Annotated in this window: 34 protein-coding genes; 17 read left to right on the plus strand and 17 right to left on the minus strand. The window is 59.4% G+C overall.

Annotated features, from left to right (window positions below; genetic code table 11):
- From NZ960_08210 to NZ960_08220, 3 genes are all read right to left on the minus strand, one after another.
- Positions 1-1099: citrate synthase (locus tag NZ960_08210; GenBank protein MCS7177573.1), on the minus strand; the 1099-nt coding region annotated here is incomplete at its 3' end.
- Positions 1100-1194: 95 nt separating this feature from the next.
- Positions 1195-2478, minus strand: a complete 1284-nt coding sequence (locus tag NZ960_08215) for a thiamine pyrophosphate-dependent dehydrogenase E1 component subunit alpha (GenBank protein MCS7177574.1) — start codon at positions 2476-2478, stop codon at positions 1195-1197.
- Between the two features lie 23 nt (positions 2479-2501).
- The gene (locus NZ960_08220) at positions 2502-2909 is read right to left on the minus strand and encodes a hypothetical protein (protein MCS7177575.1); all 408 of its coding nucleotides are present in this window, start codon (positions 2907-2909) and stop codon (positions 2502-2504) included.
- A gap of 129 nt (positions 2910-3038) precedes the next feature.
- On the opposite strand from NZ960_08220, the gene NZ960_08225 reads away from it, so the two are divergent.
- From NZ960_08225 to NZ960_08240, 4 genes are all read left to right on the plus strand, one after another.
- Positions 3039-3437 carry a hypothetical protein gene (locus NZ960_08225; GenBank protein MCS7177576.1) on the plus strand — a complete coding sequence of 133 codons (399 nt, stop codon included), beginning with the start codon at positions 3039-3041 and terminating at the stop codon, positions 3435-3437.
- Positions 3438-3602: 165 nt separating this feature from the next.
- Entirely contained in the window at positions 3603-4235 is a 633-nt protein-coding gene (locus tag NZ960_08230; protein MCS7177577.1) for a hypothetical protein, read from the plus strand.
- Positions 4236-4692: 457 nt separating this feature from the next.
- The gene (gene hppD, locus NZ960_08235) at positions 4693-5802 is read left to right on the plus strand and encodes a 4-hydroxyphenylpyruvate dioxygenase (GenBank protein MCS7177578.1); all 1110 of its coding nucleotides are present in this window, start codon (positions 4693-4695) and stop codon (positions 5800-5802) included.
- A gap of 74 nt (positions 5803-5876) precedes the next feature.
- Positions 5877-7337, plus strand: a complete 1461-nt coding sequence (locus tag NZ960_08240; protein MCS7177579.1) for a Glu/Leu/Phe/Val dehydrogenase — start codon at positions 5877-5879, stop codon at positions 7335-7337.
- Here the strand turns inward: NZ960_08240 and NZ960_08245 are convergent.
- Positions 7310-9310, minus strand: coding sequence for a hypothetical protein (locus NZ960_08245; protein MCS7177580.1), 2001 nt, complete (start codon positions 9308-9310; stop codon positions 7310-7312). The genes NZ960_08240 and NZ960_08245 overlap by 28 nt on opposite strands.
- A gap of 100 nt (positions 9311-9410) precedes the next feature.
- Here NZ960_08245 and NZ960_08250 point away from each other — a divergent pair, with 100 nt between their 5' ends.
- From NZ960_08250 to NZ960_08280, 7 genes are all read left to right on the plus strand, one after another.
- On the plus strand, positions 9411-10571 hold the full coding sequence (locus NZ960_08250; protein MCS7177581.1) for a DUF1624 domain-containing protein: 1161 nt from the start codon (positions 9411-9413) through the stop codon (positions 10569-10571).
- 6 nt (positions 10572-10577) lie between these two features.
- A complete protein-coding gene (locus NZ960_08255; protein MCS7177582.1) occupies positions 10578-11006 on the plus strand; it encodes a DUF2231 domain-containing protein in 429 nt (142 codons plus the stop codon).
- 864 nt (positions 11007-11870) lie between these two features.
- Positions 11871-13448, plus strand: a complete 1578-nt coding sequence (hutH, locus tag NZ960_08260; protein MCS7177583.1) for a histidine ammonia-lyase — start codon at positions 11871-11873, stop codon at positions 13446-13448.
- Positions 13449-13509: 61 nt separating this feature from the next.
- A complete protein-coding gene (fsa, locus tag NZ960_08265; GenBank protein MCS7177584.1) occupies positions 13510-14202 on the plus strand; it encodes a fructose-6-phosphate aldolase in 693 nt (230 codons plus the stop codon).
- 24 nt (positions 14203-14226) lie between these two features.
- On the plus strand, positions 14227-16995 hold the full coding sequence (gene acnA, locus NZ960_08270; GenBank protein ID MCS7177585.1) for an aconitate hydratase AcnA: 2769 nt from the start codon (positions 14227-14229) through the stop codon (positions 16993-16995).
- A 205-nt stretch (positions 16996-17200) separates the two neighbouring features.
- On the plus strand, positions 17201-19051 hold the full coding sequence (locus NZ960_08275; protein ID MCS7177586.1) for a DUF2723 domain-containing protein: 1851 nt from the start codon (positions 17201-17203) through the stop codon (positions 19049-19051).
- Positions 19052-19107: 56 nt separating this feature from the next.
- On the plus strand, positions 19108-20190 hold the full coding sequence (locus NZ960_08280) for a sugar phosphate nucleotidyltransferase (GenBank protein MCS7177587.1): 1083 nt from the start codon (positions 19108-19110) through the stop codon (positions 20188-20190).
- Positions 20191-20239: 49 nt separating this feature from the next.
- Here NZ960_08280 and NZ960_08285 read toward each other — a convergent pair whose 3' ends face one another.
- The 8 genes from NZ960_08285 to NZ960_08320 all read right to left on the minus strand — a co-directional run bounded on the left by NZ960_08285 (position 20240) and on the right by NZ960_08320 (position 36351).
- A complete protein-coding gene (locus NZ960_08285) occupies positions 20240-21310 on the minus strand; it encodes a PorV/PorQ family protein (GenBank protein MCS7177588.1) in 1071 nt (356 codons plus the stop codon).
- A gap of 12 nt (positions 21311-21322) precedes the next feature.
- The gene (locus tag NZ960_08290) at positions 21323-25135 is read right to left on the minus strand and encodes a hypothetical protein (GenBank protein ID MCS7177589.1); all 3813 of its coding nucleotides are present in this window, start codon (positions 25133-25135) and stop codon (positions 21323-21325) included.
- A 72-nt stretch (positions 25136-25207) separates the two neighbouring features.
- A complete protein-coding gene (locus NZ960_08295) occupies positions 25208-28372 on the minus strand; it encodes a TonB-dependent receptor (GenBank protein MCS7177590.1) in 3165 nt (1054 codons plus the stop codon).
- A 57-nt stretch (positions 28373-28429) separates the two neighbouring features.
- A complete protein-coding gene (locus NZ960_08300) occupies positions 28430-30208 on the minus strand; it encodes a hypothetical protein (protein ID MCS7177591.1) in 1779 nt (592 codons plus the stop codon).
- A gap of 972 nt (positions 30209-31180) precedes the next feature.
- Positions 31181-32443, minus strand: a complete 1263-nt coding sequence (gene hutI / locus NZ960_08305) for an imidazolonepropionase (protein ID MCS7177592.1) — start codon at positions 32441-32443, stop codon at positions 31181-31183.
- Entirely contained in the window at positions 32443-33561 is a 1119-nt protein-coding gene (locus NZ960_08310) for a sugar phosphate nucleotidyltransferase (protein MCS7177593.1), read from the minus strand. Before NZ960_08310 ends, hutI begins: the two co-directional genes overlap by 1 nt.
- 8 nt (positions 33562-33569) lie before the next feature.
- Positions 33570-34268: an SDR family oxidoreductase gene (locus NZ960_08315; protein MCS7177594.1), complete on the minus strand. Its 699-nt coding sequence runs from the start codon at positions 34266-34268 to the stop codon at positions 33570-33572.
- A 34-nt stretch (positions 34269-34302) separates the two neighbouring features.
- A complete protein-coding gene (locus NZ960_08320; protein MCS7177595.1) occupies positions 34303-36351 on the minus strand; it encodes a S8 family serine peptidase in 2049 nt (682 codons plus the stop codon).
- A 104-nt stretch (positions 36352-36455) separates the two neighbouring features.
- Here NZ960_08320 and NZ960_08325 point away from each other — a divergent pair, with 104 nt between their 5' ends.
- The 5 genes from NZ960_08325 (at position 36456) to NZ960_08345 (ending at position 41267) form a co-directional block, all read left to right on the plus strand.
- Entirely contained in the window at positions 36456-37322 is an 867-nt protein-coding gene (locus NZ960_08325) for a hypothetical protein (protein MCS7177596.1), read from the plus strand.
- Between the two features lie 21 nt (positions 37323-37343).
- The gene (locus NZ960_08330) at positions 37344-38828 is read left to right on the plus strand and encodes an OmpA family protein (protein ID MCS7177597.1); all 1485 of its coding nucleotides are present in this window, start codon (positions 37344-37346) and stop codon (positions 38826-38828) included.
- A gap of 11 nt (positions 38829-38839) precedes the next feature.
- Positions 38840-39430, plus strand: coding sequence for a hypothetical protein (locus NZ960_08335; GenBank protein MCS7177598.1), 591 nt, complete (start codon positions 38840-38842; stop codon positions 39428-39430).
- A 149-nt stretch (positions 39431-39579) separates the two neighbouring features.
- Positions 39580-39930 carry a hypothetical protein gene (locus tag NZ960_08340; protein ID MCS7177599.1) on the plus strand — a complete coding sequence of 117 codons (351 nt, stop codon included), beginning with the start codon at positions 39580-39582 and terminating at the stop codon, positions 39928-39930.
- Between the two features lie 35 nt (positions 39931-39965).
- Positions 39966-41267, plus strand: a complete 1302-nt coding sequence (locus NZ960_08345) for a guanine deaminase (GenBank protein ID MCS7177600.1) — start codon at positions 39966-39968, stop codon at positions 41265-41267.
- Between the two features lie 14 nt (positions 41268-41281).
- On the opposite strand, the gene NZ960_08350 is transcribed toward NZ960_08345, so the two are convergent.
- Genes NZ960_08350 through ispF form a run of 5 tightly spaced genes read right to left on the minus strand, consistent with a single transcriptional unit; the run spans position 41282 to position 46727 of the window.
- On the minus strand, positions 41282-42412 hold the full coding sequence (locus tag NZ960_08350; GenBank protein MCS7177601.1) for a GNAT family N-acetyltransferase: 1131 nt from the start codon (positions 42410-42412) through the stop codon (positions 41282-41284).
- A 19-nt stretch (positions 42413-42431) separates the two neighbouring features.
- Positions 42432-43742, minus strand: a complete 1311-nt coding sequence (locus tag NZ960_08355; GenBank protein MCS7177602.1) for a GWxTD domain-containing protein — start codon at positions 43740-43742, stop codon at positions 42432-42434.
- Positions 43743-44228 (minus strand): Holliday junction resolvase RuvX, encoded by a 486-nt coding sequence (gene ruvX / locus NZ960_08360; protein ID MCS7177603.1) that lies wholly within the window; start codon positions 44226-44228, stop codon positions 43743-43745.
- Entirely contained in the window at positions 44221-46278 is a 2058-nt protein-coding gene (locus NZ960_08365; protein MCS7177604.1) for a HAMP domain-containing histidine kinase, read from the minus strand. The genes ruvX and NZ960_08365 overlap by 8 nt, the downstream gene beginning before the upstream one ends.
- Positions 46254-46727, minus strand: coding sequence for a 2-C-methyl-D-erythritol 2,4-cyclodiphosphate synthase (gene ispF, locus NZ960_08370; GenBank protein ID MCS7177605.1), 474 nt, complete (start codon positions 46725-46727; stop codon positions 46254-46256). The genes NZ960_08365 and ispF overlap by 25 nt, the downstream gene beginning before the upstream one ends.
- A 175-nt stretch (positions 46728-46902) precedes the next feature.
- Between ispF and NZ960_08375 the strand changes: the two genes are divergently transcribed.
- The coding region (locus tag NZ960_08375) for an SBBP repeat-containing protein (protein ID MCS7177606.1) at positions 46903-50714 on the plus strand (3812 nt) is incomplete at its 3' end.

Below are 50714 nucleotides of genomic sequence, written 5' to 3' on the forward strand. Positions count from 1 at the left end.
GGGGGCCGACGTAGAGGACCCGGGGACGGTAGAGCCGGTTGTCGCGGTGCTGCTCCACGATGTGCGCAAGCAGCCCGGCGCTACGGGCGGCGAAGAAGATCGGCGTGTAGAGCTCGATCGGAATGCCGAGCAGGTAGTAGACAGGTGCGGCGTAGTAGTCCAGGTTCGGGTACAGGCCTTTTTCGGCCAACATCACCTCCTCTCCGCGCTGGCACATCTCGACAAGCTCCCCTCCTTCGCCTTTGGCCACCACAAGCTCCCGGAGCGTCTCCTTGAGGATCACGGCGCGCGGATCGGGGCGGCGCATGTAGACGCGATGCCCAAAGCCCATGATGCGCTCCTTGCGGGCAAGTTTTTCGCGAATGAGCGACTCCAGCCGCTCGGCGCTTTGCGCCTCCAGGAGCATGTACATCACAGCCTCGTTTGCACCTCCGTGAAGCGGGCCTTTAAGGGAGGCCACAGCGGCCGTCAGGGCTCCGTAGACGTCGGCCAAGGTCGAGGCCACCACGCGCGCAGCAAAGGTGGAGTTGGGCAGCTCATGCTCGCTGTAGGCGATCAGGCTCTGCTCAAAGGCGCGCACTTCCTGGGGGCTTACGTCTCGGTCTACGATGGCGCGCAGGAAGTTCTCCACAAAGCCGCGTCCGGGATCGAAGCCCAGAGGTGCCTTACCCTCCGCCAGGCGCAGCAGATTGGCCGTGATCTGGGCGATCTGCCCAATGAGGCGCGGGGCTTTGGCGAGCTCCAACTCAGCATCGGCCTTATTAGCCTCGGGATCAAAGCCGCCAAGGGCAGAGACGGCCGTCCGCAGCCGATCCATGGCGTGCATCGCAGGCGGTAGCTTGGCCAGGAGCTCATAGAGAAGCTCCGGAACGGAGGCCTCGGTCATCTGCCGCTCGAGCTCAGCTCGACGCTCCGGACCAGGCAGCCGCTCATCCAAAAGCAGACCCACGACGTCCACGTAACCTGAGCGGCGGATGAGGTCCAAGAGGTTGTAGCCGCGCACAACGATCTCCTCGCGCTCCGTATCCAGCACCGAGATCCGCGTCTCGGCCGCAATCACCCCTTCCAAGCCGGGGCTGTACGGTTGCTGCTCAGGCATCGTACGGCTCCTCCTGCATGTCTACGACTGACCTTGCCTGTACCGTATCGGAGGCGCAAAGCTACGAACAAAGCCACCCTGGCGTGCGGGGACGGCTACAGGAATACGTTCCGAAAGGCCTCCTCCGGTGAGGGAAAAGGCCGCTGGAGAACCTCCTCTACTGCCCGGCTTAGGGTTTCCCGAATCCGCTCGCGAAGCGCAGCGACGTCCTCAGGACCTAGGACGCCACGCTCTTGGAGGAAGCTGATGTAGCGCTCAACGGGATCGCGTGCCTCCCAGTAGCGGCGGATAGGTTCGGGAACATAGGCTGCATCATCGTGCTCCGCATGCCCGCGCATGCGGAAAGTGATGGTCTCCAGCAGCGTTGGGCCCTCTCCCCTACGGGCACGCTCAACGGCACGGCAGCAGGCCTCGTAGACCAATTCCACGTCCGTACCATCGACGACTTCGCCGAAGCAGCCATATCCGAGGGCGCGATCTGCCTGGAAGGTACAGGCATACTCGAGCCGGTTTGGAGTGGAGTAGGCGTACTGGTTGTTCTCGATGACCACCACAACTGGCAGCCGCTGGACAGCAGCGAAGTTGATTGCCTCGTGGAACTCTCCGGTCTGCGCCCCCCCGTCTCCGATGAACGTCAGCACTACGGTGTCCTCTCCCTTGAAGCGGGCCGCCAGCGCATACCCCACGGCGACCGGCAGCATTGCGCCGAGGTGGGAGATGTTGCCGTAGATGCGCCGCTGAGGATCCGCATAGTGCACGGTGCCATCAGTCCCGCGGGTTAAGCTCCCCTCACGCCCGAGATGGGTTGCCAAGAGCGCTTTCAAATCCTGACCGCGAACGAAGTGGACCCCAAGGTCGCGGTGCATCGGGAAGATAGCGTCCGTAGGGCGTAGCGCAAACGCCGTACCGACGGCAACAGCTTCATTCCCGAGCTGAGCATACACCCCGCCAACGGCCCGCCCCTGCCGGTAGAGGCGAATCATCGCCAGATCGAACTCCCGCGCCCACAGCATCCACTCAAGAAGCCGGCACCGCTGATCGTCACTGAGCCGTGGAGAAGCTCGGAGAGGTGGGATCGGGGCATCAAGGTCCGGCAACTCTGGAGTTGGGCGCCAGCCTGGGAGGACTGTCCTCGGTACCAACAGGGCCACTAAATCCTCCTTCAGCATTTGCATCCACGGCACCTGAGGGCAGCGGGCGACCAAGTCCTGAAGGGGGAGAATCCCCGTCCGGCGCCATCGCTGCAGCTCCGCTGGACTCACCCCTAAGTGCGTCGCAAGGTCACCGTCAGCTGTAGCCCCGAAGAAATCCCGCAATGCCTGGAGTATCGCCGCCACTTGCGATTTCTCAAAACGGAGGTCCATCCGGCCCTTTCCCATAGCTTCCCCGAAGGCGAAGTGGACTACTGTTGTAGCACTGAACTGCTCCTCACCCCCTGACGATCCCTGTCAGCACCCGACATCGCTGCCAGCCGTCCCCATTCTCGCGCCGCGACAATTGTCACCCCCACGGTAGCCACGATAGAAGCCCCTACCGGCAGTGCGACAGGCGAATCAGCCGCCTGCAGCTCCACCACCCACCGTACCCAGTTCCAGCAGAGCAGCACAACGGTCACCAACCACATGCCCGCAGCAATTCTCCGGAAGCGCCACGATAGACGCCATATCGCCGCCGCATGGACAGCCACCACAACATTGCCCAAAGCTGCCCGGATTCGCTCGTGCCCTTCCCCAAGCACCCACGCCGATATGCCGAGTAGCAGTAGCGCCCCGATGTAGCCCACCACCCACCGAAACATGCCGTGCGACATGCTGCTGCAGCACTCCATCCAACCGCCAGCGGTAAGACGCAGAGCGCCATCTCCAGAGTATAGAGCCATGCTGCAGGCTGGCCGCCTACGGTATTTTTGCCGACAAGTTCCGCTCAGCAGCCTATTGAGATGCTCCAGCACTTGCTTCTGTCAAAGTCCGTCCTGGGCTTCATCTTCCCATTGTGGTGCTTTGCTAGTATAGCCAACTCTCTACGACAGCTCAATACGCGGGGCGATGATTACATCGTTGGACTCCTCGGACCCGCCCTCATCATCTCACGCGATGGTGCGTCTCGTTACAGAGCCATATGGCTCCGGGATGATGCCCGCTGGAATCTACCTCAGCTGAAAGCTCTCTTAGCCGACACCACGTTCCTCCCTCGCACCATCCTCAGCGATTCCCCCCAGCCCACAGTCCTTGGTACCGTCAACACTCCGCATCGCTCCGCTGAGCTTGCCGTGCGCCGATGGAACGGTACCGAATGGAGCCTACCTGAACCCTTGAAGGAGCTGAACTCTTCCGCGTAGGATGGGCATCCTGCCCTATCCCCTGACGGTCAATGGTTAGCGTTCGCCTCAGACCGCCCTGGCAGGGGAAGATTAGACCTCTACATCAGCCCCCGCCTCCCCGACGGTAGCTGGGGTACGCCGCAGAACTTGGGCGCTGCGGTGAATACCCCTGCTGACGAGGCCATGCCGTGGTTCCTCCCCGATGGCCGACTCATCTTCGCCACCCGGAGATATGACCACTTCCCTACGCGCTGGAAGCTGGCCGTCGCCCATCGCGACGCAGATGGCTCATGGGAGTGGAATGCCTTCATACCCCCACCCTTGACGTCAGAGGACGGTAACGCGATCTCTCCTGCAGTCTGGCACGACACTCTCTTCTTCGCTTCCGACCGCCGTGGTGGTCGCGGTGGGTATGACCTCTACGCCTTCCCACTCTGCGGCCCCGTCACGGTCGTCCTCCATTCCAACTCGCCTATCCTAGCCGCACGGACTACCGTGACTGTCAGCGGTAGTGATGGGCTTGAGCGACGATGGGAAGCTGCTCCGGCAGAGCTCCGCTTTGCCGCAAGAGCCTTTCAGCACTACACAGTGCAAGTCCACCAGCCCTGTCGTCCCCCGGTCGAGGTACGGTTCCAGCCTCCCTGCGACTTCAGCCATAGCGTCGTGTACCACCAGACGATCTCCCTGCCCAAGACTTTCGTCGTACAGACTGCTGTGCTACCGCTACCAGGCAACACTGCTTACAGACCTCTCACTACCGAACACGCCTGGGCCGGTGCCCTGCAGTGGAGCTTCCAGCTCCGGCCGACCCCCTGACTCCTGCACAGCTCCCCACCTGGAATATCGGAGCAGCTCAGGAGACTGAACTCTTACTGGATAGCCTCCCAACTCCTCTACCACCTCGCTGGGCGTCCAGAGTGCCTGTCCTCCGGTGGTCCCCTCGTTGAGATCACTGGAACGGCAGCACCGGAGGACACCCTCTTCTATGCCGGCCCCCCGCTCTCCTTTGGCTCTCTGGCTCTAGTTCCGGGCACAGTGCTGTCAGGCCATCAACTAGTGTTGGTACGTGCTCATGCCTTAGGGGTTGAGCTCCAGAGGCGATTACCATCCCCCCCTCCCCCCTCTCCGCTGGCGCTTTGAGGCTCAGCTCTCTCCTGGGAACCCGGTGGTGATTTGCCGAGTCCAGCTTGGTGCCGACTGAGCTTTTTACTAAGTTTGTGGCTGCGTTATGTCTAAGCCTACAAGAGGGAGTCCCATGCAGCCTTCCGCAGAAATGACTCAGCAAGAAGTTGGTGTTGAGCCTCTCCCTGTACGACAGATCCACCACGTAGAGCTCTACGTCGGCAATGCCAAGCAGGCGGCTTACTTCTACCGCCGGGCAATGGGGTTTGAACTGATTGGGTTTGCAGGACCTGAGACTGGTGTCCGCGAGACTGCCTCTTACGTCCTTCGGCAGAACAAGGTTACGCTCGTGGTAACAGCTCCTGTCCTCCCGAACCATCCCATTACGGAATGGTTGGCCCGCCACGGCGACGGGGTACGTGACGTTGCCTTTGAAACAGATGACGCTGAGTTCTGCTATCGGAAGGCCGTAGAACGAGGAGCACGAGGTATACAGGAGCCGACCGTGCTGGAGGATGAGTACGGCAAAGTGATCGTTGCCTCAATCGCTACGTACGGTGAGGTCATCCACACCTTCGTGCAGCGAGATTCCTACGCTGGCGTCTTCTTGCCACCGTACAAGCCGACGCCGAAGGATACACTGGCACAACCGGTTGGCTTCAAGCACATCGACCATGTCGTAGGGAACGTAGGCTGGAACCAGATGAACGAGTTCGTGGCCTTCTACAACCGGGTCTTCGGCTTCCAGCGCTTCGTCTCCTTTGACGACAAGGATATCTCCACCGAGTACTCGGCACTACGTTCCACAGTGGTGGCGAATGAGAACAAGTGGATCAAGTTTCCCATCAACGAGCCCGCTGAGGGCAAGCGCCGATCCCAGATTGAGGAGTTCATCATCTACAATGCGGGTCCTGGCGTCCAGCACATCGCACTGGAGTGTGAGGACATCATCCAGACGGTCCGTCAGCTGAAGGCCAACGGGGTGGAGTTCCTCTACACCCCTGTGACCTACTACGACGTGCTAGAGGAGCGCGTCGGCAAGATTGACGAGGACATTGCTGCCCTGCGAGAGCTGAACATCCTCGTGGACCGGGACGACAAGGGATACATGTTGCAGATCTTCACAAAGCCAGTCCAGGACCGACCCACGCTCTTCTATGAGCTCATCCAGCGGAAGGGCGCTGAGTCCTTCGGCAAAGGGAACTTCAAGGCGCTCTTTGAGGCCATAGAGCGGGAGCAAGCCCTCCGAGGCAATCTCTGACGCTAACGTGGGAACAAGGTACCCAACGGGGGGACTGACGCTGCCCCATATGTGCCATCAACTATGTCTGCATAATGGCATCTGATTCCAGTGTTGCAACTCCTCCGGTGCAAGAACGTGAAACAACACCGTTCTTCGAATCTGTCAATCGCAACTTCGCAAAAGCTGCAGCGCTACTAGACTACCCCCGCGGACTCTTAGAGCAGATCCGTGTCTGCAACAAGGTCTACTACGTCCAGTTCCCCGTGCGTATCCGCGGCGAGATCCAAGTCATTCAAGGCTGGCGCGCAGAGCATAGCCATCACCGCTTGCCTTGCAAGGGAGGCATCCGGTATGCAGAGACAGTGGACCAAGACGAGATCATGGCACTCGCAGCTCTGATGACCTACAAGTGCGCGATTGTCAACGTTCCATTCGGTGGCGCAAAGGGTGGCATTCGGATCAACCCCCGCAACTACACAGAGGAAGAGCTGGAGCGCATTACCCGCCGTTATACCGTTGAGCTCATCCAGAAGAACTTCATTGGCCCCTCGTTAGACGTCCCAGCCCCTGACTTCGGGACGGGACCACGGGAGATGGCCTGGATTGCCGACACCTACATGACCTTCCGCCCTGACGACATCAATGCGTTAGCATGTGTTACCGGCAAGCCCGTGGAACAGGGCGGTGTCCGCGGGCGTACTGAAGCCACTGGCCTAGGAGTATACTTCGGAATTCGAGAGGCCCTCTCCATACCAGAGCTAGTGCGCCCCCTGGGTTTGAGCCCCGGGATAGAGGGAAAACGCTTCATTGTCCAAGGCTTCGGGAACGTGGGATACCATGCAGCGAAATTCCTCCAGCAAGAAGGTGGAGCCATCATCATCGGTGTCATAGAGTGGGACGGTGCCGTCTACAATCCAGATGGCATCGATGTGGAAGAGCTGGCACAGCACCGCAAAGAGACGGGTTCCATCCTCTACTTCCCCCGCGCCAAGACTATCCCGCTAGAAGAGCGGGACTCTGTCCTGGAGTACGAGTGCGATGTTCTCTTACCAGCAGCGCTCGAGTCACAGATCCACCGCTACAATGCACCGCGTATCCGGGCCAAAATCATTGCAGAAGCTGCTAACGGCCCTACAACAGCAGCAGCAGAGGAAATCCTGCAGCAGCGCGGCATCCTCGTCATCCCTGACATCTTTCTCAACGCCGGTGGGGTCGTGGTGTCGTACTTCGAATGGCTCAAGAACATCGCCCACGTACGCCTTGGACGCTTGGAGAAGCGTTTTGAGGAGCGCTCCAACCAGCGCCTCGTCGAGATGGTAGAACGTCTGACAGCAAAGTCCCTCACCCCAACCGAACGGGAGCTGCTCCTACGTGGGCCGGACGAACTGGACTTGGTTCGCTCCGGTCTTGAGGATACTATGATTACCGCCTTCCACGAGCTGTGGCGAACCTACAAGGAACGAAAAGGAGTCCACGATCTGCGGACGGCTGCCTTCATTGTGGCGATTGACAAGATCGCCACAGCTTACTTCCAGCTAGGGATCTTCCCGTAGTGTGCCGGCAATAGTACTTCTACCTCAACTGCGGCCTCCGGCACGAGCACCCCATTCTCCTGCTGTAGCAAGGAGACACCGTCTACCTTCGCCTTTGGGGCTGGGACGTCACCCCGCTGAACCCGTATGCAGCGTCGCAGTCCACGCCAAGAGCACTCTAGCTCCACCCACTCGACGCCGTCAGGCAGCCATGGCCCGATGTGTAGTCCCTTATCTGTCACCCATACTCCGGCAATGTCACACACCAGCAACTGGAGGAGTTCTGACCAGTTCCAGAGCAGGATACCTACCTGGGGGCAGGGCGGCACTGGACGGGGGCCGTAGAATTCAAACCATGATCCCGAGCGAGCTTGCGGAAGGGAAGCCAGCCACTGCAGTACTCGCCATACCCGATTAGAGCGGCCTTGCGCTGCATATGCCCGGGCAACTAAAAGGGATGCCAAAGGCCATGGCCCAGGGGAATCGGGCTCCGAACTGATGTGATACCGTCCATACCCACCCCCTTCCCAACGCTGGTTCCAGAGCTGTTCTACGGCCTCCATCGTACGGTGTGCCAGCGCGGAATTCGGTGGGATAAGCCTATGGATGATCGGCAGGGTGACAGATACATCGGGATTGAGCCAGTGACGCTCCTCAGTACGTAGAGGTACCCCTTGGGGGATGGCAGGATGATCCTGAGGATGAAGTTCCCACTGGACCTCTCCAGTGATACGCCGGCGCTTGATGAGGCATCCATTCGCTACGAGCCGATATCGGGGATGGAACAGGAGAGCTCGCTGCATGCGGAGAGCGGCTGTCTCCCATCGGACAGCCCGCTGAGAATCGCCTACTCGCTCTGCTAACCGAGCAGCTGCCTTCCATCCCGTCACGAGCCAAACCTGGTAGGCGAGCTCAAAGCCGTCCTCTACGCCGTGCAACGGCATGCGTTCCCAGTACTCCCGCGCATTATGGACGAGGAATGCCCGCTCTGCTCGGAACCGGAATGGATACTCAGCAACTGCGGCCAGCTTCCGCCACCAACGACGCACGAACTCTACATCACCGGTCCAGCCGACGTATGCATCAACGGCCGCTAGCAACACCCCATTCTGATCCAGCTCGACCAACTCTGGCGGTCTTGGCCGACTAGAATCCCATGGGGCACCATCGCCCTGGACCAGCGCTGTGAGAACTCGCTCCAGCACTGCTTGCGCCTTTGCGTGATGTCCGGCATTGAGCAGCCCGAAGACGTTCATACAATGATCCCGCACCCACTCCAGGTTGTACTGCCAGATACTGGCGTCCATCCGCCCGGAGACGGAGATGGTAGCCGGAAGCTGCCAACAGGCGGTTCGGAAGAGGTGTTCGAGAAACGGCTCTGAGCACCTCAGCTGGTGAACCTGATTCCAGTACTCTACAGCTTCTGCTGCCGGCCCCTGAGGGATGGTCCATCGGCAGAGAGGTTTTCCATCCTGAATGACATACTCTAGTGCCAACCGACGCTCCTCACCGCTTCCGAGCTGAAACTCTGCTTGGCAGTGGCGATCCTTTACTCCCGTCCACACCCGCAGCAAGACCGGCTGCCCTTCGTTCCGCAGCCGGACCAGACGTAACAGCCGGGGGACTTGCAGATCTGGGTAGAAGAACTCCTCCCAAAGCCACAACGCACCAGCGCTCCAGGAAGCCTTTACTGTTGGAACGGGCGCTGTAACATCCCACTCAACTTGTGGACTTGTGGCCGCGTAGTGCTGCTCCGAGACCGCCAGTGCAAGCTGCGTGTCCGATATGCCTCGCTGCGCATGGAAGTTGAGAGCTGCGCGCTTAGGCCCGAAGTGCTCTGGGTCGAGTAGTGCAATGCCCAACGGTGTCCCGACTTGGGGGCTATACTGGATTGCAGCCGCACTGAGACCGTTGCCTAGGAAAAAGTAGCAGACTCCGGGCAAGTCCGTTCGAACGTCGGGGTGCCCTTCGTTTGGATTATCGTTGTACGGCATCGGCTTCTATCCCCCTCGTGCAGAGCCTACAGACGATGAACGGCGGGTGAACACTAGCTGAAAAGCCATTTCGTTGCTCTTTTTGGCAGACTGAGGAAATTTGACACGGTTTGACTTCGCCGCCAGCATGCAGAAGTCAGAACGACTCGTCGCGCTGGACGCTGTCCGTTTCGTGGCAATGTTCCTGATGATTCAGGGGCATACGCTCGACGCGCTCGTAGCACCCACGGAGCTAGATGTGACAAAGTTCCCGTGGTCGGTCTGGAATTTCCTCCGGGGACTGACGGCGCCGGTCTTCCTCCTCGCGTCGGGAATCATCCATGTCTTCGCCACCAAGCGAGACTCCCATGGACGACTTCCTAGACAGCTCGTATGGCGACGAATCCGATGGGCACTGACGCTGCTGGGCATTGGGTACCTCATGATGTTCCCGGCCCAGCGCCTCTGGCACCTCAACTACGTGCCCGCCGAGCAGTGGACAGCCTTCTTTCGGGTCCACATCCTCCAACTCCTGGGCGTCACCCTGCTGGCAGTGTTGGCACTCTTCCTCCTCACGCGGACCCATCGTCAACTCGCTCTTGCAGGGGCTATAGTGGGACTGCTCATCGTCCTTGCTGCACCGGCCGCAGCATGGGTTGACTGGTACCGCGTCCTGCCCGAACCACTGGCAGCCTACATGAGTACGGACCGGGGGTCCCTGTTCCCCGTGATTCCCTTCAGTGCTTACCTCTTCCTGGGCCTACCACTTGGCGCTTGGCTCCTCCAACTCCCAAGTGGCACACGACTCTGGGCACTCCAGCGCATTGTCCCCCTTGCAGGTCTTGGCCTGACCGCTGCTTCTGTAGCGTTAGCCCCCTGTTTCCAAGGCTTGCTCCCGCCACACGCAAATCCCTTCCATGCGAATCCAGGCTTCATCCTGCTGCGGTTTGGCCTAGCATTGGTTTTCGTCGGGGCTATTGCTTGGCTCTACGGATGGACACGGAATTGGGCAAACCTCTACACCCTTGCTGGACGCTACGCCCTCTTTGTCTTCGTTGGCCATCTGGTAGTCCTATATGGTACCCCGTGGTTCGACAGCTTCGCTCGATGGTACCCCAAGACGCTCTCCCTGGCTGAAGGGATTGGGATTCTGGCTGTCGTCTTAGCCCTCCTCGGGGTAGGGATTGCAGCTGCCGAGCTCTTGCGTCGCTGGTGGCGGAAACCGTCCCTGCTCTGGGCTGGGGTAGGTAGCGTCTTGGGCTACATCCTCCTGGCTCCCTAAGGCACCATGCTCCCCATTCACCCCGCGATCGTTCACTTCCCAATAGCCCTCTTACCCCTTGCAGCGGTTCTGCGTTGGTGGCTACTGTGGCGACCTTCTCCGTGGGGAGACCCTGCAGCACGCCTATGCAGCTGGCTTGGGACGCTTTTCTTGGCAGCGGCAGTCATCTCTGGACAGGCCGCTATCCCTACACACATGCCAGAGGAGGCTACACCTGTATTCCAGCTTCACCAGCAGCTTGGGACACTGCTCTTACTGTGGTACGGCAGCATAGCGCTCTGGGAAGTAGCCCGCCACCACAAGATGCGACGAGTAGAGCTGTTAGCACTAACACTCGCCCATAGCATCGGCTCTGCTATTGTGCTCTTCACTGGCTCCCTCGGCGGACGCTTGGTGTACGAGTACGGAGTGGGGGTCACTGCAGGGCAGGACTAACCTTTCGCTCAAGAGTGCTGGAAAAGCGCTGTGAGGACACAGCCGCGGTGGACGGCAGGATGCTTGCAGGAAGCCCCACTCATACTATGAAGCGCATCATGCCATACGCGATCACAAACGGACCGAACCTGCACCACAACGTTCTCGACGTGCTGCCAACCGCGCTATGCACTCTGCCAGCTCTGGCTCTCAGTAGCCAAACACACCAACTCGGCCGCTGACGACGTTGCCGGTTACTTGCCGCCATCCGATGCTCTAAACCCCACGTCTCGGAACCTCGTGCTACTCTGAACGGCGTTGGAGACGCCGCCAGCCTCATTGCGGTGTCCAGGAGGCCTCGAAAACATTCTAGGGACTGGTGGTCCGAATGAGGAAGCAGCTTCGCGAGCTTTTCCTGTTGGGCTGGGGAATGGACGGGAAAGTCACGTTGGTGCAAGCTACATATTGCCCTAGCCCAAACAGTTCCAGAGCGTAATAGACCCCGCCACTTCGGGCAGTCAGCAGCCCATCGACGGCACATGGATTCCGTGCAGAGTTGGCGATTGTCCACAACGCAGCCCAAATCCCGAGATTTCAACACCAGCTGAGCTCTCAGGAGTAGCTTCCAACGCCAGATACCGAAGCCGCCACGTCTCAAATCAAGGATGCCAACGTGTTCGCCGAAGGCTCAGCGACACAAGAGGTGCAATCCTGCGAGCACGTAGAGCTAATGCATCAGCGCCTTGCCGTAGGTTTCCGCTCCCGAGTCCCACGCCAAGTTGCTTACCGAATGCAGAACTGTTCCTCCTGCAGAGGCAATTCTCCCGCCGCTGAAACTCCGCGAGGAGCGCATAGCTTTGCATGCTCCTTCAAGGCCATTCGAGCATGCCGACCTTGGTCATCGATGGCGAATCCCTTCGTATCGAGGAGCTCTGGCGCGCCGTCACGGAACCCGGCTGGCAGCTAGAGCTAAGTCCCAGGGCCCGCCAACGCATCGAACAGGGCCGAGCGTGGGTAGAACGATGGTTACAGGAGCAACGGCAGGTCTACGGTGTTACAACTGGGTTCGGCGAATTAGCTGCTGTCCCCATCTCCGCCTCTCAAGCCCGTGAGTTGCAAATCCACTTGGTACGATCCCACAGCGTCGGGGCTGGAGAGTGGCTCCCCTGCGAAGTCTCAAGAGCGATGCTCCTCCTACGAGCTAACGTGCTGGCCCGCGGGTACTCTGGCGTGCGGCCTGCGGTCGTAGACTCGTTGATAGCTCTCTTCAACAGCGGCCTTGTACCGGCAATTCCCCGCCAAGGCTCTGTTGGGGCTAGTGGCGACTTAGTCCAATTAGCCCACCTCGCACTAGCCCTCATCGGAGAGGGGTTCTTCCGAACGGAGAACGGCATAGAGCCCGCTGCAACGGTACTGCAGCGCCATGGCCTTGCTCCACTCCAGTTAGAGGCGAAGGAGGGTCTAGCCCTCATCAACGGCACCCAGATGACAACTGCATACGGGGCTCTTAGTGTCTACCGAGCGTGGCAATGCGCTCTCATCGCTGACGTTGCAGCAGCCCTGACTGCCGATGTTCTCCGAGCCTCCCCAACCCCGTACGACGCCCGTCTCCATTCACTACGCCCCTTCCCTGGCCAACAGCGCACAGCAGCCCGCCTCCGCATGCTCCGTGCCGGAAGCTCCCTCCAACATCTCCCTCGGCCTACCCCTCTACCACAGGATGCCTACAGCCTACGCTGCATCCCCCAAGTCCACGGCGCCTCCCACGATGCTATTGCTTACGTTTGGAACGTCGTCCAGATTGAGCTCAACGCAGTCACGGACAACCCCATTGTAGACCTCGACTCCGGCCAACCGATCGAGGGTGGGAACTTCCACGGACAACCCTTGGCGCTAGCATTGGACTTCCTCGCACTGGCATGTGCTGAGCTTGCCAATATCTCCGAACGACGCATTGAGCGCCTTCTGAACTCACGCACCAGCGGGCTCCCTGCCTTCCTGGCGGCTAAGCCGGGACTACATTCGGGACTGATGATTGCCCAGTATACAGCAGCCTCCATCGTGTCGGAGAACAAGGTCCTGTGCCATCCCGCGAGCGTCGATTCTATCCCCACTTCAGCTGGCCAGGAGGACCACAACTCTATGGCGAGCATTGCTGCTCAGAAGGTGTGGCAGGTGGTAGAGAATCTGCAGACCGTACTTGCTCTTGAGCTGCTCTGTGCCGCACAGGCGTTGGAGTACCTCCGGCCTAGCCGCAGCAGTTCTCGGTTGGAGCGCCTCGTGGAGTGCATTCGCGACCACGTCCCGCCCCTCCAGGAGGACCGCCCACTCTACAGAGACGTAGAGCTTCTGCGTTCCCTCATTACTTCTGGCGAGCTGCTCGCTGCTGCTCTCCCCGAGAGCGTCGGCGACTACCCAACCTCTCACGACCTTCCTATCCCCAACATCATGCCTGCGCAATAAAACTTGCGCCGGTGACGTCACCGAGCGATGCTGGGCGATGTTAAACTCTCGCTGCCTTGCCATGCGCTTACTTATAGACTCCGCGAACCTGGATGAAATCCGCACAGCCGCAAGCTGGGGCATCTTGAGTGGTGTAACCACAAACCCAACGTTGCTGGCGAAGGAAGACCCGAGCGTAGACATTCGTGAGCGGCTTCTGGAAATCCATCGCATAGTCGGCGGTCATCTCTCGGTCGAGGTCGTCTCTACAGACACAGCCGGCATGCTACGGGAGGCCGAAGAGATTGTCTCTTGGCTGCCGGAAGCCGTCATCAAAGTACCGATGACTCCTGAGGGGATGGCGGCTGTCCGGGAACTCTCACGGCAAGGAATTCCCACGAACGTCACGCTCGTCTTTTCACCCGCCCAAGCCATCATCGCTGCGAATGCTGGTGCAAGCTTCGTAAGCGTCTTCTTGGGACGCCTGGACGACATCGGCGGTGACGGTGTTCGAGTCTTGGCTGACATCTGCGAGATTTGGGAGCGGCAGGGAATCGAGGCTGAGCTCATTGCGGCATCGCTGCGACATCCGATGCACCTGGTCGAGGCTGCTCGTGCTGGAGCCAACATTGCCACAGCTCCCTTCCGCGTCCTTCGGCAGGCCATGGCTCACCCCCTCACCGACCTCGGCCTCCAGGCATTTCTGGCGGATTACCAGCGCCTTCAGGAAGAGCAGGCACGCGCACGGCAAATCCCGCTGGTCTCAGTCACGTAAGGTCATCCTTGGAGCTGCAGAACCATGCCTCGCCGTGATCGTTTCGGTGTCGTACGCTCGCTACAGACCTCGACAGGAACGCTCTCGTACTACAGTCTCCCCGAGCTGGAACGGCAAGGTTACCGAGTAAGCCATCTCCCGTTCTCTCTCCGCATCCTACTGGAGAACATCCTCCGCTCAGAAGACGGCTTCACCGTCACCGAGGAGCACGTCCACAACCTACTCTCATGGCAGCCACGCCCACCGGAGCGGGAAATCCCCTTTATGCCGACCCGGATTCTGATGCAGGACTTCACGGGGGTGCCCGCCATCGTCGACCTGGCGTCGCTCCGGGCGGAAGCAGCCCGAAAGGGTGTGTCGCCAGAGCGCATCAATCCATTGATTCCGGTGGACCTGGTGATCGACCACTCAGTCCAGGTGGACTTCTTCGGCACCATCTGGGCTTACGAGCGCAACGTGGAACTGGAGTACCAGCGGAATCGCGAGCGGTATTCCCTCCTGAAGTGGGCACAGCAGGCCTTCCGAAATTTGACCGTCCTCCCTCCGGGCATGGGCATATGCCATCAGGTCAACTTAGAGTACCTCGCACAGGTCGTGGCGGTCCGGGACGGCATTGCCTGTCCCGACACGCTCGTCGGGACGGATTCCCACACCCCGATGGTCAATGGAATTGGAGTCTTAGGATGGGGTGTTGGCGGGATCGAGGCTGAGGCAGCGATGCTCGGCCAGCCCCTCTTCCTCCTCCTGCCCGAAGTCATAGGTCTCCGGCTCATTGGGGAACTCTCACCAGGAGTGACGGCTACGGACCTGGTGCTGACAATCACCGAGCTGCTCCGCAGGTATGGCGTCGTCGGCAAGTTCGTAGAGGTCTTCGGTCCTGGCCTGAACTCCCTAACGGTCCCTGACAGAGCTACCATCGCCAACATGTCCCCTGAGTTCGGATGTACCGTCACCTACTTCCCCGTTGACAACCAGACTCTAGAGTACCTCCGCGCTACGGCCCGACCGCCAGAGCTCATCGAGCGGGTGGAATGGTACTGCAAGGAAAATCTCCTCTGGCGCGAAGCCGAAGAGTCCATCCAGTACACAGACGTGCTCACTCTGGACCTCTCCACTGTAGAGCCTACTCTGGCAGGTCCTCGACGCCCACACGACCGAGTGCCATTACGAAGCGCGAAGGCTACGGTCATCAGCAGTCTGGAGCAGACATACAACCGAGCCTACGTACCGATAGAGGAGCGGTGGGAGACTATCGCGCAGGCAGCAGCTATAGGCAGCCCAGGGTCCACTGTCGCTGTTGCGACCCGTCCATCCTTGCGGACGGTTCCTATCCGTACCGATGGGCTGCAGTTCCTGCTCAGCGATGGCGCTGTCGTCATCGCCGCTATCACGAGCTGCACCAATACCTCCAACCCAACGGTTATGCTGGCAGCCGGCCTCTTGGCGCAGAAGGCTGTCAAACGTGGGTTACGCGTTAAGCCATGGGTCAAGACTAGCCTTGCACCAGGCTCTCGCGTGGTAACGCAGTACTTGAGGCGGTCTGGGCTTCTCGACGCTTTAGAAGCCCTCGGCTTCCACGTCGTCGGATATGGCTGTACGACATGCATCGGCAACAGTGGGAACCTGCCAGAACCGATTGCACGGGCAATCACCGACAACGAGCTCGTCGTTGCCGCTGTGCTTTCTGGGAACCGCAACTTTGAGGCCCGGGTCCATCCCCAGGTACGGATGAACTTCTTAGCCTCCCCGCCATTGGTGGTCGCCTATGCTCTAGCAGGCCGCGTAGACATTGACCTTCTATCCGAGCCGTTAGGGACCGATCCGAACGGGGAGCCGGTCTACCTGCGGGACATCTGGCCCAGCCCTGGGGAGGTCCGCTCGCTTATGGAGCAGGTGCTACGTCCGGAGGACTTCCGGTCTACATACTCCAGCGTCTATGCTGGCGACCGCTTCTGGCAGGAACTGGAAGCTCCGAAAGGCGAGCTGTATCAGTGGGATCCTGATTCTACGTACATCCGTGAGGCACCCTTCTTCCGTGATCTACCGCTCCATCCTCCGCAACCGGGCGATATCCGAGGTGCCCGTGTTCTGCTATGGCTTGGTGACACAGTAACGACTGACCATATCTCCCCGGCCGGCTCCATCTCCCCCTTCTCCCCAGCAGGGCGATGGCTCATCGAGCACGGAGTAGACCCCCTGGACTTCAACTCCTACGGTGCCCGCCGTGGAAACCATGAAGTGATGGTGCGCGGCACATTTGCCAACATCCGGCTCCGGAACGCGCTGGCAAGTCGCGAAGGAGGATGGACCCGCTACTTCCCAAGTGGCGAGGAGCTGACAGTCTACGATGCCGCCATGCGATATCTGGCTGAAGGAGTCCCAACAATCGTTCTTGCGGGCAAAGAGTATGGCAGCGGCTCCTCTCGTGACTGGGCGGCGAAAGGTCCCGCTCTCCTGGGCATTCGAGCTGTCATCGCGGAGAGCTTCGAGCGCATCCACCGCAGCAACCTCGTTGGCATGGGGATCTTGCCGCTACAGTTCCCGCCGGGCGAGTCAGCAATGACGCTCGGCTTGGACGGCAGCGAGCTCTACGACATCATCGGCATTAGTGATGGCCTGGCTCCCCAGAAGGTCTTGCGAGTGATCGCTCGCAAGCCTGATGGAAGCACCCGCGAATTCAGCGTCATTGCTCGCTTGGACGTCCCTGTGGAGGTAGAGTACTACCGCCACGGAGGCGTCCTGCAGTACGTCTTCCGCAACATCCTCCAAAGCACCGTGAGTGCTAGTCCCTGAAACGAGTGTCGGTAGGGTGAATCGCTCTGCCTAACCCCTGCTCCCCTTTCTGCAAGGACTTGCGGACCATCGCTGTTTGTGTTAGCAGAATCGCTAAGCGCGGTCGTTAAACGACATGGGCGGTTGCCGGTTAGGGGTGCGTGGAGCCATTCTGCGGCAGCGATAGGGACCTGCTTCTCCTCCTCTGTAGCTGCAAAGAGCAAAGATGCCAGGGACGCGGGTTTCCCACGTGCAGAGTCGTGAATCGCCTTCCGGACCTCTCTTCCCACCCCCCTTCTGGTACGGTGCGCTTGGCTGTCTTGCGGCAGCTACTGCCCTCTACTTGGTAACATGCGCGCCCGACGTCACCTATACGGACTCCGGGGAGCTTGCCGCCTGCTGTGTCGTCTGGGGAGTAGCCCACCCGACTGGATACCCTCTGTTCACGCTGCTTGGGCGTCTGTGGGTGACGCTACTTCCTTTCGTCCCGCCAATTAATGCGCTCAACGCACTAGCGGCTCTTTGGACAGCCCTCTCCGCGGTCGCCTTCTTCGGACTCTGCTGGGAATTCCTCTCGCTGACTGAAAAGCCGGAGGAGCCAGTGCAGCAAGCGGCTGTCTGCGCGATCACAACGCTCGCCTATGTGTCAGCACGAACCGTCTGGGAGCAAGGAACAGCGCTTGAGGTCTACTCACTGCATCTCCTCTTGCTCTGGCTCGTGACGTGGGCAGTGCTAATGGCATGGCGTACTAGCTCCATGCGGTGGCTGCTGTTGAGTGCTTACATCGTGGGGCTAGGCTTGGCACACCACGCAATGACCGTGCTGCTCCTGCCTGCCGTCGCATGGCTTTATGTGCCGATGTTCCGTCAGCGTGGAAGACAGCCTCTCGGCTTACTGTTTGGACTTGCTCTGCTACCCTTGCTGCTGTACGTAACGCTGCCCTTGCGGAGCGCGGCCGAGCCACCGCTAGATTGGGGCGGAGTTGCCCGCAGCCCTGACAAGTTCCTTTACCACGTCACCGGCAGACAATACCAGGTTTGGATGTTGGCCGACAGCACGACATGGCAGAAGCATGCTGAGCTCTTTGCCCACCTCCTGCCATGGCAGCTCGGTGTTGTGGGACTTCCAATCGTTGCTCTCGGCATCTGGCGGCTATGGCGGCAATCCCGATACCTTTTGGGCTGGCTCGTAGTGCTCATCGGTAGCTGCCTGCTCTACGCCTTCTCCTATAGCATCCACGACATCGCTCCCTACTTCCTACAGGCATACGGTGGACTGCTCCTCGCGCTGGCCGTGGGTCTTGCCTTCCTCTGGAAACGCCTCCCTCGCGTCCACTGGTTGTTGGGAGCTATCCCTATCGTGAACCTGGCCGGCAACTGGCAAGTCAACGACCGGAGCAGCGACTACACTGTAGCTGCCTACGTACAGCTCATCGGGGAAATTGCTCAGCCGAACGCGCTCATCATCTCCTCGCAGTGGGACTTCTGGTGCTCGGCTTTCTGGTACAAGCAGGTAGTCGAAGGATTCCGGCCAGACATCGCCCTCGTTGAGCAGGAGCTCGTGCGCCGCACGTGGTACCTCCAGCAGCTCCAGCGATGGTATCCCGACGTCATGCGCTGCTGTGCTGATGCATTACGCCTCTACGAGCAACAGCTCGAACCCTTCGAAGCCGGCCAGCCGTACGATGCCGTCCGCTTGCAGCGAGCCTACGAGAACTTCTTCAACTCCCTGATTGCCGCGCATATCCAGACTCGTCCCGTCTACCTCTCACCAGACATTCTCGTCCGCGAGCCAGCTATTGGAGCAGCCTACGCGAAGGTCCCGGAGATTCTCCTACTGCGCCTACACCCAACCCCTGACACTCTCCCCGGCTCTCTGCAACGCTTAGACTTCACCAAGCTTGCCCAGAGTCTACGCCGACAGCGTTCATCGCTAGACCGAGAACTCCGGGAAGCAGTCGTCCGCGGGATAAGGGCTTCCCTCTTGTACGCTCGTCAACACGGACAGCTTAGTGTAGCGGAACGTCTGGAAGATTACCTCAATGCCTTCGGTGCAACCGTCCATAGCTTGCCTTGACAGCAAGGCATGGCCCACCGGTATTTTTGCACGTGCTACTTAGTGACAGGTGGCCTATGAACGCCGTTGCGACAATCTTAGCTGGCGGTGTGGACATATACCTGTGGCCGGAGAGCCGGGAGCAGATACCCAAGTTCCTCCTCCCTCTCCTTTCAGACGGTTCGATGCTTCAAAATACCCTCCAGAGACTCCGTCCGCTCTTCAGTTCTGACCGGATCGCGATTGCGACAACGGCCTCACTCCAACACCTCCTATGGGAACATCTCCCCAACTTCCCTACTGAGCAGTTCATCATTGAGCCAATTGCCCGCAACACTGCACCCTGCCTCGTATACGCAGCCCTTTGGTGGGAACGGCGCTCCTCCCCAGATGTACTTGTCCTCTTCCCAGCCGACCATGCAATCGCAAACCTTGGGGAGTTCCACCAGAGCGTGGAGACTGCCGTCTGGACAGCCTATACAACTCAGCGACCAGTTCTGTTAGGCCTCCCTCCGCGCTATCCTGAGACTCGATTTGGCTACCTCCAAGTAGAGGAATGTCCGGACCCATCTCTAGCTCAGCGTGGGGTCCTACGAGTGCGGACATTTGCGGAGAAGCCCGATCGTGAGACCGCCCAGCGTTTCATTGATTCTGGCGACTTTCTCTGGCACACCGGGATCGTAGCGCTACCGATAGCGACCCTCTGGGAGCTGCTCTGCCGGCATCTTCCAGACTACTACTCCCTCTTTGCCCCACTGCTGCGCTCAGCTTCAGAGCTTTCTCCCGAGCACATAGAGCGCATCTATCGCCAGCTTCGCCCCCTATCGCTCGAACACGGATTACTGGAGCCAGCCGCTGCTCAGATGCTGGCACTCCGCTGCTCTTTCGACTGGACCGATGTTGGAACGTGGGACGAGGTCTATCGCCGCGCCCTGAAAGACCCACGTGGGAATGTCCTCCATGGCGACGTTATCGCCATAGATACCAGTGGTTGCTACGTCAGCGCCCTCGGGGGAAAGCCCATCGCCCTCATCGGACTCAACGGCCTCATCGTCGTTGACACCGACGTTGCAACCCTCATTTGCCCACGTGGAGCCTCCGAGCGCGTGGCCGAGATCGTGCACTACCTCCGCCGCAAGAAAATGCGGCACCTGCTATGAAGTCCTGCACATCAAGCTGCAAGTGACGCTGCGCAGGACTAGGCCGGCATCACTCCAACGTCACCGTTAAGCTCAGTCGGTTGACTAGCCCCAATCGGCGGGTTGGGGTGAGGGCGTAGTCTAGCTGTCCACGGAAACCGCTCCCAACGTATCGAACTCCTACCCCTCCTGACAGCCACATTTGGTCGTTCCCAAAACGGTAGCCCGCTCGCACCGACAGTAGGTCGTTCCACGTATACTCAGCCCCGACAGCAAACTGCTCCGGCACGTCGGAGTAGGTCTCAAAATCCAAGGCCGCAATGAGGCGATGTTCTTGGTGGCCCTCAGAGTAAAGCTTAGCTGTAGCCGGCCGACCCTGGATAACGCTGAGAGCATCGAATGCAATGCCTGCTCGGAACATCAATGGGATGGCATAAGGGTTCGTTACGATGCTCATAGCCGTTGGGTCAGAGTTCAAAGCATCTATGAGCCGACGCTGGAGGTAGAGCCCCTGTCCAGAGTACTCCATGTTCGGCCCCAAGTTGTGCACGGAAAAGCCCAAGCGCAGCCCGTAGAAATCCGTCTGGTAGAAAGTTCCGACGTCGAAGGTCACACCCGTCGCAGAGACATCTAACAGACTGTTTTGGACGAATCGCCCAGTGACGCCGAAGGAGAACTGCTCTGTCACACGCCCACCGAAGGTAACTCCAACGGCAACATCGGAGATGGTGTATGTTGCCCCTGTCCCCTCGGGCTGCTCTAAGGTCGTCACGGGGATATCACCGCTGGCGAAGCTAATGAAACTACCGGCGAGCCGGAAATTCTCCCCCAATGGCACTGCTACTGCTGCGAAGTTGTGCGAAAACCCTCCGAACCACTGCGTATGGGAGAAGTGGCCGCTGATGCCCGTAATGTCCCCGACGCCGGCTGGATTCCAGTAGATGGCTGTCAAATCATTGACGGCTCCAGCACTGCCGCCGAGCCCAACAGCGCGAGCTCCTATGGGCAGCTTCAAGAACTGTGATCCCGCTGCTCCTACCTTCTTGAACTCGCCTGCTGAGGGCGCATAGAGCTGGGCACTGCTACTAGCCACCCCAAGCAGCACAATGATAGCGCTCTGCCACAGAGTTCTCGGCTGCATCTCTCTCCGTGCTTACTCTGGTACTTGCCGAATCCCACCAACAACTACGCTGAAGGGGAGCACGGCCTTAGCACCGTTCGGTGTCTCGATGTGTGCAACGAAGGCCTGGCTCGCTACGCGTTGCAGGTTATCCGACAGCAGGTCCCACACAGCAACCCCCAGGCGCCCTTGCTCCTGTGCGGTACGGGCATCGTACTCCAGCGTCCGGACCAGCTCACCACTAAGGGTGTAGATTCGGATTGTGCATCGCTCCGGCAACCGAGTGAAGAAGATCTTCGCATCGTACTGCGACCGCTGGGCCTGGTGGACAACGTAGTAGGGATTCGGGACCACCTTGACCTGCTGCTCTAGTATCGCGTCTGTGATCTTGTCTGGTGGCGAGGGTTGGCTGACTCGAGCGCGAATCTTGGCGCCGGGAAGCGGGAAGCCCAGCGCTCCACCAGTAGTCTCAAAGACAATCGTATCACCAGGACGGAAATCGCGCGTAGGCTGGCTTGGGGCCCTATCAACACCTGAGAGTGGCGACACCCCCCAACCTCGCTTGTTGGCGAAGTCGATGAGGAACCGACATCCGGAAGCCACGAAGACATGGACGAAGTCAATCGTATCACCATCACTGATGACCGACAAGTAGTACCGACCCTGCTGGGGAAGCCAGTCGCCTAACTGGACACGGCGCTGGGTAATCCCGTCGGCGCTCCGTCCGTTGACCCACGGGACAGCCGCAAACCCATATGACCCAATCGGGACCTGACGGGCATCAGGGCCCGTACCACGCGAAAGAGTAAGATCTACCCTCGGCAGCTCACCAGGATAGGAGACCTGCACAGGGCGACCCGTTACTGGATCGAGCCGCTCAAAGCTGGCAGCGTTGTAGACCTTCACGTTGTAGTAAGGCACCTGCACCTGCTTGGAATTCCGTCCTGAATTCCACGTAATCGTCACCGTCTCTGTCCCTCCGGGCTCCAAGACGACCAGATACCGCGCCGGTCCGTTGTTGAAGCTGACGTATCGCTGTGTCGCTGGATCCGGTTGGGTGAGCTGCACCTGAGTGCGATCTGGATACACGGGAACGTCCACATCTGATCCGGCTCGGCGCTCAGCCCGATATGGGCGGTACTGGCCAGCCCACTGTTGGACGGCATAGTCAAAGGCAAAGCCGAGGGTGCCATAGATGTACTGGTCAGGAGCGTTGCATACCGCATCCGTGCGAAAGGTTCCCGTCCGCTGGACGTAGCTGACGGTGTCAAGCCGACCAATCCCCTGCGTCGTATCCCCAGTAAAGACTCCCGCAAACTCCGAAAACAGTCCTACGACGGTCCCCTGGCATTGAGTCGGCTCAAACAGGGCTACGTAGCGCCCCAATTCCGTACCAGCCGTCAGGTCGCGCAGAATGACCTGTCGGGCATAGATCCCGTTGACAGCTCCCTGAGGCGCAAAGAACCGCGTCCCGAACCACAAGGGCTGAAATTCGACTTCCAACTCGTGTCCACCAAAGAGCTGCTGAAGCCGTTGCTCATCCTGGACGAGGAAGCGGAAGTTGTAGATGCCTCCCAACTTGTCCCGATCTTCGGAGGTTATCGTAATCGTAGCTGGCTCGCTAGCTGGCGCTGGGCGCGGGAAGGCTTGCAAGACGTTGACTCCCGTTACGCCGATGTTGAGCTTACTCGGAGTGCGCTGGATAACATCCCCTTCATCGTACGCCAGCAGCCGGTAGTAGTAGTCCACATTGTTGAAGAGTCGCTCGGTGCGAGCTGGATCCGGATTGTCGTCGACGGTGCCACTTCGGTCATCATCTCCGACGTCTACGAATGTCCGGTTGTTTGTAATTCGAGCGATGTAGCGGGCAATTGTCTGCCGAACCTGCTGCCGTAGCACTGGGTCGTCGTCAAAGTCTGGAAAGACAAGCGTTGCCTTCCCTTGCTGGATATAGTCGTAGAGTGCGTTGAGGAACTCTTCTGTGCTAGGGAAGCTTTGGCGCACCAAGCCACGTCCCCCAGTCAGGGCACGGCTAATCTGGACTTCACCTGTCAAGTACCGGTTCCGGGTGGCAGCATTCAGCGACTGCCAAAATTCACCCCATGGCTCCCCACCAAAGCCCACGCGGGCAACGCGGACTGTAAAGCTATCAGGCTGCGATATGAAGACCAGGGAGTCTATCCGCGGATAGGGGCTCCCCGGCAGAAGTGGACGGTCCGACTTCTTGATGAACGGATTGGGCACCTCCCACCGAGCAATCTCCTTCCATCCAAAGGGTCCACGCGATGCGGCGGAACGGTGGTCCACATCAAACGAATCCAGGTCTAGCCGGCGGGCACGGTAGAGTCGATATCCCAAGAAGTCCAATCCTCGTTCACTGTCGTCGTACGTGTACTCAGCTGTCGAATCCCAACGGATCACTACACCATTGTTCAGAGGACTCCACGAGAGATTGGACCTATCCGGAGGGATTGGGGCCTTGAAACCGCCGTCGTAGACTGCTTGGGCAAACCGCACCTTCCGGACGAGTTCATCGAGGTCTCCAAATCCTGTAGCATCCCGTCCAGTAGAAGTCGCAGCCAAGATCAGTCCAACGACGACTCGGGCTGTATCTCCAGGCGCCATGTTGAATGGGCCTGTCGCCATCAGGAAGCGCTTGTCCCCAGGCCCTTGATCGCCATCCCGAATTCGTGCAGCCATGAAGTCATACCGCTCCTCGTCACCTGTGGGATCATTCTCGATAACCCAGTTCCGGAACGTCACCAACCCCAGTTGTTCCGAGAGCGGGTAGAAGCGCCGGTCTTTCCGAATGAAGCCTGTGGCTGGATCTACCGCTGGACTCTCCAGGAAAGTCATCCCCAAGTATCCAAACCCCTTTCCAGCCTCCCCCTGGTCTGGATTGCTCCACTGGATTGCCAGGTTGAGGGTCGGGTCCTCGTCGTAGAAGCGTACTCGATCGTTCCCGGCAATCGCGACCGGGTTAGCGGCTGGACCAATGTCAAAGTCCATCGCTGGCGCCATCCAGCACTCGTAGAGCGTATCCTGCGAACGGTTGATGATGAGGTACTTCAGGAAGATGAAGTCGCCGTAGTCGCCGAAGCCCCAGGAGTAGATAGTCTGCTCAATGTCCACGCGCAACGGATACCCCTGTGAGCGCCGCACAGCAACCCCCCCTTCGTACCGCCGCAGGTCAGTATCCTTGAAGACACACCAGATATCCTCCTGCGAGATAAAGGCCGGTCCCCGAGGATAGGTTCGCAGGTTACGCAGCGTCAAATCATCAATGTAGTCACCAAAGTAGCGATTGACCTTCAGCGTCTCACGCTCGGAGGTGATCCAAAGCGGCCAGTTCGGTCCCTGAGGCCGCTGTCCCGCTTGTTCTGGCAATGGAGTACCATCGGGCGCATAGTCCGTGGAGAAGTACAACTGGTACTTGTCTTTCAGCTCATCGTTGTACTCGTCGCCGTCCGCTACCCGGCCTGGTACCATCCAGGAGGCTCCAGAATTCGGGTTATAGGAAACAATTACGAGTTTCCGCAGTTCACCGCGGACACGCTTCTTAGCCCCGAACCAGATCCCACCACCGAAGATGTACTGATTCTGCGAGCCCCGAGGCCAGAACCCTCCGCCTCGGTTTGCCGCAATGTTGAGGCCGAAGATGCCGTAGTTCGTGGTGTAGAATTCTATGCGGCTGACACGATTCCTCCGCTGCTCAAACGTTCCCTGAGCAAGCCGCTGGGGTTGTGGGATATCTCCCTCTTTTGCTCCGTAGTGCTCACGGGCCGTCCTCGCATCCGCAGAAAGCACTAGGATGACACCGAAGACAGCAGGCAGCCACCACCGCATCTCTCCATTCTCCCGCTTATGGTACAGCAGACTCCCTCAAGCGTAAGCTACACTCATGCAGGCTCCCTGGTCTCAGAAGCGCAGCAGGAAGCCCAGATTGACCGATCGGGGAAGACGGTAGTTGAGCTGTCGAGCCACCGTATCCCGCACCCACCGGAGATAGCTCTGGTACTTCTCTTCTTGCGTCACGACCCCGTCCCGATTGAAATCGGCATCCGGAGAGTAAAGACGCCGACCAAAGCTGTCGTACTGTGCTGGACTGATGGTCTCGGGACGGTTTGGATCTGCGTCTCGATACCAGTTCGTCGCGCTGAAATCCCCTAACTGCCGGTTGAGGCTCTCTCCGTCGTAGTCAGGACTGCCGGTACGCTCGTAGACGGCAATCGGGTGGGTGGTGTTGAGTAGGTTGAAGACATCGATGTACAGCTCCAACGTGGCGCTGCGGAAAGCCTCTCCAAAGAGAGAACCAAGAGGAATTGCTCGCTGCAGCCGTAAGTCCACAGTCCAGTCCGACGGCTGCCGTGCACCATTGTACTCACCCACCTGATTCCCCTGGCGATCCCGCTTCGTGTAGGGAGTCCCAGTGGCAAACACCCCCGTAAAGTTCAGCGTCGTATTCTCAAAGGGTCGTAGCCCAGCAATGGATGGGCCCTCACCTTCACGGAGGAAGAAGGAGAGCGAGAAGTTCAGCACATGGCGACGGTCGTAGTCAAGGTAGTACTCGGTCAATGGGAAGGTCTTCGTGCCCGTGTAGGGGTCTTCGCCTGCCAGGATGGTTTGCCAGTACTGCGTCGTAGGCCCAGAGGCTGTACCACGAGCGTAGGAGAGGGTATAGTTGATGTCAAATCCGACGTTCCCCACCGGACGGCGCCGGAGTCGGACCTCCAGCCCTCGAACGTTCCCGTACTCAGCAACGGTGTACTCCGAGTACGGATCTGGCAGAGTCGGGACATAGCGAAGCCCTACCTGGTTGTAGATGTCCTTGTAGAAGGCCGTCACGTCTACTGCGAAGTCCTCCGTCAGTGCATGTGCATAGGAAACCTGGTACTGATTGCTCCGCTGCGTTCCCAGGTTGGGGTTGCCGAGGATTTGGTTCCCGCGGAGGCGGAAGGTATTCAGAGCGTCATACAGGAACGTCGGCTGAGGCATCTGCTGGAAGATACCGTAAGCGACCGAGAACGTGGAGCGCTCCGTGATTGGATAGTTCACAGAGACTCGAGGACTCAGATTCAGCTTTGCCTTTGCTGGGGCGAAGTATGCCTGGTCCTGAATTGGGATGAAGCGCTGGCTCTCGGTACGATACTTCGCGTTCGGCTGGAAGTAATCCAGTCGGAGCCCCACATTCAGGATCATTCCTCGGTAGGAGAACTGGTCCTGGATATAGGCAGCCACCGTGTAGGGCTTGTACGGTTTGCTCGTTAGCTCCCACACCTGTTGATTCTCAGCGTAGATGTTGCCACCCCAGCGGTCGGTGTAGACGTCAAAGAATGCGTTCCCATCCCACGGCAAGCTGTTGTAGTGGTGGTGGAGTGTTAGGAATCTAGCTTCAAATCCCGCCTTGAGGAGGTGCACCACTTCTCCTGCCTCCACTCGGCTAGTGATGTAGCCGTCTACCTGTAGGTACTCTGAGTACCTGAACTCAAAAGCCCGCTCATTCCCGGCAGCAATGAAGAAGCCCTGCAACCCGTACGGATTGCGGGTGCTCGTAGCGTTGCTACCTCCCTCCACGTATCCAGTCCACGGGTGGCGAATCGGGCGTACAGTGATGAGGTACCCATCTTCGCTCACCGTCTGTCCAGTAAGGAGCGTGTAGTGGTCAATGACTTTATCCCCAACCCCTCCCCGCAGCTCCCTCGGCAACAGCTGGTTACCCTCCACGACATAACGGTCCTGCGGATACCAGAGGCTGAACCCTTCAAAGAAATGGGGACGATCAAAGTAGTTCTTCACCCATCCGCGGCCAGGCTCGTAGGCTAAGTAGCGGCGCGATACTTCGTTGACGTTCCAAGTATTGGAGACCGTCAGCTCGTAGTACGTAGCCTGCCCCAAGGCGTGGGTGACACGGGCTAAGACGTTGCCAACGAACTGGTCTATGACCGCACGCTTTGCGAAGTATTCCTGGACACCGTTGGACTCTCCATTCACTATGCCCTCATCCCGAGCGTACATCCAGCCGATCGATGGCCGCTCGTAGTCCGTCAACCCAAACATGCCACCCACCAACAGGCTGATGTCTTTCGTGAGGGCGAACTTCAGCCGCGCACTGAGTGAGCGCATCCACGTCCGATCTTGCGGGAGCTGCCCCCAGGAGTTACCCCAGGGATCCTTCACATCCAGACCCGCATTCCGATATTGGTTGGTCAGATACTGTGCGCTTAAGTAGAAGGTCGAACCGCTCAGCAAGGGAATGGGTCCACCAAACGCCAGTTCGTAGTTGTACTCCTTCCGAGGCAGTCGCCGGAGTCCATTCCTTGCCGAACCGTAGAGGAAGGCAATATCGTCCGTGTAGAAGCGGAAGGTCGCTTCATAACGGTCTGTTCGTCCAGTCTTGGTCACCGTGTTGACCACACCTCCCAAGGCATTGCCGTACTCAGCAGCGAAATTGCCCGTTAGTACCTGCACTTCTTCAACTGCCAGATTGGTCACTGTTGGGAAGTAGCGGAAACCACCGTTGCCAAAAGCCCCAACGAACTGGTCAGCAATGTCCAGCCCGTCAAGCCGGATCTGGGTCTCAATGGCTCGGCTGCCACGGACAATGAAGCCATTTCCTGCGGCCAGCACACCCGGGGTAAGGAGCGCGACTTGTTGGACTGTCTGGCGCGGGATGTTCCGAATCTCTTCAGAGGTGACATTCCGTAGAGTCCCTATGGCGTACTTCTCCACTAGTGGGGCCTTCGCCTCCACTGTCACCTCCTGTACCCGCACAGCCTCAGGCTCCAACTGTACAGAGATCTCCGTCGTTTGGTCTGCAGAGATTCGAACCTGTAAGCGCACCTCCCGATAGCCAATGGCGCGTATGACGACAGTATAGGTACCGACGGGCACATTCACAATGCTAAATCGCCCATCCGGGCGAGCAAATCCTCCAAGGGTTGTTCCCTCTATCCGGACGGTCGCTCCGGGGATAGGTTTACCCTCTTTGTCCGTTACTCGTCCCGCCAGGACGCCATAGATACCCGCCCAGGTCACGCTGAGTGGGATCATGAGTCCAACTGTCCACAGCACAAGGCGCCGCATTCCACCCCCACGCTCTGTGAGACTTGACTATGGGTCGCAATCTGTGGCTCGGCAAATTTACCGGACCACAACTAGCTGCCGAACAACCGAGCCACTCGAATGGTGCAGCCGAAGGTAGTAGACCCCAGAAGGCAACTCGGCTGCGTCGAGCAAGAAGGAGTAGGGCTTGTTCGCCTCTGCCCATCCCTCGTACAGAGTCTTCACTCGGCTACCTACCGGACTGCAGAGCTCCAGCGAGAGCCATCCAGAGGACGAGGGGATGAGCTGAATGTGTCCTGCTTTCACTATTGGGTTCGGGTAGACCCGGAACTGAACGCCACCGCTGTGCGCTTCTTCATTCACGCCTGTTGGGAGGGCATATGTCATAACGTAGATGTCATCTGCCTGCCCTGACTGCCACCGGGCCCCCTGCACGAACGACCCGGGAACGCCCCCCGCTTGGTAGGCAATGACAGCATACCCTACTGGGCCACCCCGAGGAGCTGTCGGGAAGCTACAATCAACCCCATTGGGAGTGAGATTTACCGGTGGGGACCACGTGGTGTCGTTCAGTTTCGTAGTCAAGTAGATGTGTCCATAGCCGTAGACAGCTGTAGGCTCGTCTTCCGGAGCTATCGTATCCCCTTCGTTTGGAGCCGACATGACAGCATAAAGTCGACCCTGATCGTCTATGCCAAGTTTCAGGCGATCAACGTAGCCGCTTGCGATTGTGTGACGTACCTGTACTACTTGCCCGCCCCGCCCTACGACCGGTGGGGGAAGCGGGACCAGAACTCCCTGGGTTGCTCCCTCAAATCCATACACCCCCATGGGATATGCCCCTGCTACCCTCAAAGAGTCATAGTAGACCGTGTCTTCGATGACTTGCGCACCTAACCGCCTTACAACATGCCGCCCCTTTAGGAAATAGGCTGCTAGCGTTGCTAGCGCATGCCATCTGCCCCGATCGTCAACAAGGAAGCTGTAGTTGTCAACACCCGGGATTGTATCTGTGTGGAAGACAGTCACCCGAATCGTCGTGTCACCTGCGGTCGTATCTATGGTGCTCTCTTCGTATCTAGCAAACTGGAACTGTCCTGCCGCTAAGGGAACTGGTGGTGACCACGTGGCACCATTATCCGCAGAGAGCCGGAGGATGATTGTCGGCCCCGTCTCTAAAGGTACTGAAAGATAGGCAACGAGTAGTCGCCCACCGCCGGCTTCAATAATGTAGTGGTCCGCCCCCTGGATTGCTGGTGGGGCTTCGCCCCCTGAGAGGAAGACTTCGTCGCTCCATGTCCTACCTTGGTCAGTGGAGCGCCGGTAGGCGACTTGCCCAGCGTTGTTGCCGGCATTGTACGTGTAGACAACGTGCAGTGTCCCCTCTGCTGTGCTCGTCAGATATGGCCATAAACTTCCAGCCGGCCCTACATCAGTGACGGACCAGCTTTCATCGAGGGGGCCTTGGTTTCGCACGAACCTGAGCGGTGTATGAGACATAAAGGCTACCGCTCCTCCGGGTAATGCTGCTGCTGCCGGCCAACCCGTTCGCACTGCCTCGATTCGAGTCCAACCCCGCTGGGTTGGGATAACGCTGGGATTCTCCGGATTGCTAAGATCAACCGCTGCGTAGTACGTTCCCCGATCCCGGAAGCCACTATCAGGCTGGTCAGAGGATGCCATCCAGACGAGCTGCAGGACGTTCTCTGGACCGTACCAGACCATGCGGTTCTTGATGAGGAAATTTGTCTGCCAGTCGTACGTAGTGTTAGCAATTCTGACACCCGGAAGATTCTGGAGGGACCGTGCTGGCAGGCGGCGGAGTAAGGTTGCGCGCCGCTCGGCGACGAGCTCCATCCTCTGACCATTCAGAGGTATCGCCCGGGGCTCTTTCAGGGGATATAGCGGTATCCCCGACGGAATACGGAGGAGCTGAACGTCTGTTTTCGTGCTGTGAACTGCTACAGACCCTTCTGCCGAAGGTGTACCCATCAGCCAGATAGCAGCACCCATTGCAACCAAGGCACAGAAAGCTGGCTTCATTAGCTACACCCCTAGACCGAGTCCAACAACTGCCGCTTGCTTGCTGTGCTAATATAACAAGTCCGGTACACCCATTGCACTGCCTAAAGCTCACCAGCGCCTTAGCACTGAGGCTCACCGTTGCATTCCTCCGGCCATCACGACCAAACCGCCGCACCCCACCCAGGGCAACGGTCGAAAACCAAGGCCGCACTCCCACAGCCACTGAGGACACGATCTCCCAGAAGCAACGCCTGTACTTAACTGCCCGAGCTTCCCTCACCCACCGCATGCAGAAACTCCTGGCACCCGTGCACCCGCGACCGATTATCCCCCTCCCCTGGAGTGGCCACTACGACCGAGCATGGTGTCAGCGAGGGTCTCAACAGCAACACTCCTACAAGAGCAGACATAGCACCTTCCGTCTACCCATCCCTGTGATCGCAAGCTATTCCGCATCACTTGGCACAGTCAGCTCGAAGCCTCTAGTATCGCACGCTGTCTCCACGGGCTCGGCCAATCCACATTAACTAACGGTCCACCGACGCAGGTGGCAAGCCCCTCTTCAGGTACCATGCAGGGGTACTGGCAAGCCCACGAGCAACAGCAGAGTAGCTTCCTAACAGGCTATGCCAAGCCAACTTAGGACTATCGGGGCATCCCTCTAGGAGCGGAGACTTTGGGGCGATTTGCCTGCTATAGACTGGTCTCCCGACCAAGGGTGGAGCAGCCCCGTTGTTTGACCCCTTCAACCAGCCCGTTCGTCATCCCGTTCTGCGGCTCCAGACGTGCAGCCCTGCTACAGTGTCATGCCGAGGCCTTCCACACGCAGCGCCCCCCAATCCAGACCTCGGCTACGTGGTTGACACCGAAGTGGTAGACCATCTCCCGAACGTCTTGGAGCCGCAACACGAGGAAATCAGCGTACTTGCCGACCTCCAGGCTCCCCAGAAGGTGCGAACGTTCTAACGCGGCAGCCCCATTGAGCGTTGCTGCCACAAGGGCTTCCTCTGGCAGCATTCCCATGCACTGGCACGCCAAGGAGAGCACTACCTGCATGTTCTCGCAGAAGCATGAGCCCGGGTTGCAGTCAGTGGCTAGAGCAACGGGTACACCTGCCGCAATCAGCCTCCGTGCAGGTGCATATGGGAGCCGCAATGTGTATGCTGTCCCAGGCAGTAGAACGGCGATGGTCCCAGCACTTCGGAGAGCGGCGATGCCCGCATCGGAGACATGGAGCAGATGGTCAGCCGAGACAGCGCCTACCCGCGCAGCCAGTTCTGCAGCCCCAACGGGTGCCAGCTCATCAGCATGGAGGCGTGGACGCAGGCCGTAGTCCTGCGCCGTTCGTAGGATGCGCTCTGCCTCTTGCGGGGTGAAGTACCCTTCGTCCACGAAGACATCACAGTACTCCGCTAATCCCTCTGCTGCAACCGCAGGGAGCATCTCCTGGCAGATTAGCTCTATGTACTTGGAGCGACAGTTGCGGTACTCCGGTGGGAAAGCATGAGCTCCCATGAAGGTCGGCACAATTCGAAGGGGGAGCTCTTGCGCCAAGCGGCGAATTACGCGGAGGAGCTTCAGCTCGTCGGCTGTCGTCAGCCCATAACCGCTCTTGATCTCTGCAGTCGTCGTGCCATGCTGGAGTGCGCTCCAGAGGAGTGCCGAAGCTTGGCGGAACAATTCCTCCTCGCCAGTGGCGCGGACAGTACGCACTGTCGTCATGATACCGCCGCCCGCTGCGGCAATTTCAGCGTACGTCGCTCCCCGCAGCCGCTGGGAATACTCCTCGACCCGAGAACCAGAGAAGACCATATGCGTGTGAGCATCGACGAAGCCAGGAATGACGACTCGCCCCCCGACGTCCCACTCTGCTTCCCACTGGAGGAGCCCAGTAGACCTAAGCGAGTACGCCTCCGTCTTGGGCCCAACCCAAAGGATACGCTCCTCCACCACCATAGCGGCATCGTGCACGATCCCCAGTTCCTGCATGGCCTCCCCTACCTTGACCCGTGCGCCCTCTGCCCGGACGGTGACCAGTTGTCCAATGTTGGTCACCAAGAGCGCCATCAGAGCAGCGCCTCGTATCCCTGCTGCCGTAGGTAATTGACAAGCTGCCGCACCTGCTGGACATGCGATTTGGCGCAGCAGAGCACGGCATCGTCCGTGAGCACGACGACGCTATCACGCAGCCCCAAGAGCGTCACCAGGGGCTGCGGCTGTGTTCGGGCATCCACCACGATACAGCCCTGCGACTCCAAGAGGATGACGTCGCCGTTGACGACATTCCCATGGGCATCTGGCTGCAGGACCCGCTCCAACGCGTCCCACGCACCGACATCGTCCCACCGGAACGTAGCGCGAACAGTTGCAATCCGCTCCGCTCGCTCCGCAATCGCGTAGTCAACCGAGATATCCGGCAGCTCAGCGAAGACAGCCCCCAGCCCTGGATAGGCCCCCTCAACCGGCTGCCCCCACACCGAGCGGACTACCTGTCGAAGACCTTCCCAGTGCTGCCAGAACTGAGGTGCATAGATACGGAACGAGTGCAACAGCACATCCAGCCGCCAGAAGAACATCCCGCTGTTCCACAGGAACGAGCCGCTCTGGACGAACTCCTCTGCCACCTCTCGGCTGGGTTTCTCTCGGAAGCGCCGGGCGCTGTAGACCGAGATTCCTTCAGCATCCTCTAGCAGCGCATCCACTTCTATGTAGCCGTATCCCGTCTCCGGTCGTGTCGGCGGAATACCAATCGTTACGAGCTCTCTTCCCTGCCCAGCCCGGGCGAGCGCTTTCCTCAGACACCGTTGAAACTCCTCCACAGGCTCCACGAGATGGTCCGACGGAAAGGCTGCCACGACGACAGGGGCACCCTCTCCGAAGCGCTCTGCAACGACGGCTGCAGCCAAGAGTATACAGGCGGCCGTATTGCGTCGCATCGGCTCTGCAATGACGTTTGCTGGCGGAATCTGCGGCAGGGCGCGCCGTAGGAGGCTCTGCAGCGGAGCGGAGGTTAGAACATAGACGTTCTCCAGCGGGAGGACTCCCCGGAGGCGTTCCACAGTCTCTTCCACCAGCATCCGCCCTGACGGAGTCAAGCGTAGGAGCTGCTTCGGGCGCTGCTGCCGGCTCAAAGGCCAGAACCGCTCCCCGCTGCCCCCAGCCATGATGACAGCAACGGCCTCCATCGCTACCCTCACGCTGGGATTCCGCCGTACATAGGAATAACCGCGCCCGTGATGGCTCGCCCCTCTTCGGAGCAGAGCATGAAGATTGCGGCAGCAAACTCCTCAAGGGAAAGCCACCGCTCCTCCTCCCCGCCACGAGCCCACTCCAAGTTCGCCGGTGTGCGCAGGATAGAAGGAACTACAACGTTAGCCCGTACGCCGTACGGACGCCCCTCTTCAGCAGCAGCCTGCGTCAGAGCAATGACAGCGGCCTTGGCAGCAGCGTATGCAGCCTTCCGCTCTTCCGGACGGAGAGCAGCCTTTGCCGCTACTGTCACGATTGCGCCCTTGGTCTCTCGGAGTAGCGGGAGGGCGGCTCGGAGTACCAGGAAAGTCGTCGTGACGTTGAGCTGCAGCATCTCTGCGAGCACCTCCGGCGGAGTCTCCTCCAGCAGCATCCCAGCCCGAATGCCTCCAACTAAATGCACCACCGCATGGACCGGACGTGGTGCCGCAGAGAAGTAGGCCTCGACGGCCTCCTGCTGAGCCAGGTCCCCAATGGCAATGCTCAAGCGCTGTTGAAGTCCTGTGGGGAGGGTTTGGCGGAGTCGCTCGACACCTTCCGGAGTGTGACAATGGGCATGGACAGACCATCCCCGCTCCAGGAAGTGCGCCGTCACTTGCTGTCCAGCGTTCCCACTTGCACCAGTGATGAGCACCGTCGGCATCGGAGTTCTCCCACCCGTTGCACACGCATTCGCGTCAATAGATCACAAGAGGAGCCACCAAGCACTCGGCCGTCCCTACCCCGTAGAGCGCTTCTAACCAGTACGTCCCAGGAGCAAGCTGCTCCGTAGGAAGCCTTGCTGTCCAGCGTTGTCCCATCGAGCTCCATAAGCGGTCGGCCGGTAGCTGATATTCCCACACTCGGCGCCCGAGCCCATCCCACAGTTGGATTCGCTGCAGTGGAGAACCTGTCCCTGGCAAGAGCTCCGGGAGATCAGCGTAGCATTCGGCTCCACGAGCCGCAGGCGTTGGAAAGATACGGAGTGCAGGAGGTCCCGCAACTACTTCCTGGACTCGGACGGCATCGGGGAGCCACATACCACACGGCACCGTCGGCAGCCGTGTCACAGCGTACCATCGCCCAACGAGTTCATCTCCAGCGGCGCTCCGTACTATCACCCGCACCCATAGCGTCTCCCGGCCTTCCACGAGAGCAGCAGGCAGGTCTCCGTAGAACAGCACTCGCTCCCTCCCCCAAGCGGAGAGAGGAATGCTCCCCACGGTCTCTCCTCCGGGCCTCGATGCTAGCTGCAACGACGCGGAGAAGAGGGAAAAGGGAACGAGCGCATAGCTGGCAACTCGCACGCTCCCCGATGCACGTCTCCACACTGCTGGTGGGCCTACTGCACCACCGAGAGCTTGGAGAGCACGCCAGACATTGGGGACACCGTAACCCAGCAGCGTATCGGGCTGAGTAGCGTTGGAGGCCGTCTGCAGCAGCGCTTGCCGTATCCTCCACGGAGGCAGATCCGGCCGCGCCGCGACTAACAGAGCAACACTACCCGCTACAAGAGGGGTTGCCATCGAGGTTCCCGAGGCTCGCACGGCCGTGGTCTCTCCCGGCGCAGCCGCAACAACGGAAAGTCCCTGTGCTGCTAAACTTGGGCGCAATACCCCATTTCGCCACCGTCCTATAGAGCTAAACCACACGCGATTCCAGAGGCTATCCACGGCCGCTATGGCCAGGGCGCTATCGGCGTCTGCCGGGGAGACCAGTCCACGCTCCCCATCGTTCCCCATTGCTGTCACACAGATCACTCCACGCCGAGCCGCAGCCTCCAGTGCTTGGGCCACGATTGTCGTACGTCCATCTAGCTGCTCCGGCGTGTACGAGACCTCCGTACTGTCAAAGTCCCGGTAGCCCAGGGAAGAAGAGACAACGTCCACCCCCAGAGCCTCCATCCACTCCAAAGCTGCTGCATAAGCGTCCTCCTCGACATGCCGCTCTGCAGCAATATCCTCAGTCTTCGCTAGCACATACGTTGCTGTCGGGGCAACTCCAATGAGGGTATCGCGCCAGAGAGCCCCCACAACGGAGAGCACTAGCGTACCGTGCATGTCCTGCCGAGGATGCTCGCCGGGCTTGTTGGTGGTTAGCGTGTCCCCGAAGAGGAAGTCGTACTCTGCCCGAACCTTTAGGTGAGGAAATGCCGGATACCCACGCCAGCGGAAACCTGTATCCAGCAGCCCAATCCAGACGCTATCGCCTGTGATGCCCATTCGGTGGAGCTCCGGGACCGCCAGCATCTGGAGCTGGTTCCACGAGGGACCGTACTGGAACATTCCACAGTCTCCGAGCTGCTGGTTAGCTAGTGGAGCTTGGGAGCTCTCTGAGCCGCCCGGTACCGGAAGCGGCAGTACGAGCGGCACCTCACGGGTTGGCTGCACTGCTCTCACGAACGGCAACCGCCGAATACGTTCAATCCCGGCAGAATCCGTCCACACAACGACGTAGTTCTTCCACCGGAGACGCAGCCCAACCCGCCCCCATCGCTGAACGCTGTCCACGTACGGCTGGTAGATGGGAGCATCCTCTAGCGTGACCAACGAATCTTGCGGTCTCACCTTCGCTCTCCGCTGCAATGCCCGCGGAGAAAGCAACTGGATGGTCTGCTCATACAGCGGGCTACCCTGCCGAAAAGGCTCCGGCCCTTTATCCCGAAAGAAGACTCGCCACGCCTCTTGAGCCTCGGCTGTGGCGACACAGGTAGCTACTACCAGTGCAGCGCACGTCCTAATTCCCATGGGCTTCTTTCCGCGCCTCAAAATTACACACGCCCTTGCAGGGGCTGGTGCATAAATTTGCGAAGCCCTCGCGCTGTTTGTGTACCAATCTAAAGGCTGTCTCCATGGCACCCGCCTTTGCAGCGACCCTCTGCCTACTGGTACTCCTTGAGTCTGCAGCAGTAGTAGCCCAAGAGGACATCCTACGTCCTCGAGGTGCGCCCGTTGTAGCGCCATGGGAAGAGCCCACCTTACCTGTACTGCTCGGCATTGAAGCCGGGGGGAACTGGAACATGGCCTCACAAGTCTTGCGGTACTCGCCTTTCGAGCCCACAAACACCCCATCACGACTCTTCAGAAGTGGGAGCGGTTTCTCGCCAACTTTCAATGTGGGCGCGGACATAGGACTGACCCCACAGCTAGGGCTTGTCGTCCGTGCTGGGTATGACATCAAACAGTGGGGGAATTCTGGCACCGGTGAAGCAGACTGCATAGACTTTCTCACCGGTGCTATTAGGGAAGTGCCTGTCGCTGCCGAGTGGACCTTTGTGGTGCACTACATCACCCTCGGTGCTGGACTCCGCTACAACCTCACCCCACAACTCTGGCTTAGCGGCGGAGTCACCGCCCACTTCCACCGGACTAACCAGCAGAAGGAAAAGTACTCTGTCGATGACCCAGCGGGAAACTGTGGCTTTGTCAATCCAGCGGATGGCAGGCTCTACCGGACTTTGGAGATCACATCCGAATGGAATACGCCTCCTATGAAGAGCTCACGGATCGGCCTAGAGCTAGGAGCCGGGTACCGAATCATGCTGGGGTACAAGTTGTGGCTGGTTCCCCGGGTGCAATTCCAGCTCTTGTCTAGCTTTCGTGAAGATGTTCGCTCTCGAGACTCTTGGAAGCGAAGCGAAGGGATTGTTGACGTGATTGGGCGTGATGCTTCCCAGCACTCTCTCCAACTCCTCGTAGGGCTCTGGTTTGGTCTGTAACACCCGAACTACAAGTATGCAATGCCTGCAATCATCGCCGCTGTAGCGTTGGTAGTTGGGAATAGCCTCGTACTGTGGGCACAGATTCAGGCTCGCCCGAAGGGGTCCGCTGTCCAGGTCACGCCAGTAGATGCCCTCAACTCATCAGCGGACGACTTCGTTACCAGCATTGCTCGAGGGGGACGTGAAGTCTACCTAACCTCCAGCCGTGGTGGTGGGCGGCAGCGCCTCTACGTTGCGGAACGGCAGGGAGACCGTTGGGGGTCACCTCGGCGAATCGGTGGAGAAGTCAGCGACGCTACCCACGTTGGAGGTGCAACTCTGACGATGGACGGGAACCTCCTCCTCTTCGCTGCCTTCCAGCATGATCTCGGCGGCAGCGGACGGACGGACCTCTACAGTGCATACCGTTCAGGCGACCGCTGGACGAAAGTCGCTAACCTCGGAGCGGCCGTCAACTCTAATCACTGGGACTCGCAGCCCTGCATTGCTGCCGACGGGACCCTACTCATCTTCGCCTCCGACCGGCCCGATGGCAGTGGCGGCACCGACCTCTGGATGTGTCGTCGCGAGGGGAATCGGTGGTCAGCGCCAGTAGCACTCCGTACACTCAACTCCTCTGCTGACGATATGGCACCCGTTTTAGCAGCCGACGGGCGCACCCTCTACTTCGCTTCCAACCGTGACGGCAACTTCGACATTTTCGTCAGCCGCATGGGGCCAGATGGAAGCTTCGGAAGGCCGGAGAAGTTCGCTGCCCCGGTCAATACGCCTGCTGACGAGTATTTCTACGTCCCCCTGCCAGACCAGAATGCTGCCCTCCTGAGCCGCGCAACCTCTGCCGGGGATTTGGATGTCTTCCTCGTCGTCCCCAACCCGAATCCACCAGAGCCTGTGCTGATGGTCCAAGGGACGGTCCGTGATGCGTCCACTCAGGCGCCCCTTGGGGCAACGATGACGATTACGGACCTTCGTACGCGGCGAAAGATCGCTGAGCTCTATAGCGACGAGGAGACAGGCGAGTACTACGTTGCTCTCCCTGCAGGACGGACATACTCCATCACTGCCTCCCGAGAGGGCTACCTCTTCTACAGCGAGCGCTTTGAGGTCGGACGCGACATCGCCGTCAACCCCATTACGAAGGACATCCTGTTGACTCCCGCCGAGCGCGGGCGTACTCGACTGCTGGTCTTCTTCGACTTTGATAAGGCCGAGCTGAAGGAAGAGTCCCTGCCAGACCTGGACCGATTGGTAGAGTTCCTCAAAGCGTATCCCTCAGTGCGCATTCTCATCGAAGGCCACACCGACGACGTCGGAACTGATGCCTACAATGACCGCCTATCCCAACGACGCGCCGATGCTGTTAAAGACTACCTGGTCAAGCAAGGGATAGATGCTCGGCGCATCGAAACCAAAGGCTGGGGACGGCGTCGGCCCCTTGTCCAGGGAACCACAGAAGAGGCTCGGGCCCAGAATCGCCGAGTTGAGGTCTCTGTCATTCAGTGACCTCCGCTACCATGCCGACCCATTCAGCAGCACGGTTGCTTCTCATCGCAGGGCTGCTCCTCTGCTCAGATGACACTGCAGAAGCCATCCCGGCCTTTGCCCGCCAGTACGGGCTCTCATGTGCTACCTGCCACCACACTTTCCCAAAGCTCAATGCCCTTGGCCAGCAGTTCTCTGGCAGTGGATACATCTTCGAGGGCCTTCAGGAGAAGGCCTATGTCCCTAACACAGGCGACGACCACCTGAATCTGTTCGATCGTGTCCCACTGGGCTTCCGCTTCCAGCAATGGGCCGAAGTACGTGCTGATGGGAGCCGTGTTCGGCAGGACTTCAAGGCCCCATGGGCAGTGAAGTTCCTCACAGGCGGGGCCCTTGGGCGCATTGCCTCCTTCTACGCCTACGTCATCTTTGAGAAGGGTGAAGCTCCTTTCTTCGAGGACGCGTGGGTCCACCTCCATCCATGGGAAGGGTGGGGTGTGCAGTTGGGGCAGTTCCAGCCTTGTGACCTCATGTTCCCACGGGAACTGCGACTAACGCGTAGCGACTACGCCATCTACACCGTCGGCCGCTTCCCCTTGACGTACCAGCGTGGTGTCACCTGAGCCTACCCTGGAACCTTTCGGTCGGAGCGGTCAACGGCAACAGCATCGAAGAATACATCGGCGAAGATGCTGATGCTGACAACCGCAAGGTCTTCTTTGCCCACATCAGACTCCCGCTGAAGTTAGGGCTCTTCGGGCTCTACGGAGAGATGCCAGACACCGCAGGAACGCTCATCCGAGGCTACCGCGTTGGCTTGGATTGGCGGTGGATGCCGTGGGATTACACTGAGCTCTTCCTGCAGCTCCTCTACGGCTACGATAACACCCAGGCGCACGAGCTTGCCGGTGGCCTCCTGGGAGTTGACTACACGAACTTTCCGCATGCCGTCGCGTTTCTCGCTAATCTCGTCACCGCCCCCGTGGGCTCTGTCTACCGTCCACTGCGGCAACAGTCGGTAGCAGTCCAGTATAGCTTACTACCCGTACCGCAACGCTCGGATCTTAGCAGAGCTGGAACGCCAGCTCCTGCAGCCAGTCACCCGCCTCACCCTCGGGGTTGACTTCGCCTACTGAAGCTCCACTATGCTGAGGCCCAATGGCGGCCGTAACGGTGTACCGAGCGCGTGTGCTCTTGAATCCAACTCCTCAGCGCCGAGTAGAGTGCCTCTGGGACGGGGCCCTTATCGTCGAGGCCTCTAACGGTAGCATCGTTGCTCGCGCACCAACAGCAGAGCTTGGCCGTCATTTCTCCGGAGCCCCCACAGTGGACTTTGGTCCTCACAGCGTTCTACTCCCAGGCCTCGTTGACGTACATACCCACCTCCCGCAATATCCCGCAATGGGGCAGGATCGCGGCGAGCTGCTAACTTGGCTCCGGGAGCTCATCTTCCCGCTGGAGGCCCAATATGCTGACCCAGACTTCGCCGAACGGCAGGCCGAGTCCTTCTTCCGAACGGCCCTGGAGTTCGGAACTACAACCCTGCTCACCTTCGGTCCCCCAACAGTAGCAGCGACCTCGCGTGCCTTCACTGCTGCCGCCCGCGTCGGGCTACGTGTGTTCATGGGTCAGACGCTGATGGACCGCAACATACCGGTAGAGCTCTCCACACCTGCTGACGACGCTCTCCAGGCACTAGAGCGTATCGCTGGTGAGTGGCACGGATATGATGGGCGGCTCTTCTTGGCCGTTTCCCCACGCTTCGCCGGCAGCTGTAGTCTTGAGTTGCTCCAACTCTGCTCTCGGTTTGCTCAGCAGCACCAGCTCCTGCTTCAGACTCACCTGGCGGAAAGTCCTCAGGAACTACGCTGGATCGCCCAGCTCTTTCCAGACTTTCCTGACTACACGGCCATCTACGAAGCTGCAGGTCTCCTAACGCCGCGAACGATCTTCGCGCACTGTATCTACCTCTCCCCGTCCGAGCAGGCGCGCCTACGCTCTGCCGGATGCGCCATCGCACATTGCCCGCGCTCTAACGTGTTCCTCCGGAGTGGAATTATGCCACTGCGCCGGTACCTCCGGGAGGGCTTTCGCGTAGGGCTAGGTACTGACGTTGGAGCCGGCTACTCGCTGTCTGTGCTGGAGGAGGCCCGCTATGCCTGCGAGATAGCAAAGCTACGCACCTTCTTAGCACCTGAAGAGATCCCGACAGAGATTACGCCAGAGGAAGCCCTCTGGCTCGCTACACTCGGCGGAGCCCAAGCGCTAGGGTTGGAGCACCGGATCGGCTCTCTGGACCCCGGCAAAGAAGCCGATTTCATCGTCACGGATGCATCTGCGTGGGTCCCTCCTGTGACTCTCCAAGGCTTAGCCCCAGAGGCGCTCTTCAGCCGACTTCTCTACACAGCCCCTCCAAGCTCCCTCAAGGCGGTCTTCGTCCGCGGACGCCGACTCCGTTGAATCGGCTCAGCAGCTCAGATGGGCATTTCGTAGATGCGGTACCGCTTGTAGAGCCGTGCTCCCAACGCCTTCTCCAGCGGATTGCGCATCGCCCAGTTATCCTCCAGCACCCAACTGGCCTCGGCAAACCGGATGCCCTTCCGTAGTCCCCGCATGCCCAACTCATAGTAGAGGACGGCATCGGCCCCTAAGTTCTGGTACTCTGGCAAGATGCCCAGGACCATGATCCGCATAGCATCGATCCGCTTGCGCTTCGTTGCAAGGTGCCAGAGTGCCCCAAGCAAGCTCCCTGAGCGGTTGAAACGGAGCACTTGGTTGATGTCGGGGATAGCCAGAGCGAAGCCGATTGGTTCCTCTCCTCGAAAGGCAAACAGTGCCAACTCTGGGTCTGCAACCTGCCTAAGGCCAGCCACCAAGAATTCCATCTCCGCATCCGTCAACCGGACGAAGCCCCAATTTGGCTGCCAAGCACGATTGTAGATGAGCTTGATGCGCTCCACGTCCTGTCGGAAGAGCCGTCGATCGCGAAAGTCCATGCCCCGCACCCAAATTCTGTAGCGCTCCCGCACAAGCTGCTGCCCCCGCCGCAGCTTCTCGGAGAGGAACTGCTCCGTCAAGAGGTAGGCAAGCAAGTCCTTAGCCTTCTGGAGGCCGCAGGCCTCCAACAGCTCGGCATAGTACGGCGGATTGTAGGGCATCATGATCGCTGGAGGGCGGTCGAAGCCGTCTATGAGTAGTCCACACTCGTCGTTCATGGAAGGGTTTACAGGTCCACGGATGCTCGTCTTCCCTTGGCGTCGCAGCCATTCGGCCGCTGCTTCCATCAGGATACGCGCAACGCCTGTATCAGGGACACACTCGAAGAAGCCGAAGAATCCCACAGCGTCCTGGTGGAGCTGATTGTGGAGCTCATTGACAATCGCTGCAATCCGCCCCACGGGTTCCGCTCCGTGCCACGCGACCCAGAGGTGCATACGGGCATGGTGGAAGAAAGGATTCCGGCGTGGGTCCAGCAGCTTGCTTTGCTCTGCCTTCAGCGGAGGTACCCAGTTCGGATCGTCCCGGTAGAAGCGCCATGCAAGACGGATGAACTGGCGCCGCTCTGAGGGGTCTTCGACTGAGAGAGGAACGAGCCGAATGTCCATCACTACCGCAGCCTCTATGCTACAGGCGCTCGATGCTGACCAGCCGCCAGCGTCCGTCTGGCCGTAGTTCAAAGAGGAAACGCTGCCGGAGTCGCTCGTACGTCCACAGCTCTCGCGGAGGGCTCTCCGGTAGGAGCTCCCGGTGGAGGTGTGTTGGAGGGCCGTAGAGGATGTAGATCTTCCCCCGCTCCGTCTGTGCACCGTCTGGCTCCACAACGGACTGGAAGGCGAAGTAGGCGTAGTCCACTCGGCGGAAATACACGGCCATAGCCTCATTGTAAGCCGTTGCCGGCGTAGGATCACGCTGTTTCCAGTATTGCCAAATCTTTCGCCACTGCTCCTGCTGCGATCCCGAGCGCAGCCGTGACCACGCCTCCTTCGTCAGCAGGTAGTACATGCTCTGCACTGCATACGAAATCCGGCGTAGTGACAGCGGCATCGTTGCCCAGACGACTCGGAACTCCCACCGAAGCGTGTCCGTTGGCTCCTCGTCCCGCCAGAGTAGGAGCTCGTAACGCCCAGGCACCAGCTCCGCAGTTGTCAAGAGGGACTCGATCCAAGCCCCAATCCCGCTATCGGAGCGCACGCGGTACCGAGGGAGAGGATGCTCAACCCGCTCTAACCTCCCCGGACCTTGCGCAACAAGCCCTGCAGAGAGTTCCGGTGTGCTGTCCCACCATCGTTCGCCTCCTGCTGGAGGCAACTGTCGGCAGCGATAGCGGTACGACTGCCCGGGCTGCAGCCGAGCATCCCACAGGAGGAGCCGAACCGTGTTGACCCCAAACGGAATAGCCCCGCCAAGCACGAACGGCGCAATGAGCTCTCGCTCCGAGGTGCTTGCAAACAGAGGTGCCTTCCACTGCTGCCGAGAGACAGGAAGATCTTGCTGGCGGACTTCACGATGCGCCAGAAGTAGTTGTAGGCGGCAACGGTGTACCGAGGCCGGTACTACTACCTCAATGGCGCGAACCCAAGCGGAATCCCGTGACAGTGTCGCCTCGTACTGCTGCACCCAGAGCGTATCGCGTACTTCCAACCGGCGGCGCACAATCCCCACAGTGTCCAACAACTCCGTGCCCAACTGCACTAAGGCCCGAAAGCCCCCACGGATGGTCTCTTGCTCAAACGGCAGTACGGCATACGCAACTCGCACGAGCACCACAACATGCATGGAATCAGCCCCTTCCGGCAGAGCGTAGAGCTCTGCAAACCATCCCTCGCCGAACTGTCCGAAGAAGTAGCGCCCCAGCAACTCTGTGTCTTGCTGTGCGACACTCTCACTCCAGAGGACAGCAGCACACAGGTAAAGCTTTACAACCCACCGCCTCATTCACAGCTCCTCCGATCGTACCTTACCCCATGCGCGGAGCTCCTGCAGGAAATCCCAAAGGATCAAGGCTGCTGCCAGCCGGTCACTTTGCCCCCGCTGGCGGAGCCGCTTACGCGAAATCCCCAAAACCCTCATAGCTTCCTGCGCTCGCCGAGTGGAGCCTGTCTCATCGTAGACATAGACCGGCTGTGGAAAGCGCTGGCGCAATTGCTTGACAAACGCTCGGAGAGCCTCCAGGACAGGGCGCGTCCTCGGGGACTCCTCGCCGCCGACCGGCATCCCGACAACAAAGGCTGCAACGCGCTCGGTCTGCACGACCCGCTGTAGTTCCTCCCAGAAGCGAGGGTGATCGTACCGCAACACCCCGCCGGGAGTGACGCTCAAGTGAAGCTCATCGCAGACAGCCCACCCCACACGGCGTAGTCCAAAGTCGACACCCAACAGGCGCCGTCCTCGCAGCTCCTCCGCCATGACAACCTCAGCCATGGGCAGTGCTCTGCTTTCGGCGGAACCACAGTCGGACGCGTGCTCCTCCCTCTGGATTGTTGCCCCACTCGACCCTACCACCTTGGGCATCGACCAGCTCCCGGACAATGCGCATTCCCAATCCTGGCTCTACAGCCTCCGCAATCCCCGGACCGTTGTCGCATAACTCTATCAGAACCCAGCTCGACTGCGGGGAGGCCAGCACAATGATTTGTGCATCCTCCTTTCCCCGGACAGCCCTCCACGCATTCTCCACTAAGTTGGCCAACACGTGGAAGAGCCACCGGCGATCTCCTTCAAGGAACAGCGGAAACGGAGGCTGGATGAGCCGAAGCACTCCGCTACTGACGAGATCCCCGTAGGCTTCCGAAAGCTGTGCCCACAAATCCCTCACCTCAGTCCATGCCTGGGCCGGAGCAGACCGGGCCAGACTACGCGCACTCTCAATCCGAGAACGCAACCGCCGAAGTACCTGGCCCATCCTCTCCCTGTCACCCTCCTTGAAAGCCCTGTCTAGCCAATTAAGCTCCCCATAGAGTTCATGGGCCAAGACCCCTGCCAGCCGAATCTGCTGCTCCTCCAAGAGCTGAGTCAGCTCGAGTTGCCACTCCCAGCGGGCTCCAAGAGGAACATGCAGCCACCACTGCTGGCCCAACCGCTCCAATCTGAGCTGTGCAGCAGCCGGCCGCTCTACGGGTCTTCCGAAGGGGAGATTGTCTCTATGGTCCTCCACGGACTTGGGTTGTCCTCCACCTACCTGGCTCTTTACCGCTAGCGAAGGGTCAGCTCGGTAGCGATTCGGCCGGAGTTCAACAATCCGGGAAGGACTCGAAGCCATCCCACGCTGCAAGAAGCGGAAGACAGCACGTCGCAGCGCGGCTCGCCAGATCCGGTACCCAGCGATTCCAAAGAGAAGAGCAACCCCTCCGACTCCCAAGCCATACCCAAGCCCGACCAATGCCCTCCGCACCAGCGGCACTGCGGAGAGCCGCCAGAGCTGAATTCGCCGACCTGTAGCGAGGAGAGCACTCGCGCCAAGACTGGCCACTAAACGAACGGAGCCGTCTACCTCTGCCTGAGCGTGGACTCCACCAAGGTCACCAACCACGAGCCTTCCGCCGGTCACCACCCACCACCATCCGTACGCACTGTGGAGAGTTGCATCCCCACCCGCAGGGAGAGTTGCTATGGGCTTCTCTCTGTCCAAGCGACGCAACCTCCACTGTGCATCCTGCTGATCCAGCCATACTGGAACGGTTGCGTCTCCGTCCACCAGGATAGCTACCTGAGATACGGGGGCTGGAAATCTCCTATCAGACTCCAGGCCTCCATCGGCCCTCCATACTCTCACTCGTGTCTCCCTCTCCGAGTGCTGCTCGGCAAGGGCTATCCGACCATCTGGAAGTATCCACACCTGGGCGCTCTCCGGCTGCTCCACCGCCGTCAGCCATAGAGGGGAGCCAGAACGCCACACGCGGTACAGTGCCCCCCGCATCCCTTCGCGTCTCACCCACGCTGCCAGTTCCTGTATCGGGTCTCCAGCAACGTAGGCTACTTGGTCTGCCACCCTCTTCCACTGATCCTGCTCACGTTCGTAGGTCCATACACCCTGCCGGCCGGCAAAGAGCCACCATCCTACGCCTATAACGGGTATACCCCCCTCGGCTCCCTCTGGTCCTCCCCTCGCTGCTAGTCGGACCCGCTCATTCCCTTGAGCATCCACTCCGATCCACTCGAACCGCCGTCCATCATCAATCAGTACCCAGACCAAAGAATCGCCAACCACCGCCCAACACCGCCCCGGTAGCCTGGCAGCAACCCCATCGTGCCGCGCTCGAAGCAAGGTTAGCTGCGTAGCATGGGGAATCCCCCAAGCCTCACTCCCGACAGTCGTTATGCTTGCCCAGACAGTGTCGGCTCCCTGTACAACGGCCACCACTGCGTCATCCCCAGCGCCTTCAGCCTCGAGCCGAAGTTCTCCCACTGGTGTCTGCCAGATTCCACAACCGCCGAGCAAGAGGAAGCCTACGAGACCGATTGGATTTCGCATACGCAGAACGCTGCAATCCCTTCTTCCCGTCCGACGAACCCAAGGTGCTCTGGGGTCGTTGCCTTCACCGACACCCGCTCTACCGGTATCCGGCACAGCTCTGCGATCGTATGTCGCATCGCCTCCCGATAGGGAGCAATCTTCGGCTGCTGTAGCACCACCGTTACATCAACATTCACGACTCGGTAGCCCTGCTCCGCAAGCAGCCCAACTACCCGCTCAACGAAGACGCGGCTGGAGACGCCCCGGTACGCTGGGTCCGAATCCGGGAAGTGCTCCCCAATGTCTCCCAGACCGGCAGCTCCCAAGAGGGCGTCGCAGAGGGCGTGAAGCAAGACATCCCCATCGCTATGAGCCAGCACTCCCTTCGGCGAAGGGATCTCTACTCCACCAATGACCAACTTGCCTCCGTCCACCAGCCGATGAACGTCGTAGCCAAACCCGACCATCTCGCAACATCTGTCGACCTCCTCAAACAAAACTACAGGCTTTTCAAGTAGCGCTGCCGTCAGCCGGGAACTCCCTGCAAGCCACCTTATGGCTGTCGGATGTCTGCCCGATTGTGTATATTTGCGCGCGTGTAGCGTCAGTGTGCATGTCCCATAGATAGTAGATGAGGCCATAATGCTACAGCGGGCTCTCTTGGTGCTGACCTCTTTGGCATCGTTGGTCCTACTCCATCTCCCTGCATCAGCGCAGTCCTGGCTCTGGGCGCGCCGAATTGGTGGTGCTTGCTATGACTACTATGTGTACCCCATGCGGGTCGCCTCCGATGCCCAAGGCAACGTCTACGTGACGGGGTACTTCTACTACTACTTCACCGCCGAAGGCGTGACATACTACACCTACAATTTCGGCGCTCATGTGGACATGTTTGTGGCTAAATACAGTCCTACCGGGGTCCTGCAGTGGGTCCGGGTTGGTGGTGGCACCGGTAGTGACTACGGTTACGGCATTGGGGTTGACGCCAATGGGAACGTCTACGTTACAGGGTACTACTACAGCAATCCTGCTGTTTTCGGAAGCTGGTCGTTAGCGGCAGCAACGACACCTGATGTCTTCCTGGTCAAGTACGACGCCAACGGCAATGTCCTGTGGGCTGCTCGTATGGCGGGGACTTCGACGGACATCGTCTACAACCTTGCTGTAGATGCCAACGGAAACAGCTATCTCACTGGCTATTTCAGTAGCTCAACCACGTTCTTCTCTGCCGGTTCCACTACAGGCACTACCCTCCCGGCCGTGGGAAGCGGTGTAGAAGCCTTCGTCGCTGTCTATAACACCAACGGAGTCTTCCAGTGGGCACGAGCTATTGGTGGGAGCTCCTCGGAGTATGGATATGGCGTCGGGGTAGACCAGAGCGGCAACGTCTATGTATCGGGCTACTACTACAGCAACCCCATCTATGTAGGCTCAACTGCAATGTCTCTGTCCGTCGCCTACGCCACTCCTGAGATCTTTCTGGCGAAATTCAACCCCAGCGGCACCGCTCTCTGGGTAGCTAACGCTATGGTCGGCTCCAGTACAGAAATCTTGTACGATATGTCCACTGACGCTTCGGGCAACTCGTTTCTGACAGGCTATACCACTTCTAACCCCGCGTATGCTATCTCTGCTGCCGGGAGTGGTGGAGGGACGATCACGATTAGCCGTGGCACTACTACTGCTCAAGCCTTTGCCGTCCGCTTCAACACCAATGGGGTTGCGCAATGGGGGAGCATCGTCGGTGGTACCGTCTCTACGTATGGCTATGGCATCGACGTTGACAATAGGGGGAACATCTACCTGGGTGGTTACCACTACGGCAGCTTCACCTTCGGAAGCTCCACAATCTCGGTGAGCGCAACCCCCGACGTCTTCATCTTGGTGTGGCAAAGCGATGGCACAGCCGACTTCGGCGTAGCAGCTACGGGTAACAGCACCGATATTCTTTACCACCTACGTGTCTCCCGCCCACGTCGAGAGGCGGCTATTACTGGGTATTTCTTGAGCACGCCTCTCACCTTTGGCAACATCAGCATTAATAATGACAGTTACACCTCTGGCTGCTACTACTACGCAGCAGGGTTCTTGGCCACCATGCGTGTGCGTCCTAACTTGGATGCCGGGATTGTAGGGCTTGCCAACCCACAGCCACCCTTTGCTTCGGGCAACCAAGGCGTGACAATCCGCCTACAGAACTTTGGACGGCAACCTATCACCAGCATTACCGTTGCATGGTCTGTGGACGGGACGCCGCAGTCCCCGCAGACGTGGACTGGAACACTGAGCTCAGACGCTGTTACGACGCTTACCCTGGGCACACTCAACTTCGCACCCCGGACGATCGTGAACCTGCAGTTCAGCATCACTGCCGTCAACGGGCTAACCGATGAGGACGCTTCCAACAATGCCCTCACTGCTCAGCGTGCGCCAGCCCTGGCGGGTGCCTATACCATTGGCGGCACAAGCCCCGATTTCCCCAGCTTTACGGCGGCTGCCAACTACCTCCATATCGGCGGTGTCCTGGACACGGTCACCTTCCGCGTCCGTAGTGGAGTCTACACAGAGCAGTTGAACCTCAACGCCACAATACCAGGCGCTGGGCTTCCAACGCGCCGGATTACCTTCGAGTCCGAGTCTGGCAATGCTGCCAGCGTTACGCTGCGATACGCTGCTACTTCGTCGCTGGATAACTTCGTCGTGCGCTTGAACGAGCTCAAACACGTCGTGCTGCGCAACCTAACAATCCAAAATACGGGAGCGTCGTTCGGGCGCGTCATCTGGCTGACTTCTACCAGCTCCAGCTTGGGAGCTGGCTGCGACGACGTCACTATTGAAGGGTGCCAGCTCATCGGGCGTAGCTCCACGAGCACGGCAACGGCCGACGCCGTTGTCTACGCGTACGAGAACAACCACAATAACCTTGTTCTGCGCAACAACACGATTCGCAATGGCAGCGTCGGTGTCTTTGTCGGTTCTTGGTGGTTCCCACTGACAACAGGGCTGCGGTTGGAGGGCAACACTATCCGCGACTTCTACGTTGGCGCACTGTATGCTCTCTATTTAGACGCCCCTGTTGTGGTACGGAATCAACTGATTGGGTCACCCACCTCTATCGCCTCGGGTGGATATTACCTGTACTTCCTGTTCAACGACAACGCTATCACGGTGGAACGCAACCACATGTGGGGCATGCCTGGCGGCAGCGGAGTGCTCGTCAACTCGTTCTACAGTTCTGTTGCTGCCACGGCGCGTATCGTGAACAACTTCATCGAGATCGGGAACAACACAGCGAACCTGTCCCGTGGCATAGACATACGCTCGCGCTCGAATATCGCTATCGTGCACAACAGCGTCAACGTGCGCAGCACGAACGCCAGCTCTGCAGCCTTCTACAGCGCTGCTGGGAGCAGCCTGCGGGTTACGCACAACATCTTCATCAACAGCGGGACAGGCTGGGCGATCTGGGCCAACAGCGCCTTTGCTGCCAGCCCCAGCGCGTGCAACTACAACAACCTCTACAGCGTCAGTGGTCCAATTGGGTGGTTCGGGGGCAGCAATCGGCAAACTCTCGCTGACTGGCGAACTGCCACCAATTATGATGCGAATTCGATATCCAAACCTGTTCCCTGGGCATCAGGTACCGACCTGCACTTGACGCAGGTGGATGAGCCTTTGTACACGGGTGTACCGCAGAATGCCGATGTGCCCGTTGACATTGACGGCGAGGGCCGGCGTGTCTGGTACATGGGTGCCGATGAGGTGATCCCTGTCATCACAATTACACAACAGCCTGTGGACACGACGCGAGGCTGCCTGGGAACCTCCACGACGCTCCGTATCCAGGCTACTGCCACCTTCAACGCACGCCTCTCCTACCAGTGGCTACGGAATGGCGCGCCAATCCCTGAGGGATACGATGGCCGTTTCTTCGGCACTACAACCCCAACGCTGTCTATCCAAAACACAAAGCCAACTGACGAAGGTGCATACGCCTGCCTGGTTACAGGCAACAGTGGTGCAACTCCCGTGCTGTCCAACCTGAGCATTCTCATTGTGTGGTCGCCGATTGAAATCACGCAGCAGCCTGAGTCACAGTTTGCATGCGTAGGCGGAGAGGTTGTGCTGGGGGTCCTTGCCAACGGGACCATCTTCGGCTACCAGTGGCAGCGGGAGACCCCTGCAGGATGGCAAGACATCCCTGGTGCAACGCAGGGGCAGCTTCGACTCAGCAACCTGCAGTATTCTTCGTCCGGGCGATACCGGTGCGTACTCTTCGGTACCTGCGGTACGGAGCAACTCCCCACGGACCCGGCTGTGGTCTTCGTACTAGGCGATGTCCAGTTTACGGCAGCGCCCGACACTGTTGCCACTGCCCTCGGTGGTCGGGCGGAGCTGAGTGTGGAGGCGGAGGTTGTGGGGGCGCCGCCGACGTACCAGCCGCAGTACCAGTG

The sequence above is a fragment of the Candidatus Kapaibacterium sp. genome (assembly GCA_025059875.1).
Lineage (GTDB): Bacteria > Bacteroidota > Ignavibacteria > Kapaibacteriales > HRBIN21 > HRBIN21.

Excerpts from the sequence above, each read along its gene's own strand:
- NZ960_08340 (MCS7177599.1), top strand. The coding sequence starts at position 39,580 with ATGCCAGACACCGCAGGAACGCTCATCCGAGGCTACCGCGTTGGCTTG.
- NZ960_08350 (MCS7177601.1), bottom strand. The coding sequence starts at position 42,412 with ATGGACATTCGGCTCGTTCCTCTCTCAGTCGAAGACCCCTCAGAGCGG.
- NZ960_08320 (MCS7177595.1), bottom strand. The coding sequence starts at position 36,351 with ATGGGAATTAGGACGTGCGCTGCACTGGTAGTAGCTACCTGTGTCGCC.
- NZ960_08285 (MCS7177588.1), bottom strand. The coding sequence starts at position 21,310 with ATGCAGCCGAGAACTCTGTGGCAGAGCGCTATCATTGTGCTGCTTGGG.
- NZ960_08255 (MCS7177582.1), top strand. The coding sequence starts at position 10,578 with ATGCTCCCCATTCACCCCGCGATCGTTCACTTCCCAATAGCCCTCTTA.
- NZ960_08280 (MCS7177587.1), top strand. The coding sequence starts at position 19,108 with ATGAACGCCGTTGCGACAATCTTAGCTGGCGGTGTGGACATATACCTG.
- hutH (MCS7177583.1), top strand. The coding sequence starts at position 11,871 with ATGCCGACCTTGGTCATCGATGGCGAATCCCTTCGTATCGAGGAGCTC.
- NZ960_08245 (MCS7177580.1), bottom strand. The coding sequence starts at position 9,310 with ATGCCGTACAACGATAATCCAAACGAAGGGCACCCCGACGTTCGAACG.
- hutI (MCS7177592.1), bottom strand. The coding sequence starts at position 32,443 with ATGGCGCTCTTGGTGACCAACATTGGACAACTGGTCACCGTCCGGGCA.
- NZ960_08225 (MCS7177576.1), top strand. The coding sequence starts at position 3,039 with ATGCTCCAGCACTTGCTTCTGTCAAAGTCCGTCCTGGGCTTCATCTTC.
- hppD (MCS7177578.1), top strand. The coding sequence starts at position 4,693 with ATGACTCAGCAAGAAGTTGGTGTTGAGCCTCTCCCTGTACGACAGATC.
- NZ960_08330 (MCS7177597.1), top strand. The coding sequence starts at position 37,344 with ATGCCTGCAATCATCGCCGCTGTAGCGTTGGTAGTTGGGAATAGCCTC.
- NZ960_08295 (MCS7177590.1), bottom strand. The coding sequence starts at position 28,372 with ATGCGGCGCCTTGTGCTGTGGACAGTTGGACTCATGATCCCACTCAGC.
- NZ960_08365 (MCS7177604.1), bottom strand. The coding sequence starts at position 46,278 with ATGCGAAATCCAATCGGTCTCGTAGGCTTCCTCTTGCTCGGCGGTTGT.
- NZ960_08290 (MCS7177589.1), bottom strand. The coding sequence starts at position 25,135 with ATGCGGTGGTGGCTGCCTGCTGTCTTCGGTGTCATCCTAGTGCTTTCT.
- NZ960_08300 (MCS7177591.1), bottom strand. The coding sequence starts at position 30,208 with ATGGAGCTCGTCGCCGAGCGGCGCGCAACCTTACTCCGCCGCCTGCCA.
- NZ960_08355 (MCS7177602.1), bottom strand. The coding sequence starts at position 43,742 with ATGAGGCGGTGGGTTGTAAAGCTTTACCTGTGTGCTGCTGTCCTCTGG.
- NZ960_08315 (MCS7177594.1), bottom strand. The coding sequence starts at position 34,268 with ATGCCGACGGTGCTCATCACTGGTGCAAGTGGGAACGCTGGACAGCAA.
- acnA (MCS7177585.1), top strand. The coding sequence starts at position 14,227 with ATGCCTCGCCGTGATCGTTTCGGTGTCGTACGCTCGCTACAGACCTCG.
- NZ960_08335 (MCS7177598.1), top strand. The coding sequence starts at position 38,840 with ATGCCGACCCATTCAGCAGCACGGTTGCTTCTCATCGCAGGGCTGCTC.
- ispF (MCS7177605.1), bottom strand. The coding sequence starts at position 46,727 with ATGGTCGGGTTTGGCTACGACGTTCATCGGCTGGTGGACGGAGGCAAG.
- NZ960_08275 (MCS7177586.1), top strand. The coding sequence starts at position 17,201 with ATGCCAGGGACGCGGGTTTCCCACGTGCAGAGTCGTGAATCGCCTTCC.
- fsa (MCS7177584.1), top strand. The coding sequence starts at position 13,510 with ATGCGCTTACTTATAGACTCCGCGAACCTGGATGAAATCCGCACAGCC.
- NZ960_08220 (MCS7177575.1), bottom strand. The coding sequence starts at position 2,909 with ATGTCGCACGGCATGTTTCGGTGGGTGGTGGGCTACATCGGGGCGCTA.
- NZ960_08230 (MCS7177577.1), top strand. The coding sequence starts at position 3,603 with ATGCCGTGGTTCCTCCCCGATGGCCGACTCATCTTCGCCACCCGGAGA.
- NZ960_08345 (MCS7177600.1), top strand. The coding sequence starts at position 39,966 with ATGGCGGCCGTAACGGTGTACCGAGCGCGTGTGCTCTTGAATCCAACT.
- NZ960_08240 (MCS7177579.1), top strand. The coding sequence starts at position 5,877 with ATGGCATCTGATTCCAGTGTTGCAACTCCTCCGGTGCAAGAACGTGAA.
- NZ960_08310 (MCS7177593.1), bottom strand. The coding sequence starts at position 33,561 with ATGGAGGCCGTTGCTGTCATCATGGCTGGGGGCAGCGGGGAGCGGTTC.
- ruvX (MCS7177603.1), bottom strand. The coding sequence starts at position 44,228 with ATGGCTGAGGTTGTCATGGCGGAGGAGCTGCGAGGACGGCGCCTGTTG.
- NZ960_08325 (MCS7177596.1), top strand. The coding sequence starts at position 36,456 with ATGGCACCCGCCTTTGCAGCGACCCTCTGCCTACTGGTACTCCTTGAG.
- NZ960_08215 (MCS7177574.1), bottom strand. The coding sequence starts at position 2,478 with ATGGGAAAGGGCCGGATGGACCTCCGTTTTGAGAAATCGCAAGTGGCG.